We start from the raw sequence: 57,671 nt of genomic DNA, 5'->3' as shown, positions 1-57,671 counted from the left end.
CGGGATCCCGGCGCTGCGCCAGGCGATCGCCGACAAGACCGGGCGCTGTTACGGCTGGCGCCCCGACGTGGACGCCGGGATCACGGTCACTTCCGGCGCTTCGGAGGCGATCTTCGACGCGGTCCACGCGGTGGTCCATCCGGGCGAGGAAGTGATCGTCCTGGACCCGTGCTACGACTGCTATGAACCGGCGATCGAACTGGCCGGGGCCCGCGCGATGCATGTGCCGCTGGATCCCTTGACCTTCGCCCCCGACTGGGGCCTGGTCCGCGCCGCCATCACCGCGAAGACGCGGATGCTGCTGATCAACAGCCCGCACAACCCGTCGGGCGCGATGCTGGATGCCGGCGACATGGCAGCGATCGCGGACCTGCTGCGCGGTACCGGCATCTTCCTGCTCTCGGACGAGGTGTACGAGCACATCGTCTTCGACGGCGCGCGCCACGAGTCGGTGTTGCGCTACCCGGAACTGCGCGAGCGCGCGTTCGTGGTCTCCAGCTTCGGCAAGACCTACCACTGCACCGGCTGGAAGCTCGGCTACTGCATCGCGCCGCCGGCGCTCAGCGCCGAATTCCGCAAGGTGCACCAGTACAACACCTTCTGCAGCTTCGCCCCGGCCCAGCATGCGTTCGCGGCGATGATCCAGGCCGAGCCGGAACACTACGAACAGCTGGGCGCGTTCTACGAGGCCAAGCGCGACCGTTTCCGCGAGCAGTTGCTGTCGACCCGGCTCAAGCCGCTGCCGGTGCCGGGCGGGTACTTCCAGCTGGTGGACTATTCGGCGGTCAGCGACCTCGACGACCTCGCGTTCTGCCGCTGGCTGACGACCGAGCACGGCGTCGCCGCGATCCCGCTGTCGCCGTTCTACGAGAATCCGCCCCCCGGCCAGCGCCTGGCGCGGTTGTGCTTCGCCAAGAACGAGGCGACGCTGGACGCGGCGATCCAGCGGCTGCGGAAGCTGTAGCAACCCCACGTGGGAGCGGCTTCAGCCGCGAGCTCCTTGTTCCGGAATCCGGCGTTGCCTCGAAAAGCTCGCGGCTGAAGCCGCTCCCACAAGGAACCCACACCGGTTCGTGATACTGGAGACGTACATGCAGGACCTCCGCATCTCACTGGTCCAGGGCGACACCCGCTGGCACGATCCGGCCGGCAACCGCGACTACTACGGCCGCCTGGTCGCGCCCCTGCGCGGCTACACCGACCTGGTGCTGCTGCCGGAAACCTTCACCAGCGGTTTCAGCAACGAGGCGATCGACCAGGCCGAGACGATGCAGGGCCCGACCGTGGACTGGCTGCGCGAGCAGTCGCACCGGCTGGGCGCGGCGATCACCGGCAGCGTGCAGGTGCGTGACGGCGACTGCGCCTCGCCGGGCAAGGTCTTCAACCGCCTGTTCTTCGCCACCCCGGACGGTGGACTGCGGCACTACGACAAGCGCCACCTGTTCCGTTACGCGAAGGAGCATGAACGCTATGCCGCAGGCCGCGAGCGCCTGACGGTGGAGTGGAAGGGCTGGCGGATCTGCCCGCTGGTCTGCTACGACCTGCGCTTCCCGGTCTATTCGCGCAACCGCTTCGACGTCGAGCGGCCGGGAGGGCTGGATTACGACCTGCTGCTGTACGTCGCCAACTGGCCGTCGGCACGCGCGTATCCGTGGAAGACGCTGCTGCGCGCGCGCGCGATCGAGAACCTGTGCTTCGTCGCCGGCCTCAACCGCGTCGGCACCGACGGCAACGGCCTGCACTACGCGGGCGACAGCGTGGTGGTCGATTTCCTCGGCCATCCGTTGAGCGAATCGACCGACGAGGAAATCGTCACCACCACCACGCTGCGGGCGGACGCGCTGCTCGCGCACCGCGAGCGTTTCCCGGCGATGCTGGACGGGGATGCGTTCACGCTCGCCTGAACCGCTCCAGCCGGATCGCGGATGTACGAAGGGCGCCGATGGCGCCCTTCGTGTTGCAGCCGGAGCGGATTTCGCCCCGGTCACGGGGGCGGATCAGCGATTGCCACCCTGCGGGCCGCGTCCGCCGCCCCCGGGGCGCCCGCCGCGCGGGCCGCCCGGCCTGGGCCCGCCGGGCCTGGCCGCACCGCCGGGGCGCGGACCGCCCCCCGGACGCCCTCCGGGGCGGGGACTGCCACCAGGGCGCGCGCCACGCGGCTTGTCGCCGTAGGGATTGAAGCTGCCGGGGTTGGCGTGGTCGGAGGGGAAGCTCGGCGCATTGCCGGGATGGCCGTAGGGACGCGGGCTGCGCTGCCCCTGTCCGCCACCGGGACCCCGCTGGCCGCTGCGTTCGCCGCCGAAGCCGCCGCCGCCCGGGCCGCGTTCGCCGCGCCCCTGGAAGCCGGGGCCGCCGCCGCGCGGCCCACCCGCGCCGCCCGGACGCGGGCCCCCCGGCCGGCCTGCGCCGGCCGGCTTGTTGCCGTAGGGCTTGCGCGGGCCGCGCGCGCCATCGGGATTGCGATGGCCGCTGGGACCGGTGGTGACGCCGTCGGGCACGTACCAGGTGCGGAACGCCGCCGGATTGCCGGCGTCATGGCCGGCGCCGGGCTGTTGGTCGCCGCGGCGCGGGCCACGCTGGCCGGGCTGGCGCGGCCCCTTGGGCTTGAACGCCTTGTTGACCTGCTTGGCCGCGGCTTCGCCACTGACGGTCAGGCCGCCGGGCTTGCGCGGGCCGCCACGGCCGCGGCCGCGATCCTCGCGCACGTGGTCGAAGCGGCGCAGTTCGCGACCTTCGTCGGCGGTGCTGTGGCCGCCAACGTAACCGTGCGAGCGATGCTGGCCGCCGACGTGCACCGTCGACTTGCCGGCCTTGCGCTGGCCGATCACCGGCTGCAGCGTCAGTGCCGACGGCGCGCCGTCCTCGAGACCCAGCTCCTTGCGCAATGCCTCGACGCGGTCGGCGGGCAGTTCCTGCGACTGGCCGCGCAGCAGCGGCTGCGGCAGCTCGACCTTGCCATAGCGGATGCGCTTGAGCCGCGAGACCTGGCAGCCCTGCGATTCCCACAGCCGCCGCACTTCGCGGTTGCGGCCTTCCTTGAGCAGCACCCGGAACCAGTCGTGCCGGCCCTTGTCGGGCACGTCGGTGCCGCCGATGCGCTCGATTTCGTCGAACTTCGCCGGGCCGTCCTCCAGCGCGACGCCGCGCCGCAGGCGGTCGACCAGCTTGTCGGACACGCCGTCGTCGCCTTCAGGCGCACGCACGCGGCAGACGTATTCTCGTTCGACCTCGAACGAGGGATGCATCATCGCGTTGGCCAGCTCGCCGTCGGTGGTCAGCAGCAGCAGGCCGGTGGTGTTGATGTCCAGGCGCCCGATCGCAATCCAGCGCGCGCCCTTCAGCGCGGGCAGGGCCTCGAAGATGGTCGGGCGGCCCTCCGGATCCTCGCGCGTGGTCACTTCGCCCTCGGGCTTGTTGTACATCAGCACCCGCGCCGGCTCGGTCAGGGCACTGGCGACGAAGGTGCGGCCGTCGAGTTCGATCTTGTCGCCGCCGGTCACGGACACGCCGACCTGCGCGACCTCGCCGTTGACCTTGACCAGGCCGTCGGCGATGCGTTGTTCCAGCGCGCGGCGCGAGCCCAGCCCGGCCTGCGCCAGCACCTTGTGCAGCCGCTCCTCCAGGCGCGGCGCGTCTGCGCTGGTGTCGCCGCGTTTCAGCGAAAGCTTGCGGCCCTTGTCTTCAGTCATTTTTTTCATGCTCCGGCTGGCCGTCGGACGCAGCCTCCAATTCGGGAACGGTCGTCGTCTCGACGGCGTTGTCTGGTGCGATGTCGTTCTCGTCCGCCGCGCGCTCGCCCGGCGCGGCTTCGGGTTCGTCCGGGTCGCTGGACGGGGATTCGTCGGCGCCGTCGCCGGGGCGAATGTCGCCGTCGGCGGCGTCCAGCGCCATGTCGCCGACCGCCATCCCGGCCACGGCCGGGTCGTTGCGGTCGAACTGCAGTTGCGGTTCCAGCTCGCCGATGTCCTTGAGTTCGGAAAGCGGCGGCAGCTCGTCCAGGCGCTTGAGGCCGAAGTAGTCGAGGAAGGTGCGGGTGGTGGCCAGCAGTTCCGGCTTGCCGGGGACGTCGCGGTGGCCGACCACGCGGATCCACTCGCGCTCCTCCAGCGCCTTGATGATGTTGCTGTTGACCGCTACGCCGCGGACCTGCTCGATCTCGCCACGGGTGATCGGCTGGCGATAGGCGATCAGCGCCAGGGTTTCCAGGGTGGCGCGGGTGTAGCGGGTCTGTCGCTCCGACCACAGCCGCGCAACCCAGGGGTGCACGTCTTCCTGGACCTGGAAGCGGAAACCGGAAGCCAGCTCGACCAGCTCCACGCCGCGCCCCTCGCTGCCCGCCTGCAGGGTTGCCAGCGCCTGTTCGACGCTGCCGTCGGGCGCCGGCTCGTCCAGCGAGAACAGGCCGTGCAGCTGCGCCAGCGTCAGCGGCTGGTTGGCGGCCAGCAGGGCGGCTTCCACAATGCGGGTGATGAGTTGTTGGTCCATGCGTGTCTGTTCAGTGGCGGCGGGCGGGGCCCGGCGCGGTCAGTCGGATTCGTTGGCGGCGTCGGCGGTGTCGTCGAACTCGCTGGACAACGCCAGCGTTCCCGGGTCGCCTTCGCCGATCGCCAGCGACTTGACGTAGATGATGCCGATGCGCGCGGGCGCCAGCGGGGCTTCCTGCACGATGTCGAGCAGTTGTTCCTTGGCCAGTTCCAGCAGGCCGAGGAAGGTCACCACCACGCCGAGCTTGCCTTCGCGCGCATCGAACAGCGATTCGAAGCGGTGGAACGCGCCATCGGCCAGCCGTGCCAGCAGTTCGCCCATGCGCTGGCGCACGCTGAGCGCGTCGCGCTTGATCGCGTGCTGGGTGTACAGCTCGGCGCGCTTGAGCACGTCGTGCAACGCCAGCAGCATCTCGCGCAGGTCCACCGGGGGCGGCAACCGCACCGCGGCCCGGTCGGGTACGAAGGCGGACGCCGGCGCGGTATCGCGGTCCTGGCGGGGCAGGGCGTCCAGGTCCTCGGCGGCCTGCTTGAAGCGCTCGTACTCCTGCAGCCGGCGCACCAGGTCGGCGCGCGGGTCGCCTTCCTCGTCCTCGGCCAGTTCCGAGCGCGGCAGCAGCATCCGCGACTTGATCTCCGCCAGGATCGCGGCCATCACCAGGTACTCGGCGGCCAACTCGAACCGCATCTCGTGCATCGCCTGGATGTAATCGACGTACTGGCGGGTGATCTCGGCCACCGGGATGTCGAGAATGTCCAGGTTCTGGCGCCGGATCAGGTACAGCAGCAGGTCCAGCGGGCCCTCGAAGGCATCGAGGATGATCTCCAGCGCATCCGGCGGGATGTACAGGTCCTGCGGGATCTGCAGCAGCGGCTGCCCGAGCACCACCGCCAGCGGCATTTCGTGCTGCTGCGGGTGGGGATTCCCGGAATGGTCGGCGGCCGCGACGGGGGCGGAACCGCTGGGGGTTTCAGTCATCGAGGATCATCGATTGGCGGCCTTCATCGGGCCACGCGGGGCAGCGGTCTCGCGGTGGCACGCGCGAGGGAGCGCGGCCGGAACACACTCGCATGGCGTCGGTCACTGGACAACGGCGGCATGACGGTCTGGCAGGTTGGAGCGGATCCCCGAACGCCACATGCGATGCGCGCCTCGCGACGGCGGGGCGGACGGGCGGAAGAGTGTCGTCGGGCGCGGGCCCAGGGAGCAGCGGGTCGGTCGTGGCGGCGGCTTGGGGCCTGTCGCCAGGACGTCTGCGGCATCCGCCGCTGCGCCCGGCCTCGAGCAATGGCGGACAGGTTACGGGCTGGGCGGTGGCCTGTCCAGCGGCGCGGCTGAACCGCGCGGCGACTTACAATCGCCGCAATGGCAACCGGGGTGGCAGCGGCATGTGGTACGCGATCGAGGGACATGACGGCAATGACGTGCTCGCGCAGAGGCTGGCCGCGCGCGGCGAGCACCTCTCGCGCCTGCGCGACCTGCGCGACCAGGGAAGGCTGCTGCTGGCCGGGCCGTGCCCGGCGATCGACGCCGAGGACCCGGGCCCCGCGGGATTCAGCGGCAGCATCGTGATTGCCGAATTCGACTCCCTCGACGCGGCGCGCGGCTGGGCCCAGGCCGATCCGTACATCGCCGCGGGCGTCTACACCCACGTCGACGTGCGTCCGTTCAAGCCGGTGCTGCCGTGAGCGTGCCGGCGGCCAACCCCGGCCGCGTCGCCCGGATGCGTGAACTCCTGTCGCAGGCCTTTGCCCCGACCGCGCTGGAAATCATCGACGACAGCCATCGCCATGTGGGCCATGCCGGCGCGCGCGACGGGCGGGGGCATTTCACCGTCCGCATCAGCAGCCAGGCCTTTGCCGGGATGTCGCCATTGGCCCGGCACCGGGCGGTGTATGCCGCCCTGGGCGCGATGATGGACAGCGACATCCACGCGCTTTCGATCCAGGCAAGCGCGTCCGGCGGGCCCTGAGCCGCGCAGGCGTTTTGCTGCAACGCAGCATGAAGTGCCCTGCCAGTGCACGAAACCGCCCCAAACGCACAAGGATTCCGCCAGCGGCCAGATTCTGACGGCGCGCCGATTGCGACGCGGGCCGCGAGCCGTTACGTTCGGCACTCGACAGTGCCATCCCGGGAGGGGAGATGGACACCCCGGGAGTCACCATCAAGGATGTAGCGCGCCTGGCAAACGTCTCGGTGGCGACCGTTTCGCGTGCGCTGAACGGTCGCGAGAACGTCGCCGACGCGGTCCGCGACCGCGTCCTGGCGATCGCCAATTCGCTCGATTACAGCCCCCACCACGCGGCGCGGGTGCTGAGCAGCCGCCGCACCCATACCGTCGGCGTGGTACTTCCCGACCTGCCGTGCGAGTACTACGCGCGACTGATGTGCGGTATCGACACCGCCGCGCGCGAGCGCGGGCTGCAGTTGCTGGTCTCGGGGCACCATCGTTGCCCGGAACTGCAGGGCATGGCGCTGCGCGGCATGCGCGGCCGGGTCGACGGGATCGTGGTGATGTCGCCGCATGCCGGCCTGGACCTGCAGGCCGCGAACCTGCCGCCATCGCTGCCGGTGCTGCTGCTCGACAGCCAGGGCGAGTCCGGCGGGGGTGTCCGCAGCCTGCGCGTGGACAACCATGGCGGCTCGCGCGCGATGGTGCACCACCTGGCGGAACGGGGGCGCCGCCGGATCGCCTTCATCGCCGGTCGCACGCCCAACTTCGACGCCGCCGAGCGCCTGCGCGGCTATTGCGACGGGCTGGCGGAATCGCTGCCCGGCGCCGAGCCCTGGATCCTCGCGGGCGATTTCGACGTGGCGTCAGGGCATCGCGCCGGATGTGAGCTACTGGCGGCACCGGAACTGCCCGACGCGGTGTTCGCCGCCAACGACATGATGGCGCTGGGTTGCCTGTTCGCCTTCAACGCCGCCCGCGTCCGTGTCCCCGAAGACATCGCGCTGGCGGGCTTCGACGACAGCCCGCTGGCCCAGCACATGCACCCGGCGCTGACGACGTTGCGCATCGACATCGGCGGCTTCGGGGCGCATGCGTTGCGGCTGCTGCTGGACGAGGCCGTCGGCGAGGACGCGCCGGGTGCGCATAGCCTGCAACCGGAGCTGATGGTGCGCGAGTCCACCGCGGCCGCGGCCGGCGGCTGATCCGCGTCGCTCAGGGGCACCAGTACACTTGCAGGACCGCGCCGGGCGTGGTGAAGGCGAGGCGCACCGGCATTTCCTGCGGGTCGCGGCCATCGAGCGCGCGTTCGAAGACCGCACGCTTGCTCTGGCCGCGCAGCAGCAGCAGCCGCGTGTGCGCCGGCGCCAGGCCCGCGGGCGTCAGGCTGATCCTGCGCGGCCACGGCACGGCGCCCGGGCAGCCGCTGGCATCGACGGCGACGTAGGGGTTGCGGCTGGCCAGCGCGTGTTCGAGGTCGCGCATGCGCGGGAACAACGATGCGACATGGCCGTCGTTGCCCATGCCCAGCAGGACGACGCCCGGCGGGTGGCGCGCGTGCAGGTTGGCGTCGGCGACGGCGGCCTCGATGCTGCGGCCGGGACGGGTCAGGGTTTCGAAGCGGGCCTCCGCGGCATGCTCCTGCAGCAGGCACTCGCGCACCAGGTGCGCGTTGCTGTCGGGATCGTCCGGACGCAGCCAGCGCTCGTCGACCAGCGCGACATCGACCCGGTTCCACTCCAGCGGCGCCTTCGACAGTGCCCGGAACACGGGCGCGGGGGTCTTGCCGCCGGAGACCAGCAGGCGCGCGCGCGGATGCTGCAGCAGGTCGCGGCGCAGCGCGGCCGTCACCGCGACCGCGATTGCCCAGGCCCACTGGTCGCCATGGCCATAGGCGTGGAACTCCAGCGGCGCTGGCCGCGACCGGGTCGCGCCCTTGCCCTGCGGATCCATCAGCCCGCCCTCCGCGGGTGGTCGCCGGCTGCCAGCGCCGCCGTGCCGAGCAGGCCCGGCTGCGGATGCAGTACCGCCAGCGTCGGCACGCGTGCCATGGCCGATGCGTAGCGGCCCTTCGCCTCGAAGCGCTCGCGGAATCCCGGGCGCCGCAGCGCCGGCAGCAGCAACGGCACCAGGCCGCCGCTGAGGTAGGCGCCATCCCAGGCGCCGAGCGTCAGTACGAGGTCCCCGGCAATCGCGCCGAAGACCTCGCAGAACACCTCGATCGCGCGCAGGCATCGAGGGTCGCCAGCAGTTGCGCCCGCGGTGATGTCCTCCGGCTGCAATGCCCCGGGGTCGTGGCCGGCGATCTCGCCCAGCGCGCGATGGATGTTGGCCAGGCCGGCGCCGCTGACCAGGCGCTCGTTGGAGACGCGTCCGTAACGCGCCGCCAGGCGTTCCAGGATCGCGATTTCCTCCGTGGTGCCTGGGGCGAAGCCGGCATGGCCGCCCTCCGTGGCGAGCGCGAAGCCATGGCCATCGCGGACCAGCAGCGCGCCGATGCCCAGGCCGGTACCCGGGCCGAGCACGGCCCAGGTCCGCGCACCATCGCCAGCGGGGGGGCCGGCGGGCGTGCCGATTGCCGCCACGTCGTCCTGCCGCAGCAGCCGCACCGCCATCGCCTGCGCGACGAAGTCGTTGACCAGGGCCACGTCGTCCAGCCCGAGCGCCTGGCGCAGGCGGTCGCGCGAAACCACCCAGGGGTGGTTGGTCATGCGCGCCATGCCGCCGTCCACGCGCCCGGCGACCGCGAAGATGCCGCTCGACGCACGCCCCCCGGTGGCATCGAGGTAGTGCCGGGCAGCCTCGGCCAGCGAACCGAAGGCATCGACCGCGTACCCATGGATGCTGTCCGCCAGCAGTGGCATCGGCGCGTCAGGGTCGGCCAGCGCGAAGCGCGCGTTGGTGCCGCCGATGTCGGCGAGCAGGACGCGGTTGTCGCTCATCCGCGGCACCGGTGCGATCGGTGCGCCGTGTCCGGATCGGTGCTGCGGGCCGGCGTCTTCGGGGCGTGCACGTGGATCCTTGAACCGAGGTCAGTCAGGCGGGAATCGTCCAGGTTGCATCCAGTGCGTGGCGATCGGGTTGCCCTGCCGGCGCGCCTTTCCCTGGGCGCGCTGCCGCAACGGGCAGGAAGGGGCACGATAGCAAAGCACGCAGGCTGCACGGCCCGCGGCTGCACGGCGCGAGGCCCGATGCGCAGGCTGCGTCACGAAATGCCGGCCACGCGTGCCGCGCGCGCCGGTGCACGGTGGAAGCGGTCCCCGCGCGCCGGCTTGACGTTGCGCGCCGGCAGCGCGGCGCGGACGTTGCCCGGTCGGCCCGCTATACTCGCCCGGAAGCATGGCGTTCGCGCCATGGCGCAGCAAGACGGATCAACGGCTTGCATGCGATACCTCAACCATTTCAACTGACTGCAACACGGGCCTGACGCCCGTCGTTGCCGGGCCCCGACGACCGCCGCATGCGCCTGTCCACGATCAAGCTGTCCGGTTTCAAATCCTTCGTCGATCCGACCACCCTGCACCTGCCGACCAACATGACCGGCGTGGTCGGGCCCAACGGCTGCGGCAAGTCCAACATCATCGACGCGATCCGCTGGGTGATGGGCGAGAGCGCGGCCAGCCGCCTGCGCGGCGATTCGCTGACCGACGTGATCTTCTCCGGCTCCTCGGCGCGCAAGCCGGTGTCGCAGGCCACGGTCGAGCTGATCTTCGACAACTCCGACCACACCATCACCGGCGAGTACGGCGCCTTCGACGAGATCTCCGTCAAGCGCACGGTCGGCCGCGACGCCACCAGCAACTACTACCTCAACGGTGCCCGCTGCCGCCGCCGCGACATCACCGACCTGTTCCTGGGCACCGGCCTGGGCCCGCGCAGCTACTCGATCATCGAGCAGGGCATGATCAGCCAGATCATCGAGGCCCGGCCCGAGGACCTGCGCGTATACCTGGAGGAGGCCGCCGGCATCTCCAAGTACAAGGAGCGGCGCAAGGAAACCGAGACCCGCATCCGCCACACCCGCGAGAACCTCGACCGACTCAACGACCTGCGCGACGAGGTCGGCAAGCAGCTCGACCACCTCAAGCGCCAGGCGCGCCAGGCCGAGCAGTACCAGTCGATCCAGGCCGAGCGCCGGATCAGGGACGCGGAGTGGAAGGCGCTGGAATACCGCGCGCTCGACGCGCAGCTGCAGGGCCAGCGCGAGCAGCTGGCTCAGGACGAGACCCGGCTGCAGCAACTGATCGCGGAGCAGCGCGAAGCCGAACGCAAGATCGAAAGCGACCGCGTGCGCCGCGAGGAAGCCGGCGAGGCATTGAACAAGGCCCAGGCCGAGGTCTACCAGGTCGGCGGCACGCTGGCGCGGATCGAGCAGCAGATCGCGCACCAGCGCGAGATGGCGCAGCGCCTGCAGCGCGCGCGCGACGAGGCGCAGGCCGCATTGGCCGAGATCGGCACCCACATCGACAGCGACGAGGCTCGCCTGGGCGTGCTGCGCGCCGCGATCGCCGATGCCGAACCGCAACTGGCGCAGCTGCAGGCCGGCGACCAGGCCCGCCAGGACGCGCTGCGCGACGTCGAAGCCAGGCTCGCCGACTGGCAACAACGCTGGGACGCGCATGCGCGATCCCAGTCCGAAGCCGCGCGCGCCGGCGATGTCGAGCGCACCCGGGTCGACTACCTCGACCGCCAGGCGCTGGACGCCGAACGCCGTCGCGAGCAGCTCGCGTCCGAACGCGGCGGCCTGGACCTGGCCGCGCTGGCCGAAGCCTTCGCCGGGATCCAGTCGCAGCACGACGCGCAGAAGGCCGCGCTCGACGGCATGGCCGCGGAAGTCGAGTCGCGCAAGCAGGCCGTCACCGAACTCCAGGACCAGCAGCGCATCGCGCAGTCGGAACTGGCGGAAGTCCGCAAGCAGGCGCAGGAAAAACGCGGCCGCCTGTCATCGCTGGAAACCCTGCAGCATGCCGCGCTCGGCCAGGAGCAGGGCGCCGCGGTGGAATGGCTGCGCCAGCGCGGGCTGGATTCGGCCGCGCGCGTGGGCGAGACGCTGGTGGTCGAGGCCGGCTGGGAGAACGCGGTCGAGGCCGCGCTCGGCCAGCTGATCGAGGGCGTGCTGGTGGAAGCGCCCGAAGCCCTGGTCGAGGCGCTCGGCGAACTCGGCGAGGGCCGCCTGACGCTGGTGGCGCCCGGCGGCGACGACGGCCACTACGCGCCGACCTCGCTGGCGGCGAAAGTGCAGGGCCCGGCCGCGATCCGCCGCATCCTGTCGAAGCTGCATGCCGCCGAAACCCTCGCCGATGCACGCGCGCTGCTGCCGCGCCTGGGCGACGGCGAATCGGTCATCACCCGCCATGGCGAGCGCCTCGGCGCGGGCTGGGTGCGGGTGCTGCGCTCCGGCGCCGCCAAGCAGGGCGCGCTGTTGCGCGAGAAGGAAATCCAGTCGCTGCGCGGCGAGATCCAGGCGCTGCAGCATCGCGAAACCGAACTCGAACGCGGCCTGGCCGCCTGGCGCGACCGCGCGCTGGTCGCCGAGCAGCAGCGCGAGGATGCACAACGCGCGCTCTACATGGCCCATCGCGGCGTGTCCGAACTCGCCGGCCAGCTGCAGAGCCACCAGGGCCGGCTGGATTCCGCGCGCAGCCGCATCGAGAAGATCGACGCCGAGCACGCGCAGCTGGTCGAGACCATCGACGGCAGTCGCGGGCAGGCGCGCGAGGCACGGGCGAAGCTGGAGTCGGCGGTCGCGAAAATGGCGGAGCTGGAAACCGCGCGTCGCGCGCTGGAGGCCGAACGCGCCAGCCTCGGCGAAGCCCGCGACGCCGCCCGCGCCGCCGCGCGCGAGTCGCGCGATGCCGCGCACGCGCTGGCGCTGACCGTGGAAACCCAGCGCGCGCAGATCGCGGCGCTGGCGCAGTCGCTCGAGCGCATGGGCGGGCAACGCGGGCAACTCGACACCCGCCTGGCCGAGCTCGCCTCGCAGCTGGCCGATGGCGACTCGCCGGGCAGCACGCTGGAAAGCGAACGCCAGGCCGCGCTCGAGGAGCGCGTGCGCACCGAGAAAGCACTGGCCGCCGCGCGCTCGGCGCTGGAAGGCATCGACAACGAACTGCGCGGGCACGAGCAGACCCGCCACCAGCGCGACGAACAGGCGCTGGCGCAACGCGAGAAGATCGGCCAGCGCAAGCTCGACCAGCAGGCGCTGGAGATCAAGGCCGGGCAGTTGTCGCACGCAGTGGCCGACGCCGGCTTCGTGCTCGAGGACGTGGTCAATTCGCTGGCCGAGGACGCCGATGCCGGCGCCTGGGAGAAGGCCGTCACCGATTTCGACGCCAAGCTGCGCCGGCTGGAGCCGGTCAACCTCGCCGCGATCGCCGAGCACGCCGAAGCCGCGCAGCGCAAGGAATACCTGGACGCGCAGGACGCCGACCTCACTTCGGCACTGGAAACGCTGGAAGACGCGATCCGCAAGATCGACCGGGAAACCCGCGGCCGCTTCAAGGACACGTTCGACCGGGTCAACTCCGGCGTGCAGGAGCTGTATCCGCGCCTGTTCGGCGGCGGCCACGCCTACCTGGAGCTCACCGGCGAGGACCTGCTCGACACCGGCGTGGCGATCATGGCGCGGCCACCGGGCAAGCGCGTGTCCAACATCTCGCTGCTGTCCGGCGGCGAGAAGGCGATGACCGCGGTGGCCCTGGTGTTCGCGATCTTCCGGCTCAACCCGGCGCCGTTCTGCCTGCTGGACGAAGTCGATGCGCCGCTGGACGAGGCCAACGTCGGCCGCTTCACCGCGATGGTGTCGGAAATGAGCGAACAGGTGCAGTTCCTGTTCGTGACCCACAACAAGGCGACGATGGAGGCTGCGCAGCAGCTTTCCGGCGTTACCATGCGCGAGCCGGGCGTCAGCCGCCTGGTGTCGGTCGACCTGGCCGAAGCCGCGCGCCTGGCCGGCGCCGCCTGAGCGCCGGACCTTACACAGCAGGATCTTACCCAGCAGGGAGACGACGATGTCCGACGTGTGGATGCTGCGTACCGGGATCGTGATCGCGGGTGTGCTGTTGATGGCCGCGATCTATTTCTTCGGCCGCCCGCGCCGGCCAGGGCAGGGGCGCCGCATCGAAGGCGGCCGCGGCGATGGACGGCGCGTCGAACCCACCATCGGCGAAGAGCTGGAAAACGAACTCGCCCAGGGCCATGGCGATGCCGCGCTGCAGTCGGAGATGGAGCTGCCCGGCGGCGCCGCCAGCAGCGACCTCGGTCGCCGCGCCAGCGAGGACTTCGACAAGATCGTGACCCTGTACATCGCCGCGCGCGCCGGCGAAATGCTGCGCGGTCCGGACATCGTCGTGGCCGCCGAAAAGACCGGCCTGACCTACGGCCACATGAACGTGTTCCACCGCCTGGTCGAGGGCCATCCCGAGCGCGGCCCGGTGTTCAGCGTCGCCAACATCATGAAGCCGGGCAGCTTCGAGATGGCCACGATCCAGTCGCTGGAAACACCGGCGATCGCCTTCTTCCTGACCCTGCCGGCACCGCTGCCGGCGCTGGATGGCTGGGAAATGATGCTGCCCACCGCGCAACGCATGGCCGAACTGCTCGACGGCGTGGTGCTGGACGAGTCGCGCAACGCGCTCGGCCGCCAGCGCATCCAGCACCTGCGCGACGAACTGCGCGCCTACGACCGCCAGCACGAAGCGCCGCCGATCACCCGTTCCCCGCGCTGGTAGCCGCTGCGCGAGTGACATCGGTGGGGGGGGCTCGTCCGCACCGGCTCGCGTGGCAGCGACCGTGTGGGGAGCGCCCGTTGTGGGAGCGGCTTCAGCCGCGAGCTTCTTGCCCCACGAATGGCGCGACAACAGCTCGCGGCTGAAGCCGCTCCTACAAACCGCCAGGTTGCGCTGGTCCTCTCCGGAATGCGGTGTCCCCGGCGTCCCGCATCGCCTGCCGCTGAGTAGTCCGGACCCTGCATCGGCAACACGCGCGGTGCCCTAGAATCCGACCATGCCCGCCGATCCCGCCGCCCGTGCCGCCGAACTGCGTCGCCTGATCGAGGACGCCAACTACCGCTACCACGTGCTGGACGACCCGGATCTCGCCGACGTCGAGTACGACCGGTTGATGCGCGAACTGGAGGCGCTGGAAGCCGCCGATCCCGCGCTCGTGACCGCCGATTCGCCGACCCGGCGCGTCGGCGGGACGCCTTCCGGCGCGTTCGCGCCGGTCCGCCACGAGATGCGGATGCTGTCGCTGGCCAATGCCTTCAACGACGCCGAAGTCGAGGATTTCGAGCGCAAGGTCGAGCAGCGGCTGGAAGTCACCGACCCGGTTTTCTCGGTCGAACCCAAGTTCGACGGCCTCGCGATCAGCCTGCGCTACGAGGAGGGCGTCTTCGTGCAGGGCGCGACACGAGGCGACGGCGAGACCGGCGAGGACGTGACCGCCAACCTGCGCACGATCCGCGCGATCCCGTTGAAACTGCGCGGCAAGGGCTGGCCGCGGGTGCTCGAGGTGCGCGGCGAGGTCTACATGCCACGCGCCGGCTTCGAGGCCTACAACGAGCAGGCGCGCGCCTCGGACGGGCGCATCAAGCCGCTGGTCAATCCGCGCAACGCCGCCGCCGGCAGCCTGCGCCAGCTCGACCCGCGCGCCACCGCGCAGCGCCCGCTGGCGTTCTACGCCTACGCGTTAGGTGCGGTCGAGCACGGCAGCATCCCGGACCGGCACTCGCAGGTGCTTGGCAAGCTGCGCGAATGGGGATTCCCGGTGAGCCCGCTGGCCACGACCGCGCGCGGCGCGGCCGGATGCCTGGCCTACTACGCCCGGATCGGCGCGCAGCGCGATGCGCTGCCATTCGACATCGATGGCGTGGTCTACAAGGTCGACGACCTGGCCGCCCAGCGCGAACTGGGCTTCGTCGGCCGCACGCCGCGCTGGGCGATCGCGCACAAGTTCCCGGCGCAGGAACAGACCACGGTGGTCGAGGACATCATCGTCAACATCGGCCGCACCGGCGCGGCCACGCCTGCCGCGAAGCTGGCCCCGGTGTTCGTGGGTGGCGTCACCATCACCAACGCGACCCTGCACAACGCCGACCAGGTCGCGCGCCTGGACGTGCGCGTCGGCGATACGGTGATCGTGCGTCGCGCCGGCGACGTGATCCCGGAAGTGGTGCGCGTTGTCCCGGAACTGCGGCCGAAGGGCGCCCGGGCCTGGGCCATGCCCGCGCACTGCCCGATCTGCGGCTCCGACATCGTGCGCGAGGAGGGCGAAGTGGTCGCGCGCTGCAGCGGCGAGCTCGCCTGCGCCGCGCAACGCACGCAGACGGTGTTCCACTTCGCCAGCCGCCGCGCGATGGACGTCGACGGCCTGGGGGAGCGCTACATCGAGGCGCTGGGCGAATTCGGTTACCTGGATTCGGTCGCGGACCTCTACAAGCTGACGCTGGAAAACCTGCTGGAGATGAAGCGCCGCGCCGACCAGCGCGACGGCACGACGCCCGAGACCGTCAAGGCCGGCAAGGTGGCCACCCGATGGGCCGAGAACCTGATCGAGGCCATCGCCAACAGCCGCGATACCACGCTGGAGCGGTTCCTGTACGCGCTCGGTATCGAGCACGTCGGCGAGAGCACGGCCAAGGCATTGGCGGCGTGGTTCGGCGACCTCGCGCTCGTCCGCCACCTGCCGTGGCCGGTGCTGAAGCTGGTGCCGGACATCGGCGACGAAGTCGCCCGCGCGATCGACGCGTTCTTCGCGCAGCCGGGCAACCAGCGGGTGATCGACGACCTGCTCGCGCGCGGCGTGCGCATCACCGACACGCATCCGCCCACTGCCAGGCTGCGTGCCGCGCTCGCGACCGGCAACGTGCTGGCACAGATGGGCATCCCCAGGCTCACCCCCAGGCGCGCCGAGCAACTGGCATCGGCGTTCGATTCCATCGAGGCCGTCGCGGCGGCCGCCGCGGAAGCGTTGGTCGGTGCCGGCCTGCCGCCGGACACCGCCGACGCGGTGCACGCCTTCGTGCGTACGCGCGAGGGGCGGGCGCTGCTGCGTCGCACGACCGAGGCGCTGGCGGGCCTGCATGCGGCCGTAGCCCACGTCCAGGCCGCGAAGGCTGGTCCGCTCGATGGAAGGACGATCGTGCTGACCGGAACGCTGGCATCCCTGACCCGCGATGTCGCCAAGGACCGGCTGGAGGCGCTTGGTGCCAAGGTCTCCGGCAGCGTCTCGAAGAAGACCGACTTCGTGGTGGCCGGCGAGGCCGCCGGCAGCAAGCTGGCCAAGGCCGCGGAACTGGGCGTGGAGGTCTGGGACGAGGCGCGGTTGCTGGCGTTCCTCGCGGACAACGGTGCATGAGTGGCGCACGCATAAGCACGGCGCCTATGGCAGCGATCTTCCATGGCTGACTGGCGACCCACTGCGCCGCTGGAGGCGATCCGCCTGCGCGCGGCGCTGCATGCGCGCATTCGCGACTTCTTCGCCGCGCGTGGCGTGCTCGAGGTGGAGACGCCGGTCCTTTCGGTCGCCGGCAACACCGAGCCCAACATCGCCTCGTTCTCGCTGCAGTTCACCGGCCGCACCGATGGTGCGCCGCGCACGCGCTGGCTGCGGACTTCGCCGGAACATGCGCTCAAGCGCCTGCTGGCGGCCGGCGTCGGCGATTGCTACGAACTCGGCCGGGTGTTTCGCGATGGCGAGGCCGGCGGCCGCCACAATCCCGAGTTCACGATGCTGGAGTGGTACCGCGTCGGCTGGGACCACCAGCGGCTGCTGCAGGAAACCGCGGAGCTGGTGCAAGCCGCGCTGGCGCTGGCGGGGCGCGACGCCCGGTTGGAATCCATCGCGTATCGCGAGCTGTACCGGCAGCGACTGGGGCTGGATCCGTTCACCGCGGACGAGGCGGCATTGCGCGCAGCCCTCGGCGACGTCGCGATCGAACCGAGCGGACTCGGCCGCGACGACTGGCTCGACCTGCTGATGACCCATCGCCTGCAACCCGGTTTCCCGCCGCATCGCATGCTCGCCGTGTACGACTATCCGGCTTCGCAGTGCGCGCTCGCGCGTGTGCGGCGGGATGGCGATGCCCTGGTGGCCGAACGCTTCGAGCTGTACCTCGGCCCGCTGGAACTGGCGAACGGCTACCACGAACTCACCGATGCCGATGAGCAACGCGCGCGCTTCGAACGCGACCAGCAGCGACGCCAACACCGCGGCGCCGTCGTCCCGCCGATCGACCAGCGCCTGCTGGCCGCGATGCAGGCGGGACTGCCGCCGTGCGCCGGCGTCGCCCTGGGGCTGGACCGCCTGCTGATGGCGATGGCCGGCAGCGGGCGCATCGCCGACGTGCTGGCGTTCGACTTCGCCCGCGCCTGATCCTTACGCCGCGCCCGCAACCTCGACCCGGTTGCGGCCGTTGCGCTTGGCGCGGTAGAGCGCGGCATCGGCCATGCGCTTGAGTTCGTCGCCCGTGCCGGCATGCTGCGGGAACAGCGCGATCCCGATCGACACGGTGCTGCCGCCGATGGTGCGTTGCAGGTGCGGCACGGTCATCGCCTCGAGCGCGGTCCGGATCTCTTCGGCGCGGTGCGTCGCGGTGCGGAGGTCGGCTTCGGGCAGGATCAGGATGAACTCCTCGCCACCATAGCGACAGGGGATGTCCTCGCCGCGGCAACTGGCCAGCAACAGGCGGCCGAACCCCGCGAGCAGGGCGTCGCCCCCGTCGTGGCCGTGCGCGTCGTTGAAGGCCTTGAAGTGGTCGAGGTCGAGCATCAGCAGTGCCAGCGGCAGCTTTCGCCGTTCGCATCGGCTCAGCTCCCGCGGCAGCGACTCCTCCAGGTAGCGCCGGTTGTAGAGGCCGGTGAGCGCGTCGCGGATCGATTGCTGGCGCAGGGTTTCCTGCAACCGCAGGTTGCCGAGCGCCAGCGACAGTTGTTCGGCGGCGGCGCTGGCGATCTCCATGCGCGCGATCGGCCCCGGCCCCGGGGCGGATAGGTAGATGAAGCCCAGGCTGAGGTTCTGCGCGCTCAAGGGCAGGCAGGCGGTGGCGACGGCGACGCCGGCGGCGGGCTGGTCCAGGTGGCTGCAGGCATTGCCGCCGTGGACATCGTGGACGAAATGCGGCTGCACCCGGCGCAGCGCCCAGCACTCCTGCGGCAGCAACAGCGCGTGCGCCGGCGCCAGGTGCTCGCCCCAGCAGATCTCGGCCTCGGCGTAATCCTGCGAAGCCCGCAGCAGGTACACGGTGCCGGCCACGTCCGGCAGCAGCCTGCCCAGGGCGACGCGGGTGACCTCCAGTGCCTCGGGGACGTGGCGGCAGCCCTGCAGCAGCCCTGCGTAGTGGCCGATCTCGCGCAGGTCGCTGGTCGCGCGCTCCAGCCCGGACACGCTGCGGCCGAGGTCCTGGTTGAGGTCCTCGGCCTTGGCCTGGGCGGCCTCGCGCTCGCGGACTTCACGCGAGAGCTGGGCGTAGATCGCCCACATGATCAGCAGGCTCAGCGGGATGCCCAGCGCGCCCAGCACCATCAGGATGTTGGCGCTGCGGGCCGAATCGCGACTGCGTTGCGCGAGAAGGCGCTGCTCGTCGTCCTGCATCTGCGCCATCAGCTGCTGGATGCCCAACATCAATTCGTAGCCGCGGTTCCTGCCCAGGTAGCGCTGCGCGTCGACCAGGCCGGCATCGTCATAGACCCGCACGGCCTCGCTCGCCGAATCCAGGCGCTTGTCGATCAGGTCGCCCAGCCGGGATGCACGCTGCGACTGCGCCGGGTTGTCGGCCAACAGGGAAGCGAGCCTGGCGACTTCGGCGCGGATTTCCGGACGCACCGCCTGGTACTGGTCGCGATAGGCCTGGTTGCCTGTCAGCAGGTAGCTGCGCTGGGTGGAGATCCCGTCCAGCAGGGTGGCGCGGATCTGGGCCAGCCGCCCAATGACTTCCTGGCTGTGGGACACCCATTGGGTATCGGCGCGGAAGCGCTGCGTGGCGAGCATGATCGATGCCCCCACCAGCACCATGATCCCGGTGGCGAGGCCGAAACCCAGCAGATAGCGGGTGCGCATCGGGTGCGGCATGTCGATCAAGCCTAGGCAACAGGTGGGCAGGGCGCAACCTCAGGCCGCGCGGACATCCTTGCAGTGCACGGCTGGTGATGCGGGATTGCCCCGGAATGGCTTGGCAAATGCCCGCGACGGCATAATGCGCCGATGGCCGACGACATCGATTACGCCCGCTACGATCACGTGCGTCCGATCCGCTGGACAGGGACGGCGCTGGAATTGCTTGACCAGCGCAAGCTGCCGTTCGCGGTCGATTACCTGTCCTGCACCGGCAGCGACGAGGTCGCCGCGGCGATCCACTCGCTTGCGGTCCGCGGCGCGCCGGCGATCGGCATCGCCGCCGCATGGGGCGTGGTGCTGGCCGCCAACGCCATCGAATCGGCCGGCGCCGCCGAAGCCGCCACCGCGCTCGAACCCGCCCTGCAACGGCTCAATGCGGCGCGCCCCACGGCGGTCAACCTGTCCTGGGCGCTGGCGCGGATGCGCGCGGCGCTGGCACGAGTCGAAGGCGAAGGCTGGCGCGAGGCGCTCGAACGCGAAGCACGCGCGATCGCAAGCGAGGACCTCGCCGCCAACCGCCGCATGGGTGCGCTCGGCGCCAGCCTGATCGAGCCCGGCAGCGGCGTGCTGACCCACTGCAATACCGGTTCGCTGGCGACCGCCGGCTTCGGTACCGCGCTTGGCGTGATCCGCGCCGGGGTCGCGCAAAGGCGCATCGACGCGGTTTTCGCCGGCGAAACCCGGCCCTGGCTGCAGGGCGCGCGCCTGACCGTGTGGGAGCTGCAACAGGACGGTATCGACGCCACCCTGATCGCCGACTCCGCCGCCGCGCACCTGATGAAGAGCGGCCAGGTGCAATGGGTCGTGGTCGGCGCCGACCGCATCTGCGCCAATGGCGACGTCGCCAACAAGATCGGCACCTACCAGCTGGCGATCGCGGCAAGGCACCACGGCGTGAAGTTCATGGTGGTGGCACCGTCCTCGACCGTGGACATGGCGACCGCCAGCGGCGACCTGATCGAGATCGAGGAGCGCGATCCGGCGGAACTGCACGCCGTCGGCGGCAGCCGTACCGTGTCCGAGGGCGTCGCCGCCTGGAACCCGGTGTTCGATGTCACCCCGCATGCACTGATCGATGCGATCGTGACCGAACAGGGCACGATCGAGCATCCCGACGCGGCGTCGATGCAGGCGGCTTTCGGAACGCGTGCCGCGCCCTGAAGCGGACGCCCGTGCGCAGCCTCGGCAGCGTCCCGGAAAACGACTGTAAGTGGCTGTTTCCTGCGGGGAATCGGCCTGCAGGGAGGCGCGGTTCCGTGGTATGATTTGCCGTCGTTTCGCCAGCCCCGATCCACGCCACAGGGGGACTCGCCGCAGGGCCTGTCGCTCGCGTCGGCCGTGGCCCGGGCCGGCCTGAAACCCACCGCACAGCAACGGAATCCCGATGGCAGAACCCGCCAAGGAAATCATCCCGGTCAACCTCGAAGACGAGATGCGTCGCAGCTACCTGGATTACGCCATGAGCGTGATCGTGGGGCGCGCGCTGCCCGACGTCCGCGACGGCCTCAAGCCGGTGCACCGGCGCGTGCTGTACGCGATGAGCGAGCTGGGCGCGCACAGCAACAAGCCGCACTTCAAGTCCGCGCGCATCGTCGGCGACGTCATCGGCAAGTACCACCCGCACGGCGACCAGTCGGTGTACGACACCCTGGTGCGCATGGCGCAGCCGTTCTCGCTGCGCTACCTGCTGGTCGACGGGCAGGGCAACTTCGGCTCGGTCGACGGCGATTCCGCCGCGGCGATGCGCTACACCGAGTCGCGCATGTCGCGGCTCGCGCACGAGTTGATGGCGGACATCGACAAGGAAACCGTCGATTTCCAGCCCAATTACGACGAAAAGGAGCTGGAGCCGACGGTCATGCCGTCGCGCTTCCCGAACCTGCTGGTCAACGGCTCGGCCGGCATCGCGGTCGGCATGGCGACCAACATCCCGCCGCACAACCTGTCGGAAGTGGTCGACGCCACCATCGCCCTGATCGACGATCCCGCGATCGACATCGAAGGCCTGATGCAGTACATCCCCGGGCCGGACTTCCCGACCGCGGGCATCATCAACGGCGTGGGCGGCATCCACCTGGCGTACCGCACCGGCCGCGGCCGCGTGCGCATGCGCGCCCGTGCCGACATCGAGGTCGCCGACAACGGCCGCGAGGCGATCGCGGTCACCGAGATCCCCTACCAGGTCAACAAAGCCCGGCTGATAGAAAAAATCGCCGAGTTGGTGAAGGAGAAGAAGCTCGAGGGCATCAGCGAGTTGCGCGACGAGTCCGACAAGGACGGAATGCGCATCTACATCGAGGTCAAGCGCGGCGAGTCGGCCGAGGTGGTGCTCAACAACCTCTACCAGCAGACCCAGATGGAGTCGGTGTTCGGCATCAACATGGTGGCGCTGGTCGACGGCCGGCCGCAGCTGCTCGACCTCAAGCAGATGCTGGAGGCCTTCGTACGCCATCGCCGCGAGGTGGTGACGCGCAGGACGATCTTCGAGCTGCGCAAGGCCCGCGCCCGCGCGCACATCCTCGAGGGCCTGACTGTCGCGCTTGCCAACATCGACGCGATGATCGAGCTGATCAAGACCTCGGCGAACCCGAATGAAGCCCGCGAGCGCATGCTGGCCCGCACCTGGCCGCCGGGACTGGTCGGTGCCCTGCTGTCCGCCGCCGGCAGCGATGCTTCGCGGCCGGAAGACCTGCCGGCCGGCGTCGGCCTGGTGGACGGCAACTACCAGCTGACCGAGATCCAGGCCCAGCAGATCCTGGAGATGCGCCTGCACCGCCTGACTGGGCTGGAACAGGAAAAGCTGACCGAGGAATACAAGCTGTTGCTGGAAACGATCCGCGGCCTGATCGAGATCCTCGAGGATCCGGACGTGCTGCTCGAGGTCATCCGCACCGAGCTGCGCAACCTCAAGGAGGAGTTCGGCGACGCGCGCCGCAGCGAGATCCGCGCCAGCGAGGAAGACCTCGACATCCTCGACCTGATCGCCCCGGAAGACGTGGTGGTGACGCTCTCGCACTCGGGCTACGCCAAGCGCCAGCCGGTCAGCAGCTACCGCGCGCAGAAGCGCGGCGGCCGCGGCCGCAACGCCGCCACCACCAAGGACGAGGATTTCATCGACCAGCTGTGGCTGGTCAACACCCACGACACGCTGCTCACCTTCACCAGCGCCGGCCGGGTGTTCTGGTTGTCGGTGCACCAGCTGCCCGATGCCGGCCCGCACGCGCGCGGCCGCCCGATCATCAACTGGATCGCGCTGGAGGAAGGCGAGAAGGTGCAGGCGGTGCTGCCGGTGCGCGAGTACAGCGAAGACCTGTTCGTGTTCTTCGCCACCCGCAACGGCACCGTCAAGAAGACGCCGCTGACCGAATACGCCTACCGGCTGCAGCGCGGCAAGATCGCGATCAACCTGGTTGAAGGCGACGCGCTGGTCGGCGCGGAACTGTCCGACGGCACCCGCGACATCATGCTGTTCGCCAGCAACGGCAAGGCCGTGCGCTTCGCCGGCGAGACCGTGCGTCCGATGGGCCGCACCGCTACCGGCGTGCGCGGCATGAAGCTGGCCGATGGCGAGGAGGTCCGCAGCCTGATCGTGCTCGCCGGCGACGGCGACATCCTCACCGCCAGCGAGCGCGGTTACGGCAAGCGCACCCCGCAGGCCGACTATCCGCGCAAGGGTCGCGGCACCCAGGGCGTGATCGCGCTGCAGACCACCGCCCGCAACGGCAAGCTGGTCGGTGCGATCCAGCTCAGCGAACAGCACGAGGTGCTGCTGATCTCCGATGGCGGCACCCTGGTGCGCACGCGCGCCGCTGAAATCGCCCAGGTCGGCCGCAACACCCAGGGCGTGACCCTGATCCGGCTGGCCGCCGACGAGACCCTGCAGGCGATCGAGCGGGTGGACGCGTCGCTGGAGGACGAGGAAGCGGACGTGGTCGTCGCGGCTACGGAGCAGGAAGCGCCACCCCCACCCGCGGGCTGATCCTGGCTTCCAGGCAGTGGAAGGCCCGGCACTCGCGCCCGCGATGCCGGGTCTTCTTTTTCCTGCCGCCGGTTCCCGCAAAGCCACGCTTCGCCGATGCCTGGGAGCGGCGGGCCGGGCAGCGCCCGCAAGCGCTCCACGGACCACACGCCATCGCGGAAAGGCATGGCCGCCGCCTTATACTCCCGGCAAACGGGGGATGGACCTGATGCGCAAGCGCGACTTCGTGTTGGCCGCAGCCGTGGCCAGGTGGGCCTTCGTCGCACTGCTCGCGGTGGGCATGGCGGCCTGCCAGCGCGATCCGCACGGGCAACTTCCCGAACCCAGCGGCGAGCCGGTCAAGGCCGAACGCGCGAAGGTCACCGGTTTCGCGCTGCTGCGCGCCTATCCGGACCAGGGACGCGATGCCCTCGCCATCGCGCTGGAGTTCTCGCGGCCGCTGGTGGGTACCCAGGACTTCGATAGCCTGCTGACCTTCGCCGAGCCGATGGCCGAGAAGAGCAGTTGGTCCTTGGACAAGGACGGCAAGACGCTGCGCTTCCCGTTCGTGGAGCCCAACAGGCATTACACCTTGCGCATTTCCGGCGCGCTGACCGCCGCCGACGGCACCCGGCTCGGCCGGGATCTCGAGCAGAAGGTGTTCACCGGCGAACTCGACCCGGCGGTGGGCTTCGCGTCGCAGGGCAGCGTGCTGCCGGCCCGGGAGTCGCGCGGCCTGCCGGTGGTGTCGGTCAACGTCGAGGACGTCGACGTCGAGTTCCTGCGGGTGGAGGAGAAGTCGCTGCCCCGGTTCTTCAGCGAGTTCCAGCGCGGTGGTCGGCGCGGCAGTTGGGAACTGGAGCGGGACTACAACGAACAGGTGCCGCTGTCGAAGCTGGCGAAGTCGGTTTACGTGAACCGCTTCGTCCTCGACGGCAAGCGCAACGAGCGTGCGCTGACCTACCTGCCGGTGCAGGACATCCCGGAACTGCAGGAGCCCGGGCTGTATTTCGCGGTGATGAAGCGGGCAGGGCAGTTCCAGGACCAGTTCGAGACCACGTTCTTCACCGTCAGCGACCTCGGGCTGCACGCGCGTGCGTACAAGGACAAGCTGTACGTGCACGTGGCTTCGTTGCGCAGCGGCGGCGCGGCCGCTGGCGTCGAGCTGCGGATCCTCGGCCCGAAGGGCGGCACCTTCCTCAAGGGCGAAACCGACCGCAACGGCAATGCGCTGCTGAACTACACGCTGCAATCGGGACACGTGCTGGTGGCGCGGCAAGGCAGCGACGTGTCGCTGCTGCCGTTCAACCAGCCGGCGCTGGACCTCTCGGAGTTCGCCGTCGCCGGCCGCGAATCGGCGTGGTTCGACGTGTTCGCGTGGTCGGGGCGGGACCTGTACCGGCCGGGCGAGACGGTGCGGGTGTCGGCCCTGTTCCGCGACCAGGATGGCAAGCCGGTCGCCGCGAAGGGCAAGGGCGCGCAGCCGCTGTTCGTGCGGCTCAAGCAGCCCGACGGCAAGACCTTCCTCGACAGCCGCATCGAGCCCGGGGAACTGGGGTACTTCCGGTTCGAGAAGACGATTCCCGTCGACGCGCCGACCGGGCGCTGGCGGGTCGAGTTCCGCACCGATCCGGGCAGCGCGGAAGCGGTCGAAGGCATGACGCTGCGGATCGAGGAATTCCTGCCCGAGCGCATGAAGCTCGAACTGGCGACCGCCGATGCCGTGCTCGCACCCGGGCAGCCGTTCCGCCTGGAAGCCACCGGTGCCTACCTCTATGGCGCGCCGGCCGCGGGCAACCGCTTCAGCGCCAAGCTCGCGGTGGCGGTGGAGCAGCATCCGCTCGAGCAGCTGCCCGGCTACTTCTTCGGCGATCCCACCGTGGAACTGCCGCGGGAGGCGAAGGACGTCATCGACGCCAAGCTCGATGACGCCGGCAGGTTGGTGCAGGACATCCCGCTCCCGGATGAAGTCAAAGCGGCCACGCCGGTAGCGGTGGTCGTCTCCGGGAGCCTGTACGAAACCGGCGGCCGCAGCGTCAACCGCTCGTTGAAGCGGGTGATGTGGCCGACGCCGGCGCTGGTCGGCCTGCGTCCCCTGTTCGACGACGCGGAGGGCACCGACAGCAACGGCAACGCCGGCTTCGAACTGGTGCGCGTGGGCAACGACGGCAGGCCGCGCCCCGGAAAGGGCCTGAAGGTCACGCTGGTGCGCGAGCTCCGCGACTACCACTGGAACTACGACGAGGACGGCGGCTGGGACTACGACTTCACCCGCCGTTTCGAGAACGTGGAAACCAGGACGGTCGATTCCGCGGCCACCGCCACGCGCCTGGATTTTCTCGTGGAATGGGGCGAGTACCGCGTCGACGTGCTCGATCCGGCAACCGGGCTGACCATGCGTTACCCGTTCCGCGCCGGCTGGAGCTGGGACGACCAGAACCGTGGCCTCGACGCGCGGCCCGACAAGGTGAAGCTGTCGCTGGACCGGACCGGCTACAAGGCCGGCGATACCCTCAAGGCCACCGTCACGCCGCCGCACCCCGGCAAGGGCGTGCTGCTGGTCGAGAGCGACAAGCTGCTGTACGTGCAGGAGATTGACGTCGAGGCCGACGGCAGCACGTTCGAGATACCGGTCACCGGCGAGTGGGAGCGGCACGACGTCTATGTCACCGCGCTGGTGTTCCGCGGCGGGAGTGCGCCGAGCAAGGTGACGCCGGCGCGCGCGGTCGGCGTGGCCTGGGTGCCGATGGACCGCAAGGCGCGCCGGGTCGCGGTCGGGCTCGAGGCGCCGCCCATGATGCGTCCCGGGCAGCCGTTGCGGGTGACGGTCAGCGTGCCGCAACTCGCCGGGCAGCGCGCGTTCGCGACGGTATCCGCGGTCGACGTCGGCATCCTCAACATCACCCGTTTCCCGGTGCCCGATGCCAACAAGCACTTCTTCGCCCAGCGCCGGCTGGGGGTCGACGCCTACGACCTGTACGGGCGGGTGATCGAGAGCTTCGAGGGCGGCATGGCCAGGCTGCGCTTCGGCGGCGACATGGCGCTGGAAGCCCTGCCGCAGGCAAGGCGACCCACTTCGCGGGTGCAGACCGTGGACCTGTTCGCCGGGCCGGTGAAACTCGATGCCCGCGGCAATGCGCACGTCGAGCTGCCCGTGCCGGACTTCAACGGCACCTTGCGGGTCTCGGCGCTGGTGTACTCCGCGGATCGCTACGGCAATCGTGACGTGGAAACCGTGGTGCGCGCGCCGATCGTCGCCGAGGCCAGCCTGCCGCGCGTGCTGGCGCCGGGCGATCGCAGCACGGTGACGCTCGACCTCACCAACTTCACCGGCAAGGGCGGCGACTTCAAGGTGCGGGTGGACGGCATCGGCCCGGTCGCGATCGGCGACAGTGCCCGCAGCGCGAAGATCGCGGTCGAAGGCAAGTCGACCCTCAGTTTCCCGCTCACCGCGCAGTCCGGCTACGGCACCGCCAACGTCCGCGTGCGGGTCGAAGGCAACGGCTTCAAGGTCGATCGCCGTTACGACCTGCCGGTGCGCCCGGCTTGGCCCGGCGTGCTGCGCGCCCGGACCCGGGTGCTGGACGCGCCCGGCCCGATCCCGCTGGGCGCGGATTTTGCCGCCGGCCTGATGCCCGGTTCGGTCAACGCGCGGATGACGGTCAGCGCGATTCCGCCGATCCCCTTCGCCAGCGCCCTGCAGGGCGCGCTCGATTATCCCTACGGCTGCGCCGAGCAGACGACGAGCAAGGGCTATGCCGCGCTCCTGCTCGACCCGGCGACGGCAAAGATGCTGGGAGCCACCGGGCTCGACGCCGGCACGCGTCGCGCGCGGATGGAAGGCGCGTTCGGCCGGCTGGCGTCGATGCAGGTGGGCTCCGGCCATTTCTCGATGTGGGGCGACGACGACTACGTCAACCCGGGACTGACGCCCTACGTGGCCGAGTTCCTGCTCGATGCGCGCGAGGGCGGTTTCCAGGTTCCGGAGAACCTCCTGCAGAAGGCGCTGCAGCGGCTCAACGAGAGCCTGCTCGCCGGTGGCGACGAGTTCTACGGCCACGACCACCGTTCGCACCTGAAGTTCGCCTACCAGGCGCACGCCGGATACGTGCTGGCGCGCGTCAACCGCGCGCCGCTCGGCACGCTGCGCGCGCTGTACGACAACGAGCGCAGGAACACGCTGACCGGCTTGCCGCTGGTACAGCTCGGGCTCGCGCTGGCGATGCAGGGCGACAAGGCGCGCGGCGGGAAGGCGATCGCGGAGGGCTTTGCGTTCAAGGGCGACCGCCCGGGTTACCTCGGCGACTACGGCAGCCCGCTGCGCGACAGCGCGCTGATGATCGCGCTGACCCATGAGCGCGGCTACGCCAAGCCTGCGTACGACGCGCACGCGATCGAGCTGGGTCGCGAACTGGATGCGCGTCGCGACAGCGGCTGGCTTTACCTGAGCACGCAGGAACAGGTCGCGCTGGCGCGGCTGGGCAAGGCCTTGGCGGCCGGGCAGGACAAGCGCGTATCCGGCACCTGGCACGTCGGCGGCGCGGAAGATGCCACGGCGCCGGCGAAAATCGTCGGCCGCAGGTTCGATTACGACACCCTCGCCAGGGGCGTGCGCTTCGACGCGGAAGGCGCGCCGCCGCTGTACGCGAGCCAGGAGGTCGCCGGCGTTCCGCGCAGCGCGCCGGCGCCGGACTTCCGCGATCTCAAGGTCGAGCGCAAGTGGTACGGCATCGACGGAAAGGCATGGAAACCCGGGGCGCTGAAGGAGGGCGAAGCCTTGATCGTCGGCCTCAGCATCACTGCCGACCGCGACATGCCCGATGCGCTGCTCACCGACCTGTTGCCGGCGGGGCTGGAGGTCGAGAACTTCAACCTGGGGGATGCGAAACAGTGGGCCGACGTGGTGGTCGACGGCATCGACATCACCGACCGCGCCAACGCCGCCGAGGTGCTGCACGAGGAGTACCGCGACGACCGCTACGTGGCCGCGCTCAAGCTGCGGGCCGGGAACCGGGCGCGCGTGTTCTACCTGGTCCGCGCGGTGACGCCGGGCACCTACACCGCGCCGCCGCCGCTGGTCGAGGACATGTACCGTCCGCAGCTGCGCGGGGTAGGGCGCGCGGTGCCGGCGAGCATCACCGTGGTGCAGCCGTGACCCCGGAACCTGACTCCGGGATCCAGGGCAGCATCGCTCCGTTCGATCGCCCGTTCCGGGCGGGCGGGAACCTGGTCACTTGTCGCGCAAACGTCGGCCATTGCTGGAACCACTGAGGATTGTCGTTTCACGCCTGCGCGGAAGCGGCAACGCCGGGCGCCCGCGCGGCACCGTGGGACCCGGTACGGCCATGGGCGCCGCAAGGCACGCAGCACGCGAATCGTCCGGTCCCGCGCCACGCGGCTGGCGGCGCCTGTTGCCGTGGCTGCGCTGGGGCGCGGCCGCGGGCTTGCTCGCGCTCCTGGTACTGGACTTCGCCTTCCCGCTGCCGCTGCCGGAAACGCGGGATACCAGCACGCTGGTGGTGGCGGGCGATGGCACGCCGTTGCGCGCGTTCGCGGATGCCCAGGGCGTGTGGCGTTATCCGGTTACCCCGGACCAGGTCTCGCCACTGTACCTGCAGGTGCTGCTGGGCTACGAGGACCGCTGGTTCTGGCGGCACCCCGGCGTCAACCCGGTTTCGCTGCTGCGTGCCGGCGGGCAGTGGCTGCTGCGGGGCCACATCGTGTCGGGCGGATCGACGTTGACGATGCAGGTCGCGCGCATCCTCGAGCGGCCCGCCGGCGGCAGGCGCACGCCCTTGACCAAGTCCAGGCAGATCCTGCGCGCACTGCAGCTGGAAGCGCACCTGTCCAAGCGCGAGATCCTTGGCCTGTACCTGGAGCGCGCGCCCTTCGGTGGCACCATCGAAGGCGTGGAAACCGCAAGCCGCGCCTACCTCGGCAAGCCGGCGTCGCGCCTGTCGCACGCCGAGGCCGCGTTGCTGGCGGTGCTGCCGCAGGCGCCGAGTCGCTGGCGGCCCGACCGGCATCCGCAGGCCGCACGCGTGGCGCGCGACAAGGTGCTCGACCGCATGTCCGAACTCGGCATCTGGAGCCCGGCACAGGTGCGCGACGCCAAGGTCGAGGCGGTGGTGTCGCGCACGCTGCATGCCCCGCTTTCGGCGGCACTGCTGGCGCAGCGCCTGCACGGCGAACATCCGGGCTCGGCCCGGATCCGTTCGACGATCGATCCCGCGCTGCAGCGCACCCTGGAAGAGCGCGTCACCGCCTACTTCTCCGAGCTGCCGCCGCGCACGTCCGCGGCGCTGCTGGTGGTGGACAACGCGACCATGGAAGCCCGCGCCTACGTCGGCTCGGTCGCGTTCGGCGACAAGGCCAGGCTCGGCGACGTCGACATGGTGCGGGCCTGGCGTTCGCCGGGTTCCACGCTCAAGCCGTTCCTGTACGGCATGGCGCTGGACGACGGCCTGATCCACTCGGAGAGCCTGCTGGTGGATGCGCCGCAGTCCTTCGGCGGGTACCGGCCGGGCAACTTCGACGCGGCGTTCAACGGGCCGGTCGGCGCGGCGCAGGCGCTGCGGCTGTCGCTCAACATCCCGGCGGTCGACCTGCTAGACCGGGTCGGTCCGGCGCGGTTCTCGGCGCGCCTGGACAACGCCGGCATCGCGCTGAAATACCCGCGCGGCGCCAAGCCGAACCTGTCGCTGATCCTCGGCGGCAGCGGCGCGCGGCTGGAGGACCTGGTGGGCGCGTATGCCGCGCTGAACCGCGGGGGCGCCGCCGGGCGCGTGCGCTACACGCCTGCCGACCCGCGCATCGACCGCCGCGTGATGTCGCCGGGCGCGGCGTGGATCGTGCGCAGCGTGCTCGAGGCCAACCCGCGCCCCGGAGAACGCGAGGACACGTTCGACTCGCGTGGTCGACCGCGGGTCGCATGGAAGACCGGCACCAGCTATGGGTTCCGCGATGCATGGGCCATCGGCGGCACGCGGCGGCATACGGTGGGCGTCTGGGTCGGTCGACCGGACGGCACGCCGTTGCCGGGGCAGTACGGCGGGGTCACCGCATTGCCGCTGATGTTCGAAGTCATCGACAGCCTGCCGCGCCGCCGCGGCGACAACGTGCCGAGGCCGCCGCCGCGCAACGTGGCTGAAACCGAGATCTGCTGGCCGCTGGGCACGGCCGCCGAATCGCAGCCGCCAGCGCTTTGCCAGCGCAGGATGAAGGCGTGGACGCTGGACGGGGTCGTCCCGCCGACGTTCGCCGAGCGCGGCGCGCGGCTGTGGAATGCCGGTCGGGAGCGGTTCGAACTGGACGTGGCGACCGGGGAACGCGTGTCCGCGGCCTGCTCGCTGCCGCACGCGACGCGCCGCACCGAGATCGCGCGCTGGCCGGCGCTGGCGTCGCCATGGCTGTCGGCCGCCGAGCGACGCGCATCGCGGTTGCCGCCGCTGGCCGGGGACTGCATGGCCGACGGTCGCGCCGCCGTGCAGGAGCTGCGCATCGAGGGCATCAACGATCGCGCGACCCTGGCGCGGGCGCCGGGCAGCGAGCATGCGGTGCGCCTGTCGGTGCGCGCGCTGGGCACGGATTCGGCGGTGCAATGGCTGCTGGATGGTCGCCGGATCGGCCAGTCCGAGGGCGCCAGTCCCCTGGCGCATGACTTTGCGGAAGCCGGCGAGCACACCCTCACTGCGCTCGCGCAGAGCGGGGCATGGACGAGCGTACGGTTCCGGGTACTGCCCTAGGCCGGGCTGCGTACGGCCCGGGCCTTCAGCCGGGTGCGATGGCAGGTTTTCCCGCAGTTGCCATCATCCCCGGCGGGTCACGAACCGATCCAGCCGTCGAGCAGGTCCTTCATGTCGTCGGCGTGTTCTTCTTCCTGCGCCAGCACGTGCTCGAGGATGCGCTTGGTGGTGGTGTCGCGGTCGCCGACGTAGTTCACCATTTCGCGGTAGCTGTCGATCGCGATGCGCTCGGCCACCAGGTTTTCCTTGACCATGTCGCGCAGGTCCGTGCCGGGCTTGTACTCGGCGTGGGCGCGGCGCGTCAGCGTGTCCGGATTCAGGTCAGGCTCCCCGCCGAGCTGCACGATGCGCTCGGCGATCAGTTTGGCGTGCTCCTGTTCCTGCATCGCATGCTCCAGGAATTCGGCCCTGACCGCGTCGGCGAACATGCCCGAGGCCATGAAGTAGTGCCGGTAATACCGCAGCACGCAGACCCACTCAGTCGCCAGCGCCTCGTTCAGCAGCCTGATGACGGTGTTCCTGTCGGCGCTGTAGGTCTCGGTGATGGCGCCCTGGTCGATGTTCCGGCGCGCGTTGCGGCGCATCGTGGCGACGTCGGTCATGCCGGCGGGGCCTGCCGGGGCTGCGGTGCCCGGCTTGCCGGTGGCGGGCGTGGCCTTCTTGGCGGCGGGTGTCTTGGCCATGGATGGCATCCTTCGGGAACGGAATCAGGGGATCTGCGTCAGCATGTGCTCGGCGGAGGACACCCGGAATTCACCCGGCGCCTCGACCAGCACCTTCTTCGCCACGCCGTCCTCGGCGTAGATCGCGAAACGCTTGGAGCGGGTGCCCATGCCATAGGCGCTGGCGTCCATCTGCAGGCCGAGCGCGCGGGTGAAATCGCCATTGCCGTCCGACAGCATCAGCAGGCCGTCCGGAACGTGCTGGCTCTGCGCCCACGCCTGCATTACGAACGGGTCGTTCACCGCCAGGCAGGCCACGCCGACGCCCTTGTCGCGGAATGCATCGAAATGCTCCACGAAGCCCGGCAGGTGCTTTTCCGAACAGGTTGGGGTGAACGCGCCCGGCACCGCGAAGATCACCATCTTCCGGCCTTCGAACAGGTTGCCGGTATCGATGGTTTCGATGCCGTCGCGGATGCGTTGCAGCGGGACTTCTGGCAGGCGGTCGCCGGCTTGGATGGGCATTGGGGTTCTCCGTGGAATCGCGCCAGTCTAGCCGGGGCCGACGCTAACGCCGTGTCAACGCCGTCGCGGCGACGCTGCGATAATCCGGGCCTGGACATCGCGTACCGGCCCGCGCGCCGGGGAGTGCCATGCAATTCAAGGACTACTACGACATCCTCGGCGTCGAGCCGAGCGCGGGCGAAGCCGAGATCAAGACCGCCTACCGGCGGCTGGCCCGCAAGTACCATCCCGACGTCAGCAAGGAAGCCGGGGCGGAGGAGAAGTTCAAGGCGGTCAACGAAGCCTACGAGGCCTTGCGCGATCCGGCCAAACGCCATGCATACGACCAGTTGCGCGCCCGCGGCTATCGCCCCGGCGACGAGGTGCAGCCGCCGCCGGGTGGATTCGGCCAGGGCGGGGCGCAGGGCGACTTCGATTTCGACGAGATCTTCGCCGGCGGCGGCGCAGGTGGCGGCTTCAGCGACTTCTTCGAGGAAATGTTCGGGCGGCGGCGTGGCGGGCGCGCGGCTCCCGGCTTCGGTGGCGCACGCGGGCCGCAGCCGCGCGGACCTGCGCCCGATCAAGTCCGGCGTGCGCGCCTGGCGGTGCCGCTGGAAGCGGTGTATCGGGGTGACAGCGTCCGCATCGGCATCAATGGCAAGACCCTGGACGTGCGCGTGCCCAAGGGCGTGAAGCCGGGGCAGGCGATCCGGCTCGCCGGGCAGGGCGGCCGCGGCGGCGACCTGCTGCTGGAGATCGAATACGCGGCGCATCCGCAGTTCGAGGTGGACGGCCGCAACATCATCCACGTGCTGCCGGTGGCGCCGTGGGAAGCGGCTCTCGGTGCGACGGTCAGCGTGCCGACGCTGGGCGGGCCGGTCGAGCTGAAGATCCCGGCCGACTCGGAAGCCGGGCGCAAGCTGCGCCTGCGCGGACGCGGCCTGCCGGGCGCACCCGCGGGCGACCAGATCGTGGAACTGGAAGTGCTGGCGCCCAAGGCCGATGCGGAGGCCCAGCGCGAAGCCTATGCCGCGCTGCGGGATGCGTTCGGGGATGATTGGCGCCGGGCGTGACCCGCCCGATTGCCCAAGCTGCGGGATCGACGCGAAGGCGTGGCCGCTGCGTCCGTCCCCGCCCACCAGTGCCGCGGGTTGCGCGGGCTCAGGCGGCTGCGGGGCCCGGTTCGCCGCCGCCAATGTTGGTGGAGATCACCTGCGACAGCTCATCCTCGCTGAAAGGCTTGGTCAGGTAAGCCCTGGCGCCCTGGCGCATGCCCCACATGCGGTCGGTGTCCTGGTCCTTGGTCGTCACCAGGATCACCGGGATGTGCTTGGTCGCCGGCTCGCGGGTGATCGAACGCGTGGCCTGGAAGCCATTGAGGTTCGGCATCACCACGTCCATCAGGATCAGGTCGGGCAGTTCGCGCTTGGCCGCCTCGACGCCGGCGGCGCCGTCCTCGGCGGTCAGGGCCTCGTGGCCGAGCTTCTCGACGATGCGGCGGATGCCCATCAGCTGCGACGGCGAATCGTCGACGATCAGGATACGGGCCATGCGGTGTTTCCCCGGAAGACGTGGCCGATTGTAGCCGCCGCGCCGGTTGCCGCAAACGGGTCCCGGCACGGGGCCCTCAAAGCCTGACCAGGGTTCGGCCCAGCGAGCCGCCGGCGAGCATGCCGGCGAACACGCCGGGCAGCTCCTCCAGCGTCGTTTCGCGGGTGCAGATGCGTTCCAGGTGGCGCGGCTTCCAGTCGCTGGCGAGGTGTTGCCAGACCGCGTCGCGGATGTCGCGCGCGGTACCGGCCGAGGCCACGCCCAGCAGCGAGACGCCGCGGATGATGCCCGGCATGACCGTGGTGTGCAGGTCCGCCGAGGCGGCGAGCCCGGCGCTGGCGACGTTGCCGTAGGGCGCGGTCTGCGCCAGCAGGCTGGCGAGCATCGGGCCGCCGACGTTGTCGAGGCCGCCGCCGAAGCGTGCCGACTCCAGCGGCCGCGTGGTCGCCAGCGCGTCGCGACCGTGGACCTGGCTGGCGCCGATCGCCTTGAGGTAGTCGTGCTGCGTGGCCTTGCCGCTGATCGCATGCACTTCGAAGCCGGCGCGGCTGAAGATGTCGAGCGCGAGCGAGCCGACGCCGCCGGTCGCGCCGGTGACGCACAACGGCCCGAGCTCGGGCGACTGGCGGTTGTCGAGCATGCGGTACAGGGCAAGCGCGGCGGTGAATCCGGCGGTGCCCAGGATCATGCTTTCGCGCAGCGAGAGACCGGCGGGCAGGGGAATCGTCCATTGCGCCTGCAGCCGCGCGTATTGGGCGTAGCCGCCATCGCGGGTCTCGCTCAAGCCGCAGCCGGTGACCAGCACGGCGTCGCCTTCGCGGAACCCCGGGTCGGCCGAGGCCACCACGTGCCCGGCGACGTCGATCCCGCCGACCAGCGGGAAGCGGCGCAGGATCCTGCCCTTGCCGGTGCCGGCGAGCGCGTCCTTGAAGTTGACCGACGAGTACGCGGCCCTGACCACGACTTCGCCCGCGGCGAGCTGGTCGAGCGTGACGTCCTCGATGCCGGCGTGGTAACCGCTGGCGTCATCGTGGATTCGGAAAGCGGGGAAACGGTCCGGGATCATGTCGTCCTCAACGCAGGTCGCCGCGGCGTTTTTCGTCCAGCCACTTGTCCGCCCGCGCCGGCCGGTAGTCGCGCATCCACGCGAGCAGGGCGTCGATGTCGTCGCCGTGCCACAGGTCGTTCCGCTGGTCGGCGTGCAGGAAGCGCTCGTCGACCATCCGGTCCAGCATCGCCACCAGCGGCGCGTAGAAGCCGTCGACGTCGAGGAAGGCGCAGGGCTTGTCGCCGAGGCCGAGCTGTCGCCAGGTCAGCATCTCGAACATTTCGTCGAGCGTGCCGAAGCCGCCCGGCAGTGCGACGAAGGCATCCGACAGGTCGAACATGCGGGCCTTGCGCTCGTGCATGTTGGCGACGATCTCGAGGCGGCTGACGCCGCGGTGGGCGACTTCCCAGTTGACCAGCTGCTCGGGGATGACGCCCACCACTTCGCCGCCCGCCGCCAGCGCGGCGTCGGCGACCACGCCCATCAGGCCGACGTTGCCGCCGCCGTACACGACGGCCAGGCCCTCGCGCGCCAGCCGGGTTCCCAACGCGGCTGCGCGCGCGGCATACGCCGGCCGCGAACCCGCGTTGGAGCCGCAGTAGACGCACACGGCCTTCATGGGCCGCGCGCCAGCAGCCATTGGGTGAGGGAAACTCCGGCGAATCCCGCCGCCCCCGCGAGCGCGAATGCCGGGCCGATGCGCCAGCCATGGCGCAAGGCGAGCGCGAGTGCGACGAAAAACGGCAGGCTGCCGAGCACGAACCAGAAGATGCCCATCGCCAGGTCGGCGACCTGCTTCGGGTCGCGCGTGTCGTGATAGAGCCAGGCCAGCACCAGCAGCGAGGTCAGCGGCAACGATGCGACCAGCGCGCCGAGCCAGCCTTGGCGACGGGCCAGCGCCGATGCCAGCAGCACCAGCGCGACCGTGATCGCGATCTTGAGCAGGAACTGGACGTTCACCGCCTGGTGCCCGTCAGTTGGCCTTGTGGATCGCCCGCTTGTGCACGGCCATCGCGGCATCGTGCACCGCCTCCGACAGCGACGGGTGCGCGTGGCAGATGCGTGCGAGGTCGTCGGCGCTGCCCTTGAACTCCATTGCCAGCACGCCTTCGTGGACCAGTTCGGAGACGTTGGCGCCGACCAGGTGCATGCCCAGGATGGTGTCGGTCTCGGCGTGCGCGAGCACCTTCACGAAACCTACCGGCTCGGCCATCGCCACCGCGCGGCCCACCGCCGCGAACGGGAAGCTGCCGGCCTTGTACGGGATGCCGTCGGCCTTGAGCTGCTCCTCGGTCTTGCCGACCCAGGCGATTTCCGGCTCGGTGTAGATCACCCACGGGATGGTGTCGAAGTTCACGTGGCCCGGCAGGCCCGCGATCAGCTCGGCCACCGCGATGCCTTCCTCGAAGCCCTTGTGCGCCAGCATCGGCCCGCGCACGCAGTCGCCGACCGCCCACACGCCGTCGACGCCGGTGTGGCAGTGCTCGTCGACCACCACCTGGCCGCGCTCGTTGAGCTGCACGCCGGTGCCCTCGGCCAGCAGGCCGCGGGTGGCGGCGCGGCGGCCCACGGCCACCAGCAGCTTGTCCACCACGATTTCCTGCGCGGCGCCCTTGTCGTCGGTGTAGGCGACGCTGACTTCAAACGACTTGCTGCCGGCCTTCTTCACCTCGGTGCCGGTCACCTTGCAGCCCAGCTTGATCTCCAGGCCCTGCTTCTTGAACTCGCGCGCGGCGACCTTCGCCACTTCCGCATCGGCGGCGGCGAGGAAGTTCGGCAGGCCTTCGAGGATGGTGACCTCGGCGCCCAGCCGCTTCCACACGCTGCCCAGTTCCAGCCCGATCACGCCGGCTCCGATCACGCCCAGGCGCTTCGGCACCTGCTCGAGGTCCAGGGCGCCGACGTTGTCGATGATGTGCTCGCCGAACTTGGCGAACGGCAGCTCGATCGAATCCGAGCCGGCGGCGATGACGACGTTGGTGCCGTGCAGTTCGACTTCGGAACCGTCGTGCTGCCTGACCTTCACCACGTTGCCCGGATGCAGCACGCCATGGCCGTAGTACGGCGTCACCTTGTTGGCCTTGAACAGCGCCGCGATGCCGCCGGTGAACTGCTTCACGATGCCGTCCTTGCGGGCGACCATCTTCTTCACGTCCATCGCCGGCTTCTCGAAGCTGATGCCATGCTGGTCGAAGAGGTGGCCCATGTTCCAGAACTGGCGGCTGGAATCGAGCAGCGCCTTGGACGGGATGCAGCCCACGCGCAGGCAGGTGCCGCCGAGGGCGGGCTTGCCGTCCTTGCCCAGCGCGGCGTCGATGCACGCGGTCTTCAGCCCGAGCTGGGCGGCGCGGATCGCGGCGTGGTAGCCGGCCGGGCCGGCACCGATGACGACGACGTCGAATTGTTCAGCCATTTCCGTTTCCTGTGTCTTCCCTTCGCCCCGCGCAGCGGGGAGAAGGTGGCCCGAAGGGCCGGATGAGGGGCGCTCTTGCCAGTGCGGGGATCACATCCCCAGCAGCATCCGATGCGGGTTCTCGAGCTGGTTCTTGATGTCGACCAGGAACAGCACCGCGTCCTTGCCGTCGATGATGCGGTGGTCGTAGGAGAGCGCGATGTACATCATCGGCGCGGCCACGACCTGTCCGTTCTCGACGATCGGGCGCTCCTTGATCGTGTGCATGCCCAGGATCGCCGACTGCGGCGGGTTCACGATCGGCGTGGACATCAGCGAGCCGAAGGTGCCGCCGTTGGTGATGGTGAAGGTGCCGCCCTGCAGGTCCTCCAGCTTGAGCCCGCCCTCGCGCGCAGCCTTCGCATAGCCGTCGATCGCCTTCTCGACATCGGCGAAGCCCATCCGCTCGACGTTGCGCAGCACCGGTGTCACCAGGCCACGGTCGGTCGAGACCGCGATCGAGATGTCGGCGTAGCCGTGGTAGATGATGTCGTCGCCGTCGACCGAGGCGTTGACCACAGGGTACTTCTGCAACGCATTGGCGGCGGCCTTGGCGAAGAAGCTCATGAAGCCGAGCTTGATGCCGTGGTCCTTCTGGAACTGTTCACCCAGCTCCTTGCGCATCGCCATGACCTTGCCGAGGTTGACCTCGTTGAACGACGTGAGCATGGCGATCGAATTCTTCGACTGCATCAGGCGCTCGGCGATGCGCTTGCGGATGCGGGTCATCGGCACGCGCTCTTCGGGGCGCGCGCCGCCGGACACGCCGGCGGTCCTGCCGCTGGCGTAGTTGACGATGTCTTCCTTGGTCACCGCGCCCTTGCGGCCGGTGCCTTCGACCTGCGCCGCATCCACCCCGGAGGTTTCGGCGGCGAAGCGCGCGCCCGGAGGCAGCTGGTCGTTGCCGCTGGCGGCCCTGGGCGGAGCGGGGGCGGCGGCCTTGGCCGGTGCGGCGGGCTTCGGTGCCTCGGCCTTGGGTGCCTCGGCCTTCGACGGCTCGGCCTTCGACGGCTCGGCCTTGGGCGCGGCCGCGGCGCCTTCCTCGATGATCGCCAGCACCTGCTGGCTGGTCACGGTGGCGCCGGCCTCGAAGCGGATTTCCTTGAGCACGCCATCGACCGGCGACGGCACCTCCAGCACGACCTTGTCGGTTTCCAGGTCGACCAGGTTCTCGTCGCGCGCGACCGCGTCGCCGGCCTTCTTGTTCCAGGTGGCGATGGTGGCGTCGGAAACGGATTCCGGAAGAACCGGGACTTTGACTTCGATGGCCATGGCGGGTGTCCTAAATGTCGTTCCGAACGGGATGGGAAGCTGGGGATGGAATCCGGGCAGCGGTTTCTTCGCCGCGCCCGGAATGGCGGTGGGGCATCATTCGGCGACGTGGTCGCCATCTAGCGGATTGACCAGCGCGTCGGCGACCAGTTGCGCCTGCTCGGCCACGTGCTCGTCCATGTGCCCGGCGGCGGGCGAGGGCGAACGCGCGCGACCGGCGTAGTCCAGCACCTGGCCCGGTTGCAGGCAGGCGCGCAGGTGGTGCTGGATCTGGTACCAGGCACCCTGGTTCTGCGGTTCTTCCTGGCACCACATCACTTCCTTGGCGGACGCGTGGCGCTTGAGTTCGGCGACCAGCTGCGTGCGCGGGAATGGATACAGTTGCTCGACGCGAACCAGGGCGACGTCCTTGATCCCCTGTTTCTGCGCTTCCTCCAGCAGGTCGTAATAGACCTTGCCGGCGCACACCACCACGCGCTTGACCTTCTTCGCGCTGGCCGTGGTGTCAGGGATCAGCTCCTGGAACGAACCCTTGGCCAGTTCGTCCAGGCTCGACACCGCCAGCTTGTGGCGCAGCAGCGACTTCGGCGTCATCACCACCAGCGGCTTGCGGGTCGCCATGCGCATCTGCCGGCGGATCATGTGGAAGTCCTGCGCCGGCGTGGTCGGTGCGCACACGATCATGTTGTCCAGCGCGCACAGTTGCAGGAAGCGTTCCAGGCGCGCCGAGCTGTGTTCGGGGCCCTGGCCTTCGTATCCGTGCGGCAGGAACAGGGCAAGGCCGCACAGGCGGTTCCACTTGGCCTCGCCCGACGACAGGAACTGGTCGATCACCACCTGGGCGCCGTTGGCGAAGTCGCCGAACTGCGCTTCCCAGATGTCCAGGGTCATCGGGTCGGCGGTGGCGTAGCCGTACTCGAAGCCCATCACCGCTTCCTCGCTGAGCAGCGAGTCGATGATGGTGACGTCGTCCGCTTTCCCCGGCAGCTGGCGCAGCGGTTCGTAGTACGCGTCGGTGGCCTGGTCGTGCAGGATCGCGTGGCGATGGAAGAAGGTGCCGCGCCCCGAGTCCTGTCCGACCAGGCGCAGCTTGTAACCGTCTTCCAGCAGGGTGGCGTAGGCCAGGTTCTCGGCGAAGCCCCAGTCGCCGGGCTGCACGCCAGCCGCCATCTTGCGGCGGTCGTCGTAGATCTTGGCCACGCGCGGGTGCAGCTTGATGTTGTCCGGTATCGCGTTGATCGCGGTGGCAAGCGCATCGAGCTTCTTGCGCGGCACCTTGGTGTCGACCGGATCGGAGATCTTGCCGGACAGGAACGGCGACCAGTCGATCGCCAGCGCGTCCGGGCCGGTGTCGGCGATGTCGGTGGTGACCACGCCGGCGTCGAGCTTGTCGCGGTAGGCGTCCATCATCGCCTTGACCGCGTCGGCGCCGAGCACGCCCTGCGCGACCAGTGCCTCGCCGTACAGGTCGCGGGTGGTCTTGTGGGCGCGGATCTTCTGGTACATCAACGGCTGGGTCGCGGCGGGCTCGTCCGCCTCGTTGTGGCCGTGGCGGCGGTAGCACACCAGGTCGACGACCACGTCCTTGCCGAAGCGCTGGCGGAAGTCGAACGCCAGTTCGGCGCAGAACACCACCGCCTCGGGATCGTCGCCGTTCACGTGCAGCACCGGGGCGCCGACCATCTTGGCCACGTCGGTGCAGTACAGGGTCGAGCGCGCGTCCTCCGCGGCGCTGGTGGTGAAGCCGACCTGGTTGTTGACCACGATGTGCACGGTGCCACCGACGCGGAACCCGCGCGCCTGCGACATCTGCAGCAGTTCCATCACCACGCCCTGGCCCGCGAACGCGGCGTCGCCGTGGATCAGCACCGGCAGCACCTGCTTGCGCCGGGTGTCGCCGCGGCGCTCCTGGCGCGAGCGCACGCTGCCGGCGACCACCGGGTCGACGATCTCCAGGTGCGAGGGATTGAACGCCAGCGCCAGGTGCATCGGCCCACCCGGCGTGGCGATGTTGGCGCTGAAACCCATGTGGTATTTGACGTCGCCGGTGTGGGCGCGATCGGCCGGGGGATGGTCGAACTTGCCCTCGAACTCGTCGAACAGCTTGCGCGGCGGCTTGCCCAGGGTATTGACCAGCACGTTGAGGCGGCCGCGATGGGCCATGCCGATCACGGTGTCCTTGACCCCGTCGCCACCCGCGCGGCGCAGGACCGCGTCCAGCAGCGGCACCAGGCTGTCGCCGCCTTCCAGCGAGAAGCGCTTCTGGCCCACGTACTTGGTGTGCAGGTAGCGTTCCAGGCCTTCGGCGGCGGTCAGGCGTTCGAGGATCCGCAGCTTGGCGTCCTTCGACAGGCGGTAGTTGCCGGCGGCGGCCTCGAGCTTTTCGTACATCCAGCGGCGCTGTTCGGCGTCGGCGATGTGCATGAACTCCGCGCCGATGGAACCGGTGTAGGTCGCCTTGAGCACGGCCAGCAGGTCGGCCAGCTTCATCCGCTCGCGGCCGGCGACGCCGCCGGTGAAGAACTCGCTGCCCAGGTCGCCCTCGGACAGCCGGTGGAAGCCCAGGGTCAGGTCGGGCGCGTCCGGCTTGGTGGCCATGCCCAGGGGATCGAGATCGGCGCCCAGGTGCCCGCGCGAGCGGTAGGCGGTCACGAGCTTGCCGACGGCGCGGTCGCGGTCGTCGCCGGTGCCGGCGGCAGGCGGGGCAGCGCCGTTCGCGGCGCGGCGCGCGGCCAGCGCGACGCCGTGGATCACGGCCGAGTGCGGTACGTCGCCGGCCTCGCGGCCCTTGAAACCGTCGAAATAGGCCTTCCACTTGGGCCCGACGCTGTCGGGCGACACCAGGTACTGCTCGTACAGGCCCTCGACGTAATCGGCGTTCGCGCCGAGTTGCGAGGACTGGGCAAACTGCTTCAGGAGACTGTCCACTATGGCGCCGGCAAGCTCGTTGGAAGGGGAGGTGGAGCCTTGCAAACTGGTTTCAAGCGACTGATCCTGCGGCCGTTTTGGCGGATCGGCGAAGACCGGCGCGCAAGACCTTGAATTATAGCCCCAGCCCCTTCGCGCTGCACTGCACCACGCCCGTTTGCCCGCATCGCGCCACAGTGCAGGGAACCGGGACATTTCCGGCACCAGTCACCGGCTGAAACAGTCCATTGCATGCCGGGGACCTGCCACCCAGGCCAATGGATCCGGGGGCCACGGCGAACGCGATGCCACCAGCCTCAGGCAGTTGCCCGGCGTTCGGAGATGGAGCCCACGAAGACCCGCAATCCCACGCTCCCTTCGTCGTCGTCCTGCGACCCGACCTGGAGACAGGATGTCGTCACGAGGGCGCAGCACCGCGAGCCCCGCAGGACGGCGACTCCAATTGAAGCCGATTCCACCAGGCTCATGCGCTGTCCCGCCTCGAGAACGGGTTGACGCCAGGAGGGCGCAGCACCCCCGGCCTGCCGGGCACCGGCTCGGTTCGGGGCGGATTTTCCCGATTCCGGCGCGGACCTCACGGGCGCGAGGTCGTCATCCGAGGCTGTTGCCGCCGCGGGAGCGTTTGGCTTTGCCCATCCCGCGAGTCCGATCAGATCCCCAGGGCGCGGTACTCGGCCACCGGGCGCGAGCGCTCCCAGATCCGATCGAACTCCGCGCGCAGCTGGCGCGCGCGGCCCGGGGCGTGCAGGTCGGCCTCGCCGTCGAAGCGATGGCCGAGGTTGCGGAAGTAGAAGCCGCCGGCGTCGTTGGCGATGAACGCCGACGGATACGAGCGATCGACCGGATCGTCGACCTCGCGGAACGCGAACACGCTGGGCAGGCGCTGCGCCAGCGACAGCAGCGGCGCGTGCGCCCGCTGCGGTGTCGCCGCGTCCTGCAGCACGAACCGCGCCTCGCCGCGCACGCCCGCGGCGGCGAAGCGGCGCAGGGCATCCAGCACCGGTGCCGCGTCGAACAGGCCGGGATCGAGGTCGCGGCTGTAGATGCACAGGCTGCGGCGCGCCGCCAGCACCAGCGCGGTGGTGGTGGCGATCGCGGCATCGCGATCCTCGATCGCGGTGGTGCCGGCCAAGGTGCGCTGCATCGCCTGGTGCTCGATCCCGGCTTCCATGAAACGCTCGCCGCGCGGCATGAAGTCGTGTCGCAGGTAGAAGTCGATCGCCGATACCTGCGCGTTGAGCGCGACCGTGTACCAGCCATGCCGGCGCGCCTGCAGCAACAGCGCGTGCAGCATCGCGTCGCCGACGCCCTTGCCGCGCCAGTCCGGCAGCACCGCCATGCGGCCGATCCGCGCCGGCGCCCCGGGGTGTTCGGGCGGCACCAGGCGCCCGGCGCCGATCGCGCTGCCGTCGAGCGCCCGCGCCAGCACGTGCAGGCAACGGGGATCGAGGGCGTCGCGTTCCAGTTCCGCGGGCACGTCCTGCTCGTGCACGAACACGGTTTCGCGCACGGCATGCAGTTCGGCCATGGCCTGCGCGTAATCGACCACCAGCACCCGGAACGGCTGGCTGCCGTCGTTGCCGTCGTCGCCGCTGTCGCCGATCTCCATGCCCATGGCTGCGTTCATTCCTCTTCGTCCGCCGGCAACTGGTAGTGGCCCTGGACATACAACGCCATTACCGCGTCGCGACCGGCCGGCGACAACGCGGCGTAAGCCTGCCCGTCGATCGTGGCCGCCGCCGCCAGCCGCCTGGCATCGCGCAATGGCATCGCCAACTCCTCGCCACTGGCGTACAGCCGCGCGCCACGTCCGGCCCGGCGCCAGGCCATGCGCGTGAACGGGTGCCGATGCAGGCTGGCACCGTGTTCCAGCTGCCATTCGGTCTCGATCCGTGCCGGGGTTGTCCCTGCAGCGGCGACTTCGCCGGGACTGCGATAGGTGGTGATGAAGCGCCCGAACCAGTCGCCAAGGCGCTCCGGGTCGTTCATCCGCAGCAGGTTCAGTGCCTCGACCACGCGCTGCATCGCGGCGGCATCGATTTCGTTGGGGTCCGCGGGCGGGACCAGGTCGGGGTCGCGGTAGCGCAAGGAATCGTCGGCTTCCCCAGCCAGCGTATCGACGAAATCGCCGAGCAGTTCCGCCGCGGCTGGCGCGCGCATGCCGATCGAAAACGTCAGGCAGGCATCTTCGGCGACGCCATGGTGGGGTACGCCCGGCGGCAGGTAGAGCATGTCGCCGGGGCCGAGCACCCAGTCGTGGGTGGGGGTGAAGCGCTGCAGCAGCCTGAGTTCGGTATCGAGCCGGAAATGCACCGGCGGCGCGCCCCTGCCCATCGACTCGGACGCATCGACCTGCCAGCGCCGATGGCCCTGCGCCTGCAGCAGGAACACATCGTACTGGTCAACGTGCGCGCCGACCGAGCCACCGGGCGCGGCGAACGACACCATCACGTCGTCGATCCGCCAGCGTGGCAGGAACCCGAACGCCGGAAGCAGGGCGGCGATGTCGGCATCCCACTTGTCCACGTCCTGCACCAGCAGGGTCCAGTCGTGGTCGGGCAGGGTCGGGAACATCTGCTCGGGGAACGGCCCGTGGCGCAGCAGCCAGCGGTCATGCTCGCGCTCGTGGGCGACGATGCGCGACAGCGCCGCCTCCTCGCAGGCGAGGCCGGCGAGGTCCTCGGGCGAGAGCGGCGAGACGAAACCGGGGAAGGCATTGCGGATCAGCAGCGGCCGCTTCTGCCAGTAGCCGCGCAGGAAATTCGCCGCAGGCATCCCCAGCGGAGGCTGCGCCGTGGCGTCGATTTCGAACGGCAAGGCCCGTGGCGCCGAGCCCGCCGGCTTGGCCGCCGGCTTGCGCTTGCGCGGCGTGCTCATGCCGTCGCGATCTCGTCGTAGCCGCGGCCGTGGAACTGCAGCAGGCACCAGCCGTGGCCGAACGGATCGGCAACCTGCACGATGCGGCCCCAGGCGGCTTCGCGGGTCACGCCTTCCTGCACCGCGCCCGCGGCGATCGCGCGCACCAGAGCGGCATCGAGGTCGTCGACCACCACGTCGCAGTGGATCGGGGTCCAGTGGCGCGCGTAGTCGCGCTCGGAATCGGCGGCGGCCGCGCTGCCCTGCGGCTTCCGCAGCAGGAACACCGGAGTCTGCATTCCGCCGAGTTCCACGCCGTCGTCGCCGAAGCGACGCACGGGCGCGAGCCCGAAGGCCGCGCCGTAGAAGCGCACGGCATCGGCGAGGTCGGCGACATCGATGTTCACCAGCAATTGCATCCAGGCTCCCGGTGGTCGGGGCGCAAGGCCCGCGGGGATCACGTGTCGCAGGTTCGTCCGCGGGGACTGTAGCGACGCCGTCCTGAAAACGGGATCAAGGCCGGCGCCGGCGCAGGCTCACGCGCGCCGCGCCAACTCCGCGGCCAGGCCGGTGTAGCTGCCCGGCGTCATCGCCAATAGCCGCTGCTTCGCGTCCTGCGGCAAATCAAGGCTGGCGATGAACTCGCGCATCGAGGCTTCGGTGATGCCGTGGCCGCGGGTCAGCGCCTTGAGCTGCTCGTAGGGGTTGGGCAGGCCATGGCGGCGCATCACGGTCTGCACGGCTTCGGCCAGTACCTCCCAGCTCGCATCGAGGTCCGCGGCGATCCGCTCCGGGTTGACCGAAAGCTTGCCGAGGCCGCGCTGCAACGCCTCCACGCCCACCAGCGCGTGGCCGAAGGCAGTGCCGAGCGCGCGCAACACCGTGGAATCGGTGAGGTCGCGCTGCCAGCGGCTGAGCGGCAGCTTGGCGGCGAAGTGCTCGAACAGCGCGTTGGCGATGCCGAAGTTGCCCTCGGCATTTTCGAAATCGATCGGATTGACCTTGTGCGGCATGGTCGAGCTGCCGACTTCGCCGGCCTTGACCGATTGCCTGAAGTATCCCAGCGAGATGTAGCCCCAGATGTCGCGGGCGAGGTCGATGCAGATGGTGTCGATGCGCTTCATCGCGTCGCACAGCTCGGCAATGCCGTCGTGCGGCTCGATCTGGGTGGTGTACCGCTGCCACGACAGGCCGAGGGATTCGACGAAAGCCTGCGAGAAGCCCGGCCAGTCGAGATCCGGATAGGCGGCGACATGCGCGTTGTAGTTTCCGACCGCGCCATTGACCTTGCCCGGCATCGGCAGGGCGGCGAACACCTCGCGCTGGCGTTGCAGGCGGGCCACGACATTCGCCAGCTCCTTGCCGACGGTGGTCGGCGAGGCGGTCTGGCCATGGGTGCGCGACAGCATCGGCAGCGCGGCATGCTCGTGCGCCATCGCCCTGAGCTTCGCGACCAGCGCGTCCAGCGCGGGCAGCAGCACCGCGTCGCGGGCCTGGCACAGCATCAGCGCGTAGGACAGGTTGTTGATGTCCTCGCTGGTGCAGGCGAAGTGCACGAACTCCAGCGCGGGGCCGAGCTGCGCATCGCCCTGCAGGCGTTCCTTGATGAAGTACTCGACTGCCTTGACGTCGTGGTTGGTGGTGCGCTCGATCTCCTTGACCCGGGCGGCGTCGGCAACCGTGAACTCCGCGGCCAGCGCGCGCAGGCGGTCGGCCGCACCGGCGGCGAACGGCGGCAGTTCGACGATGCCCGGCTCGGCGGCCAATGCCAGCAGCCATTCGACCTCGACCCGGACGCGCGCGTGGATCAGGCCATGTTCGGAGAAGACCGGCCGCAGCGCATCGACCTTGCCGGCGTAGCGGCCGTCGAGCGGGGACAGGGCGAGCAGCTGGGCGTCGGACATGGCGGGCGGGCGGCTGGGAGACGCGTCATTCTAAACGCTGGAGGGTTATCCTCCGGGCGTTGGCCATGCCTCGCTTACGGGAAGACGGGACTCCACTGGCTTTCCACGTCCGGGCCAACCTTGCCGTCGCCCGCAGCCAGCAGGACGGCGGATCGACGATTTCGCAATTCCGGGGGTTGCCATGGCCAATGCCGATACACGCTACCGCCTCGAGCACGACAGCATGGGCGAACTACGCGTGCCTGCCGACGCATTGTGGGGCGCGCAGACGCAGCGCGCGGTGGACAACTTCCCGATCTCGGGGCGGCCCCTTCCGCGCGCTTTCATCCGTGCGCTGGGGCTGGTCAAGGCCGCCGCGGCCGAGGTCAATGCCAGCCTCGGGCTGCTGCCGAAGTCGCGCGCGGCCGCGATCCGCAAGGCCGCGCTGGAAGTGGCGGCCGGCGCGCATGATGCGCATTTCCCGATCGACATCTACCAGACCGGCTCCGGTACCTCGAGCAACATGAATGCCAACGAGGTGGTGGCGACGCTGGCCTCGCGCGCGGGCAAGGCCGGCTCCAGGACCGGCAGGGTCCATCCCAACGACGACGTCAACCTCGGCCAGAGTTCCAACGACGTGATCCCGACCGCGATCCGGGTCAGCGCGCAACTGGCGACGGTCGAGGACCTGCTGCCGGCGCTCAGGCACCTGCGGGCCACGATCGAACGCCGCGCGCGCGCGCTCGGCAAGGCCAACAAGACCGGCCGCACCCACCTGATGGATGCGATGCCCCTGACCTTCGGCCAGGAATTCGGCGCTTGGGCGGCGCAGCTGTCGTCCGCGCAGGCGCGGATCGAGGACGCGCTCAAGCGCCTGCGGCGGCTGCCGATCGGCGGCACCGCGATCGGCACCGGCATCAATGCCGACCCGCGCTTCGGCAAGGCGATGGCGAAGGCGCTGTCGGCGCTGGCCGGCACGCGCTTCGAACCGGCCGCAAACAAGTTCGAAGGACTGGCGTCGCAGGACGATGCGGTCGAGCTGTCCGGCCAGCTCAACGCGCTGGCCGTGGCGCTGATGAAGATCGCCAACGACCTGCGCTGGATGAATTCCGGGCCGTTGGCCGGCCTCGGTGAAATCGAACTGCCGGCCTTGCAGCCGGGCTCGTCGATCATGCCCGGCAAGGTCAATCCGGTGATCCCGGAGGCCGCCTGCATGGTCTGCGCCCAGGTGATGGGACACCACGCGGCGATCACCGTCGCCGGCGCTTCCGGCAACTTCCAGCTCAACGTGATGCTGCCGCTGATCGCCGCCGACCTGCTCGACTCGATCGGCCTGCTGGCCAGCGCGATGCGGCTGCTGGCCGACAAGTCGATCGTCGGCCTGAAGGTGCGCGGCGACCACGTCGCCGTCGCGCTCGCGCGCAACCCGATCCTGGTGACCGCGCTCAACCCGATCATCGGCTACGAGAAGGCCGCGGCCATCGCCAAGCGTGCGTACAGGGAAGGCCGGCCGGTGTTCGAGGTGGCCTTGGAGGACAGCGGACTGCCGGCGGCGGAACTGGAGAAACTGCTGGATCCCGCAGCGTTGACCCGCGGCGGGATCCATGGCGGCTGACGAATCCTACCGGGTGGACCAGGCGCCCTTGCGGTCCATGTCCCTGGCGCAGTCGTCGACATCTTCCCGGGTCAGCGTTGCATAGGGCTTGAACTGCGGCAGCGACGCCGCGAGTTGCTGTTGCGTCTCCAGCATCGGCGGCAGTTGCCTGCACAGCAGCTTGGCTTCGGCCTCGATCTTGGCGGCTTCGGCTTCGACGCGTTTTTCGATCGCATCGGTGTCGCCGCTGAACAGCGCGCCCAGGCTTTCGCCAATGGCCTTGCCGGCGAGTTCGGCGCCCTTGCTGCCCAGGGTCATGCCGGCATCGGCGATGGCGATGATCTGTTCGCGGTACTGCAGCAGCATCGCGCGCTGTTGCGGGCTTACCGCCACAGCCTTGCCGTCGAGCAGCAGGTCACCCGCCGGCGTGATCTCCGCCTTCGGCCGGGTGTCGTCGTCGGTGCGTGCGTAATCGCGGCCGTTGATGGTGACGTCGTGGCCGTTGAGGCTGATGTTGCCGGTCGCCAGCTCCTTGCGGGCCTTGTCGATTTCCCTGGCGACGGTCTTGCCGATCATCGTCTGCGGCTTGCTGGTCTCGGGCCCGGCCGCTGTTGTCTCCTTGCCTGGGTCGGTCGCCGGCAGCGGCTGCCGGCCGCAGGCGGCCACCAGCGGCAGGCCGGCGAGTATCAGGACGAGGGTGCCGTTGCGGAGGATGTTCATGTCGTGGTCCGTTGCAATGCGGGGAGGGTGGAATCGGCGCGGTCTTGCGGCAACCCGCCCCGGCGGACCGGGGCGGTGTTGCGGCCGTGGATCAATCGGCCAGTTCGCGGCGGCGGCGCAACTGGATGGCGGCGAAGATCATCGCCGCGCCGGCGGCCGCGCCGATCCACAACTCCGGCGTCGCCAGCATCGACCAGGTCGTGGCCGGGCTGATGACCTGGGTGACGCGGTCGGCGCCATCGGCCGACAGGCGATCCAGGTCCACGTGCCCCATCCAGCTGCCGGGCACCACGCTGACCAGCAGTCGGGCGACGACGTTCTTCCAGAACCAGCCCGATTCCAGGTTGAACACGTTCATCAGGTCGAACCAGCTGACGAAGATCCCGCTGAAGACCGGCAGCATGATCGCCCACAGGAACGGCTTGCTCTTCGCCCATGCCGAGCACAGCAGCAGCCAGCCGGCGGTCGGCAGCGCCCACAGCGCATACACCGGGATGCCCGCCAGCAGGTTGCTGGCCATCGCGAACGGATTGCCCGTGCCCCAGACCAGGGTCAGCGGATTGCCGCCATGCAGCGCCACGACCACGCTGATGACCAGCAGGAACCCGAGCATCGTCGCCAGGCCCGCCGCGACCGCGAGCGCGGGCGCCACCAGCAGCGCACTTGCGGCCTTGGACAGCACGGTCTGTGCATCGGAGAGGGGCAGGGACTTCCAGAACAGCACGCTGCGGTCCTTGCGCTCGTCGTACAGCGCGCCGAGGCAATAGAAGAACACCACGAATGCCAGCACGATGAAGGGCCAGCCCGATGACATCAGCATGCTGATGTCGAGGCCGTTGCCGAGGTCGTGAAGCTGCCTGGCGTCGAGCTTGCTGGTCAGCGCGCCGATGTCCAGGCCGTTGATGCGGACGTCGCCGTCGACCTGGAACTTGCCGTCGGCCAGTGCCCTGCGTGCGGCGACTTCGCCGACCACGATCGCCATGATCGTGAGCAGCAGCGAAATGCCGCCGGCGACGAGCGGTGCCCACAGGAAGCCGCCCTTGTGCTCCCAGAACTCACGTCGCAGCAGCAGCTTGAACTTGTGGGTGGGGTGCGGCGTGGCAGCCGGCGCGCGCGCTGCAGGCGAGGTGGATTCGATGACTGCGTTCATGCGTAGGTTCCCTTCATCGTTGCGACGAACAGGTCGGCCAGGCCCGGGGTACGGGTCTCGCCGAAGCTCGCCAGTCGTGCCTGCGGCACGCCGTCGAACAGCATCACGGTCTTGCCGAACGGCAGCCCGCGCTCGTCGATGGGCTTGAGCGCCCGGGCGGCCTCGAGGCTGTCGGCGTTGACCAACACCTCGACGTAGCGCTCGCCGACCGCGTCCATGGCGGCCTCCAGCACCACCTTGCCGTCGCGGATGAACATCACGTCGGTGAGGATGTGTTCGACTTCCTCGACCTGGTGGGTGGTGATCAGGATGGTCTTGTCCTCGTCGAAGTAGTCCTCCAGCAGGCGCTGGTAGAACTGCTTGCGGTAGAGGATGTCCAGGCCCAGGGTCGGCTCGTCGAGTACCAGAAGCCTGGCGTCGATCGCCATCACCAGCGCCAGGTGCAGCTGCACGATCATGCCCTTGGACAGTTCGCGCACCCGCGACTCGGGCTTCAGCTGGGTATGGGCGAGGAAGCGTTCGCAGCGCGCGCGGTCGAAGCGCGGATGCACGCCGGCGACGAACTCGATCGCCTCGCGGACCTTGATCCAGCGCGGCAGCACCGCGACGTCGGCGATGAAGCAGACATCGTTCATCAGTTCGTCGCGCTGGGTGCGCGGATCGCGGCCGAGCACGCTCAGCTCGCCCTCGAACGGGATCAGGCCGAGGATCGCCTTGAGCGCAGTGGTCTTGCCGGCGCCGTTGGGACCGATCAGGCCGACGATGCGACCGGCCGGGATCTGGAAGCTGGCGCCGTCGAGCGCGAGCTTGTTCTTGTAGGCCTTGCGCAGGCCGCGCGCGCGGACGACGCTGGCGTTGTTGCTGGCGACGTTCATTGCGTGCCTCCCTGGGCGGACTTCAACAGCTCGTTGGCGCGCAGGCCCAGGCGCTGGATGCGCTCGAGCACCATCGGCCATTCCTCGGTCAAAAAGCGCTCGCGCTCGCTGGCGAGCAGTTTCTTCGCTGCTTCTTCGGTCACGTACATCCCCAGTCCCCTGCGTTTTTCGACGAGCGCCTCGTCCGCCAGTTCCTGGTAGGCGCGCGAGACGGTGATCGGGTTGAGCTGGTACTCGGCCGCCACTTGCCGCACCGAGGGCAGGGCGTCGCCGGGCTTGAGCACGCCATCGAGCATCATCGCGATGACGCGCTCCTTGAGCTGGCGGTAGATCGGAGCGCCGTCGCTCCACTGGATCGCGGTCATGGCTCAGCTCCCGAGGCGGCGCAGGCCCTGCGCGAAGGAGAAATAGGGCAGCGCGAGCGCGGCACGGGTGCGGCGCAGGTGGCTGCTGCGGCTGCTGCCGGCGGAATCGGCCGCGGCGTCGTCGGCGCTGGCATCGACCGGCGTGGCCTGGTCGCCGACCGCGACCCCGGTCGACAGCATCAGCAGTGCCGCCGGCTGCGCCGGGGCCACCGGCAGCGGCGGCCCGCCGGCCAGCAGCAGCATGGTGAAGACCGTTGCGGTGGCCGACAGCGCCGTCATGGTGTGTTGGAGCTTGCGGTTCATGGTGAACGTCCTGCTCTGGGTAACTGGTGTTGTATGCAACTATAACACCTAAACACGTCGCGTCAAGTTCCCCGGACCCAACTGATGGCATAGGCGGGGGCAGGGGCACTTGGCGGATCCGCCGGTCCGTCTCGCCAGGGCCTGTGTCCTCGAGCCGGGGCGCCGGGCCTGTCCGCACGCCCGATTTCCCGTCTGGCCGGAGAAGCCGGCGCCGCGTCATGCACCCCACGCGCGGACAAGGCATCGCCGCGCGCGGCATTGCCGGCATCGCGCGGCATCGCGACAATAGGTGTTGCCGCCATGCGGCGCATTTCCCCACGCTCGGGCTGCTGCCGGAGCGCATCACAGGAGTTTCCGGATGAAGGCATTGGTGCGCGGCTCCGCTGCGCTGCTGTGGGCTGCGGCCGCGGTGCTTGCGGTCGGGGCGGTTGCCAGCGCAATGGCGCAGGACAAGACGACCCTGGGCAGCGACCGCGACAAGGTCAGCTACATGGTCGGGATGGACGTGGGCAAGTCGATCGCGCCGGCCGGGCCGGATCTGGACATGGCGGCGTTCCAGCGCGCCGTGGGCAACGCCTTCGATGGCGGCGAGCCGCTGATCGCGGAAGAAAAGGTGCAGCCGCTTGCGCAAGCGCTGATGCAGCGCATCGCCGCGCGCAGCGGCAAGGCGCCGGCCGGCGGCAAGCCGCCGGAGGTGTCGAGGGAGCAGGTCGGCTACCTCGTCGGCGCCGACGTGGGCCGCTCGCTGGCGCCGATCAAGGACGAGATCGACCTCGCCGTGTTCGCGCAGGGCGTGCGCACCGTGCTCGCCAACGGCACGCCGCTTTTGCCCCAGGCCGAGGCCGATGCCCTGCGCAGCGCGTTCTCGCAACGCATCCAGGACAAGCTGCAGGCGCAGGCCGAGGCGCTGGCCGGGAAGAACAAGGCCGAGGGCGCCGCCTTCCTGGCGAAGAACAAGGCGGTCAAGGGCGTGTTCACGACCCCTTCGGGCCTGCAGTACATGGTGCTGCGCCAGGGCGCCGGCGAACGGCCGATGCCCAGCGATCGGGTGCGGGTCAATTACCACGGCACGCTGCTGGACGGCACCGTGTTCGACAGTTCCTACGAGCGCGGCCAGCCGGCCGAGTTCGCGCTCGACCAGGTCATCCCCGGCTGGACCGAGGGCGTGGCGCTGATGCCGGTCGGGGGCAAGTACCGGTTCTGGATCCCGGGCGAGCTGGCCTACGGCGCCAAGGGAACTCCGGGCGGTCCGATCGGGCCCAATGCCACCCTTGTCTTCGATGTCGAGCTGATGGCGGTACTGCGCTGAGCCCCCGGGCGGCGGACGCCCGCGGTTCAGCGCCGGACCCCCAGAGTGACGTGATCTTTCCCCCGAAGTAGCGCCGGCCATCGGCGCGCCCCATGGAGTGCTGCGAATGCGATCTTCCCTGCGTATCCCCCTGACCGTGCTCAGCCTGACCACGCTGGCGGTGTTCGCCGCCGGCTGCGACAAGCCCGGCGACAAGGCCGCCAAGGCCGATACCGCCGCCGAGGCCAAGCCTGGCGACAAGGCGGCCGAAACGATCCCCGGCTTGGCCACCGACAAGGAACAGGTCAGCTACATGATCGGCATGGCGCTGGGCAAGCAACTCGATCCGGTCAAGGACGAAGTCAATGTCGACGTCATTTCCAGGGCCATCAAGAGCTCGCTGGCCGGCGACAAGCTGCTGCTGACCGACGAGCAGGCGCAGAAGATCAGCCAGGCTTTCGGCGAGAAGATGCAGGCCAAGCAGATCGCCAAGATGCTTGCGGACGCCAAGCAGAACGCCGAGGCCGGGGACAAGTTCCTGGCCGAGAACGCCAAGAAGCCCGGGGTCAAGACCACCGATTCGGGCCTGCAGTACCAGGTGGTCAAGGCCGGCGAGGGTGCCAGGCCGAAGCCGACCGACACGGTCCGCGTCAACTACAAGGGTTCGCTGCTCGACGGCAAGGTGTTCGACGATTCGGCCACCCATGGCGGCCCGGCGGAGATCCCGCTGCAGCAGGTGGTGCCGGGCTGGCAGGAAGGCATTGCGCTGATGCTGGTCGGGAGCAAGTACACGTTCTGGATCCCGGCCAAGCTGGGTTACGGCGACAAGGGCACGCCGGGCGGCCCGATCCCGCCCAACGCCACGCTGGTGTTCGAGGTCGAGCTGCTCGACATCGTGAAGCCAGCGGCGAAGTAAACTTCGCGCGGGCATGGCGCCGGCGGCGTAGTGCCGCCGGCGTCGTCTTTTTTGCGGGATCGATTCGACGGACAAGGGATTCGGATGCGCGTCACCATCTTCGGTACCGGTTATGTCGGCCTGGTCACGGGTACTTGCCTGGCCGAAGTCGGGCACGACGTGGTCTGCGTCGACATCGACGCGGCCAAGGTCGATGGCCTCGCGCGCGGCGTGGTTCCGATCTACGAGCCGGGGCTGGCGCCGATGGTCAAGGCCAACCACGCCGCCGGCCGCCTGCATTTCACCACCGACGCCGCACGCGCGGTCGCGCATGGCGATGTCGTGTTCATCGCCGTGGGCACGCCACCGGACGATGACGGCAGCGCCGACCTGCAATACGTGCTGGCGGTGGCGCGCACCATCGGCCAGCACCTCGCGCGGCCGGTGGTGGTGGTCGACAAGTCGACCGTGCCGGTGGGCACCGCCGACAAGGTCCGCACCACGATCGCGACCACGCTCGCCGAACGCGGCGCCGACATCGCCTTCGACGTGGTCTCCAACCCGGAATTCCTCAAGGAAGGCGCCGCGGTCGAGGACTGCATGCGCCCGGACCGGATCGTGATCGGCGCCGACAATCCGGCCGCGGTGGAAAAACTCAGGCGCCTGTACGCGCCGTTCAACCGCAATCACGACCGTATCGTCGCGATGGACGTGCGTTCGGCCGAGCTGACCAAGTACGCGGCCAACGCGATGCTGGCGACGAAGATCAGCTTCATGAACGAGATCGCCAACATCGCGGAAAAGGTCGGTGCCGACATCGAGATGGTGCGCCACGGCATCGGCTCGGATCCGCGCATCGGCTGGCATTTCATCTACCCCGGCGCGGGTTACGGCGGATCCTGCTTCCCCAAGGACGTGCAGGCGCTGGCGAAGACCGCGCAGCAGCACGACTACGAAGCCAGGCTGCTCAACGCGGTGGAGGCGGTCAACGACGCGCAGAAGGGCCACCTGTTCGAACTGGTGCAGCGCCACTACGACGCCGGCGAGGACGAGGGCGTGCGTGGCAGGACATTCGCGGTCTGGGGGCTGGCATTCAAGCCGGATACCGACGACATGCGCGAAGCCTCCAGCCGGCGGCTGCTGCAGCAGTTGTGGGACGCCGGCGCCAGGGTGCGCGCGTACGACCCGGAGGCGCGCCACGAGGCCGCGCGCGTGTTCGGCGAGCGTCCCGACCTGGTGCTGTGCGATTCCGCCGGCGCCGCGCTGGAAGGCGCCGATGCGCTGATCGTGGTGACCGAATGGAAGCAGTTCCGCAGCCCGGATTTCGCCGCCCTGCATGCCGCGCTGGGCGATGCCGTGGTGTTCGACGGCCGCAACCTGTACGACCCGGCCGAGGTCGAGGCCGCGGGCCTGGCCTATTACGGCATCGGTCGCGGGCGCTCGATCCTGCCCGAAGGGAGCGCGGGGGGCTGATGGACGCAGCAACGCTGGAAGCCAGGCTCACCGAACTGGAAACGCGGCTCGCGTTCCAGGAGCATGCGCTGGCCGAACTCGGGGATGCGCTTGCCGCTTCGCGCATCGAGACCGCGCGCAACGCCGAGCTGTTGCGGCGCGCGCTCGACGACCTCAAGCAGTCGCGCGGCGATTTCTTCGCCGATCCGGCGAGCGAGCCGCCGCCGCCACATTACTGACCGAGCATGAGCGATTCCCTTCGAGACCAGTTGCTTGGCCTGGGCTTCAAGCCGCCGGCCAGGCCCGAGCGCAAGCCCGTCCAGGACCCTGCGCGCAAGTCCGCGAACAGGCCGCGGCCCGGCGCCGGCACGCGCGCGGCGGAACACCCGCGCAAACCCGCGCCGGGCGCGCCGCGCCGGCACGAAAAGCCACGTCCGCCCCACCATGGCAAGCGTGGAACGCGCGAGGACATCGACCTTGCCAAGGCCTATGCGATCCGTGCGCAGAAGGAAAAGGACGACCGCATCGAGGCCGAACGCCTGAAGCAGGAACAGGCGCGGCAGCGCCGCGAAGCCAAGGCCAGGCTCGCCGCGCTGCTCGATGGCAAGGCGCTGAACGACCCTGCCGCCGAGATCGCGCGCCACTTCGACTACGGTGGCAAGATCAAGCGGATCCATGTCAACGAGGCGCAACTGAAGGCGCTCAACGCGGGCGAGCTGGGCGTGGTCCAGCTCGACGGCCGCTACCTGCTGGTCGAAGCCGCGTTGCTGGCGCAGGCCGAGGCGATCTTCGCAGCGGCGGTCGCGCTCAAGGTCGACGCTGCCGCGCCAGTGCAGGACGATCCCTACGCCGATCCGCGGTTCCAGGTGCCCGACGACCTGGTCTGGTAGCTGGCCGCAGCAGCATCAGGCCCGCGTTTGACCTGACGGCGCGATCCGCGCCGTCGCGGTCGCCGACGAATGCAGCCAGGCCCCCATGGCGGCGCGCGGACCGGGCATGCGGCGCCCGCCACCGCGCTGGTGGTCGGCGTCACCAGCCATCGTGACCTCGCGCCCGCGCAGTTGCCCGCACTGCGGCGGCAACTGCGCGATGCCTTCGCCGGGCTGCGCGAGCGCTTCCCGGAGCTGCAGCCGGTCGTGCTGTCCCCGCTGGCCGAAGGCGGCGACCGCCTGGTCGCGGAGGCCGGACTCGAACAGGGCGCGCGCCTGGTCGTGCCATTGCCGTTGCCGGCGCGGATGTATGCGCAGGATTTCGCGACCGCGCAGTCGCGCGCGCAGTTCGAACGCCTGCTCGAGCAGGCCCAAGTGGTGGCGCTGCCGCTGCCCGAGGGAGCCGGCGGCATCGAGGCCTTGCACGTGCCGGGCGCGCTGCGCGACCGCCAATACCTGCTGGCGGGGTTGTACGTGGCCAGCCACTGCCACGTGCTGTTCGCACTGTGGGACGGCTCGGACGAGGGCGGCGTAGGCGGCACCGCGCAGATCGTGCGCTATTACCTGGGCGGCCCGCTGCCGGGCGCGCGCCGGGCCAGCGACAACCTGCGGCAGATGCTATCGGGCGACGACGACAGCCTTGTGCTGCACCTTCCGGTGCAGCGCGCGTCGCAGCACGCGCCGCCGGGATTGGATGGGCAGCCACGCTGGCTCACCAGTGCCGGCCAGCGGCCGCTGGCGGCGGGCATGCCGCCGGACTACCGCCGGATCTTCGAGCGCATGCAGGTGTTCGAGCGCGACCGCCTGAATCACGCCGCCGCGGGCGGCGATGCGATGCCGCCCGGCGACCCGGCGCAGGCCCAGGCGTTGCTGGTCGACGCGATGGCGGTGCGGTACCAGCGTCGCACCACCGCGGCGATGCGCGCGATCCACGGGCTCGCGGTGTTGATGGGCCTGGCGTTCCTGCTGTATTCCGACCTCGGCGCACCGGACTGGATGCTGTGGGTGTTCCTCGCATTCTTCGTCGTCGGCCTCGCAATCGCGTTGCTGGCCCGGCATCGCGACTGGCACCGCAAGTACATCGACTACCGCGCGCTGGCCGAAGGGCTGCGGGTGCAGGCGTTCTGGCGCCGGGCGGGCCTGTCGATGACGGGCGACCCCGAGTTCGCGCACGACAACTTCATGCAGAAGCAGGACGTGGAGCTGGGCTGGATCCGCAACGTCATGCGCCAGGTCGGGCTGCTGCCGTTGCCGCGCATCGACGACCCGCAGCGCGCGCTCGACGACGTGATCGAGGACTGGGTCGGGCGGCCCGGGCAATCGGGGCAACTGGCCTACTACGAGCGCAAGGCGGCATTGCGCGCGCGCCACCACCTGCGCACGCAGGCGCTCGGCGCGGCCTGCCTGTGGGCCGGTATCGGCATCAGCCTGTTCCTGGCGCTGTTCCATGGCGGCCTCGAGGATGCCGCGCGCAACCTGCTGGTGACCACGATGGGCGCACTGTCGCTGGTCGCCGCCGTGCGCGAAGCCTATGCCTATCGCAAGGCCGACAAGGAGCTGGTCAAGCAATACCGCTTCATGCACCGGATCTACCGCAACGCGCGCGCGGCACTGGACGCCGCCCCCGGGATGCGCGAGCGGCGCGAGATCCTGCGCGCGCTGGGCGAGGCCGCGCTGGAGGAACACGCCGAA

The 57,671-nt window shown here is 69.9% G+C and carries 45 protein-coding genes (2 of these 45 only partly in view); 21 read left to right on the top strand and 24 right to left on the bottom strand.

The features are described 5' to 3' along the window. On the top strand, positions 1–964 hold the 3' portion of the coding sequence (locus MQC88_RS03120) for a pyridoxal phosphate-dependent aminotransferase (protein ID WP_425491535.1). The gene continues 218 nt to the left of window position 1, outside the view; 964 of the gene's 1,182 nt are visible here — the last part of the coding sequence; its start codon lies beyond the left edge, outside the window; it ends in the stop codon at positions 962–964. Positions 965–1,091: 127 nt separating this feature from the next. Further along, positions 1,092–1,904 (top strand): amidohydrolase, encoded by an 813-nt coding sequence (locus tag MQC88_RS03115; RefSeq protein WP_243319157.1) that lies wholly within the window; start codon positions 1,092–1,094, stop codon positions 1,902–1,904. Between the two features lie 93 nt (positions 1,905–1,997). Here MQC88_RS03115 and MQC88_RS03110 read toward each other — a convergent pair whose 3' ends face one another. Genes MQC88_RS03110 through MQC88_RS03100 form a run of 3 tightly spaced genes read right to left on the bottom strand, consistent with a single transcriptional unit; the run spans position 1,998 to position 5,463 of the window. After that, positions 1,998–3,689, bottom strand: a complete 1,692-nt coding sequence (locus MQC88_RS03110) for a pseudouridine synthase (protein WP_243319156.1) — start codon at positions 3,687–3,689, stop codon at positions 1,998–2,000. Beyond that, positions 3,682–4,485 carry an SMC-Scp complex subunit ScpB gene (scpB, locus tag MQC88_RS03105; RefSeq protein WP_243319154.1) on the bottom strand — a complete coding sequence of 268 codons (804 nt, stop codon included), beginning with the start codon at positions 4,483–4,485 and terminating at the stop codon, positions 3,682–3,684. Before scpB ends, MQC88_RS03110 begins: the two co-directional genes overlap by 8 nt. 39 nt (positions 4,486–4,524) lie before the next feature. Continuing rightward, complete coding sequence (locus tag MQC88_RS03100; protein ID WP_243319152.1) at positions 4,525–5,463, bottom strand: segregation and condensation protein A; 939 nt, start codon at positions 5,461–5,463, stop codon at positions 4,525–4,527. A gap of 410 nt (positions 5,464–5,873) precedes the next feature. Here MQC88_RS03100 and MQC88_RS03095 point away from each other — a divergent pair, with 410 nt between their 5' ends. The 3 genes from MQC88_RS03095 to MQC88_RS03085 all read left to right on the top strand — a co-directional run bounded on the left by MQC88_RS03095 (position 5,874) and on the right by MQC88_RS03085 (position 7,641). Beyond that, entirely contained in the window at positions 5,874–6,173 is a 300-nt protein-coding gene (locus MQC88_RS03095) for a YciI family protein (RefSeq protein ID WP_243319150.1), read from the top strand. Positions 6,174–6,208: 35 nt separating this feature from the next. Further along, the gene (locus MQC88_RS03090; protein WP_243320240.1) at positions 6,209–6,457 is read left to right on the top strand and encodes a BolA family protein; all 249 of its coding nucleotides are present in this window, start codon (positions 6,209–6,211) and stop codon (positions 6,455–6,457) included. A 170-nt stretch (positions 6,458–6,627) separates the two neighbouring features. Next, positions 6,628–7,641: a LacI family DNA-binding transcriptional regulator gene (locus MQC88_RS03085; protein WP_243319149.1), complete on the top strand. Its 1,014-nt coding sequence runs from the start codon at positions 6,628–6,630 to the stop codon at positions 7,639–7,641. A 10-nt stretch (positions 7,642–7,651) separates the two neighbouring features. Here MQC88_RS03085 and pgl read toward each other — a convergent pair whose 3' ends face one another. Together pgl and glk are read right to left on the bottom strand one after the other, a co-directional pair. Beyond that, complete coding sequence (gene pgl / locus MQC88_RS03080; protein WP_243319146.1) at positions 7,652–8,389, bottom strand: 6-phosphogluconolactonase; 738 nt, start codon at positions 8,387–8,389, stop codon at positions 7,652–7,654. Next, positions 8,389–9,378, bottom strand: a complete 990-nt coding sequence (glk, locus tag MQC88_RS03075) for a glucokinase (RefSeq protein WP_243319144.1) — start codon at positions 9,376–9,378, stop codon at positions 8,389–8,391. Before glk ends, pgl begins: the two co-directional genes overlap by 1 nt. Positions 9,379–9,896: 518 nt before the next feature. Here glk and smc point away from each other — a divergent pair. The 4 genes from smc (at position 9,897) to epmA (ending at position 17,809) form a co-directional block, all read left to right on the top strand. Beyond that, complete coding sequence (gene smc, locus MQC88_RS03070; protein ID WP_243319141.1) at positions 9,897–13,400, top strand: chromosome segregation protein SMC; 3,504 nt, start codon at positions 9,897–9,899, stop codon at positions 13,398–13,400. Between the two features lie 46 nt (positions 13,401–13,446). Further along, positions 13,447–14,166 (top strand): cell division protein ZipA, encoded by a 720-nt coding sequence (zipA, locus tag MQC88_RS03065; protein ID WP_243319139.1) that lies wholly within the window; start codon positions 13,447–13,449, stop codon positions 14,164–14,166. Positions 14,167–14,440: 274 nt separating this feature from the next. Next, positions 14,441–16,792 (top strand): NAD-dependent DNA ligase LigA, encoded by a 2,352-nt coding sequence (gene ligA / locus MQC88_RS03060; protein ID WP_243319138.1) that lies wholly within the window; start codon positions 14,441–14,443, stop codon positions 16,790–16,792. A 42-nt stretch (positions 16,793–16,834) separates the two neighbouring features. After that, a complete protein-coding gene (gene epmA / locus MQC88_RS03055) occupies positions 16,835–17,809 on the top strand; it encodes an EF-P lysine aminoacylase EpmA (RefSeq protein WP_243319136.1) in 975 nt (324 codons plus the stop codon). A 3-nt stretch (positions 17,810–17,812) separates the two neighbouring features. Here the strand turns inward: epmA and MQC88_RS03050 are convergent, their stop codons facing one another. Continuing rightward, positions 17,813–19,504 carry a sensor domain-containing diguanylate cyclase gene (locus MQC88_RS03050; RefSeq protein WP_243319134.1) on the bottom strand — a complete coding sequence of 564 codons (1,692 nt, stop codon included), beginning with the start codon at positions 19,502–19,504 and terminating at the stop codon, positions 17,813–17,815. A 132-nt stretch (positions 19,505–19,636) separates the two neighbouring features. On the opposite strand from MQC88_RS03050, the gene mtnA reads away from it, so the two are divergent. The 4 genes from mtnA to pbpC all read left to right on the top strand — a co-directional run bounded on the left by mtnA (position 19,637) and on the right by pbpC (position 31,252). Next, the gene (mtnA, locus tag MQC88_RS03045; protein WP_243319132.1) at positions 19,637–20,710 is read left to right on the top strand and encodes an S-methyl-5-thioribose-1-phosphate isomerase; all 1,074 of its coding nucleotides are present in this window, start codon (positions 19,637–19,639) and stop codon (positions 20,708–20,710) included. Between the two features lie 223 nt (positions 20,711–20,933). Further along, positions 20,934–23,528 (top strand): DNA gyrase subunit A, encoded by a 2,595-nt coding sequence (gyrA, locus tag MQC88_RS03040; protein ID WP_243319131.1) that lies wholly within the window; start codon positions 20,934–20,936, stop codon positions 23,526–23,528. A 280-nt stretch (positions 23,529–23,808) separates the two neighbouring features. Then, complete coding sequence (locus MQC88_RS03035) at positions 23,809–28,662, top strand: alpha-2-macroglobulin family protein (protein WP_425491586.1); 4,854 nt, start codon at positions 23,809–23,811, stop codon at positions 28,660–28,662. 190 nt (positions 28,663–28,852) lie between these two features. Continuing rightward, a complete protein-coding gene (pbpC, locus tag MQC88_RS03030; protein ID WP_243319126.1) occupies positions 28,853–31,252 on the top strand; it encodes a penicillin-binding protein 1C in 2,400 nt (799 codons plus the stop codon). Between the two features lie 77 nt (positions 31,253–31,329). Here pbpC and MQC88_RS03025 read toward each other — a convergent pair whose 3' ends face one another. Both MQC88_RS03025 and MQC88_RS03020 read right to left on the bottom strand, forming a co-directional pair. Next, positions 31,330–31,854 (bottom strand): ferritin-like domain-containing protein, encoded by a 525-nt coding sequence (locus tag MQC88_RS03025; protein WP_243320238.1) that lies wholly within the window; start codon positions 31,852–31,854, stop codon positions 31,330–31,332. Between the two features lie 105 nt (positions 31,855–31,959). Further along, a complete protein-coding gene (locus MQC88_RS03020) occupies positions 31,960–32,439 on the bottom strand; it encodes a peroxiredoxin (RefSeq protein WP_243319123.1) in 480 nt (159 codons plus the stop codon). 128 nt (positions 32,440–32,567) lie between these two features. Here MQC88_RS03020 and MQC88_RS03015 point away from each other — a divergent pair, with 128 nt between their 5' ends. Next, positions 32,568–33,491, top strand: coding sequence for a DnaJ C-terminal domain-containing protein (locus tag MQC88_RS03015; protein WP_243319121.1), 924 nt, complete (start codon positions 32,568–32,570; stop codon positions 33,489–33,491). Between the two features lie 88 nt (positions 33,492–33,579). On the opposite strand, the gene pilH is transcribed toward MQC88_RS03015, so the two are convergent. From pilH to purB, 11 genes are all read right to left on the bottom strand, one after another. Further along, a complete protein-coding gene (gene pilH, locus MQC88_RS03010; RefSeq protein ID WP_243319119.1) occupies positions 33,580–33,969 on the bottom strand; it encodes a twitching motility response regulator PilH in 390 nt (129 codons plus the stop codon). A 76-nt stretch (positions 33,970–34,045) separates the two neighbouring features. Further along, on the bottom strand, positions 34,046–35,035 hold the full coding sequence (locus MQC88_RS03005; protein ID WP_243319117.1) for a YhdH/YhfP family quinone oxidoreductase: 990 nt from the start codon (positions 35,033–35,035) through the stop codon (positions 34,046–34,048). Positions 35,036–35,042: 7 nt separating this feature from the next. After that, entirely contained in the window at positions 35,043–35,636 is a 594-nt protein-coding gene (locus MQC88_RS03000; protein WP_243319115.1) for an LOG family protein, read from the bottom strand. Continuing rightward, positions 35,633–35,977 (bottom strand): DUF3147 family protein, encoded by a 345-nt coding sequence (locus MQC88_RS02995; RefSeq protein WP_243319112.1) that lies wholly within the window; start codon positions 35,975–35,977, stop codon positions 35,633–35,635. The genes MQC88_RS03000 and MQC88_RS02995 overlap by 4 nt, the downstream gene beginning before the upstream one ends. A gap of 13 nt (positions 35,978–35,990) precedes the next feature. Further along, positions 35,991–37,430 (bottom strand): dihydrolipoyl dehydrogenase, encoded by a 1,440-nt coding sequence (gene lpdA / locus MQC88_RS02990; RefSeq protein ID WP_243319108.1) that lies wholly within the window; start codon positions 37,428–37,430, stop codon positions 35,991–35,993. Between the two features lie 90 nt (positions 37,431–37,520). Beyond that, the gene (gene sucB / locus MQC88_RS02985; RefSeq protein ID WP_243319107.1) at positions 37,521–38,741 is read right to left on the bottom strand and encodes a dihydrolipoyllysine-residue succinyltransferase; all 1,221 of its coding nucleotides are present in this window, start codon (positions 38,739–38,741) and stop codon (positions 37,521–37,523) included. 96 nt (positions 38,742–38,837) lie between these two features. After that, positions 38,838–41,669: a 2-oxoglutarate dehydrogenase E1 component gene (locus MQC88_RS02980; RefSeq protein WP_243319105.1), complete on the bottom strand. Its 2,832-nt coding sequence runs from the start codon at positions 41,667–41,669 to the stop codon at positions 38,838–38,840. 649 nt (positions 41,670–42,318) lie between these two features. Continuing rightward, positions 42,319–43,296, bottom strand: a complete 978-nt coding sequence (locus tag MQC88_RS02975; protein ID WP_425491534.1) for a GNAT family N-acetyltransferase — start codon at positions 43,294–43,296, stop codon at positions 42,319–42,321. Continuing rightward, complete coding sequence (locus MQC88_RS02970) at positions 43,293–44,546, bottom strand: cupin domain-containing protein (protein WP_243319102.1); 1,254 nt, start codon at positions 44,544–44,546, stop codon at positions 43,293–43,295. The genes MQC88_RS02975 and MQC88_RS02970 overlap by 4 nt, the downstream gene beginning before the upstream one ends. Further along, on the bottom strand, positions 44,543–44,944 hold the full coding sequence (locus MQC88_RS02965) for a VOC family protein (protein WP_243319101.1): 402 nt from the start codon (positions 44,942–44,944) through the stop codon (positions 44,543–44,545). The genes MQC88_RS02970 and MQC88_RS02965 overlap by 4 nt, the downstream gene beginning before the upstream one ends. 117 nt (positions 44,945–45,061) lie before the next feature. Then, positions 45,062–46,429 carry an adenylosuccinate lyase gene (gene purB / locus MQC88_RS02960; protein WP_243319099.1) on the bottom strand — a complete coding sequence of 456 codons (1,368 nt, stop codon included), beginning with the start codon at positions 46,427–46,429 and terminating at the stop codon, positions 45,062–45,064. A gap of 181 nt (positions 46,430–46,610) precedes the next feature. Here purB and MQC88_RS02955 point away from each other — a divergent pair, with 181 nt between their 5' ends. Next, positions 46,611–48,023, top strand: coding sequence for a class II fumarate hydratase (locus tag MQC88_RS02955; RefSeq protein ID WP_243319097.1), 1,413 nt, complete (start codon positions 46,611–46,613; stop codon positions 48,021–48,023). Between the two features lie 6 nt (positions 48,024–48,029). Here MQC88_RS02955 and MQC88_RS02950 read toward each other — a convergent pair whose 3' ends face one another. The 5 genes from MQC88_RS02950 to MQC88_RS02930 form a co-directional block, all read right to left on the bottom strand. Beyond that, complete coding sequence (locus MQC88_RS02950; protein WP_243319095.1) at positions 48,030–48,722, bottom strand: YggN family protein; 693 nt, start codon at positions 48,720–48,722, stop codon at positions 48,030–48,032. A 91-nt stretch (positions 48,723–48,813) separates the two neighbouring features. Further along, positions 48,814–49,872: a hypothetical protein gene (locus tag MQC88_RS02945; RefSeq protein WP_243319093.1), complete on the bottom strand. Its 1,059-nt coding sequence runs from the start codon at positions 49,870–49,872 to the stop codon at positions 48,814–48,816. After that, positions 49,869–50,747 carry an ABC transporter ATP-binding protein gene (locus MQC88_RS02940; RefSeq protein ID WP_243319091.1) on the bottom strand — a complete coding sequence of 293 codons (879 nt, stop codon included), beginning with the start codon at positions 50,745–50,747 and terminating at the stop codon, positions 49,869–49,871. The genes MQC88_RS02945 and MQC88_RS02940 overlap by 4 nt, the downstream gene beginning before the upstream one ends. Beyond that, positions 50,744–51,112, bottom strand: coding sequence for a GntR family transcriptional regulator (locus MQC88_RS02935; protein ID WP_243319089.1), 369 nt, complete (start codon positions 51,110–51,112; stop codon positions 50,744–50,746). Before MQC88_RS02935 ends, MQC88_RS02940 begins: the two co-directional genes overlap by 4 nt. Positions 51,113–51,115: 3 nt before the next feature. Next, positions 51,116–51,415, bottom strand: a complete 300-nt coding sequence (locus MQC88_RS02930) for a hypothetical protein (protein WP_243319087.1) — start codon at positions 51,413–51,415, stop codon at positions 51,116–51,118. Positions 51,416–51,773: 358 nt separating this feature from the next. Between MQC88_RS02930 and MQC88_RS02925 the strand changes: the two genes are divergently transcribed. From MQC88_RS02925 to MQC88_RS02900, 6 genes are all read left to right on the top strand, one after another. After that, complete coding sequence (locus MQC88_RS02925; RefSeq protein WP_243319085.1) at positions 51,774–52,724, top strand: FKBP-type peptidyl-prolyl cis-trans isomerase; 951 nt, start codon at positions 51,774–51,776, stop codon at positions 52,722–52,724. Between the two features lie 106 nt (positions 52,725–52,830). Next, complete coding sequence (locus tag MQC88_RS02920) at positions 52,831–53,619, top strand: FKBP-type peptidyl-prolyl cis-trans isomerase (protein WP_243319083.1); 789 nt, start codon at positions 52,831–52,833, stop codon at positions 53,617–53,619. 84 nt (positions 53,620–53,703) lie between these two features. Continuing rightward, entirely contained in the window at positions 53,704–55,071 is a 1,368-nt protein-coding gene (locus tag MQC88_RS02915) for a UDP-glucose dehydrogenase family protein (protein ID WP_243319081.1), read from the top strand. Continuing rightward, a complete protein-coding gene (locus tag MQC88_RS02910; RefSeq protein ID WP_243319078.1) occupies positions 55,071–55,289 on the top strand; it encodes a SlyX family protein in 219 nt (72 codons plus the stop codon). Before MQC88_RS02915 ends, MQC88_RS02910 begins: the two co-directional genes overlap by 1 nt. Before the next feature lie 6 nt (positions 55,290–55,295). Then, complete coding sequence (locus MQC88_RS02905; protein ID WP_243319077.1) at positions 55,296–55,940, top strand: DUF2058 domain-containing protein; 645 nt, start codon at positions 55,296–55,298, stop codon at positions 55,938–55,940. A 69-nt stretch (positions 55,941–56,009) separates the two neighbouring features. Continuing rightward, positions 56,010–57,671 carry the 5' portion of a hypothetical protein gene (locus MQC88_RS02900; protein WP_243319075.1) on the top strand. The gene runs 48 nt beyond the window's last position, so only the first 1,662 of its 1,710 coding nucleotides appear in the window; it begins with the start codon at positions 56,010–56,012; its stop codon lies off the right edge, out of view.

Source organism: Cognatiluteimonas sedimenti (assembly GCF_022808325.1).
In the GTDB taxonomy this organism is placed as follows: domain Bacteria; phylum Pseudomonadota; class Gammaproteobacteria; order Xanthomonadales; family Xanthomonadaceae; genus Cognatiluteimonas; species Cognatiluteimonas sedimenti.
This window is presented reverse-complemented; position numbering and strand designations above follow the sequence as displayed.

Excerpts from the sequence above, each read along its gene's own strand:
- pgl (WP_243319146.1), bottom strand. The coding sequence starts at position 8,389 with ATGGATCCGCAGGGCAAGGGCGCGACCCGGTCGCGGCCAGCGCCGCTG.
- MQC88_RS03085 (WP_243319149.1), top strand. The coding sequence starts at position 6,628 with ATGGACACCCCGGGAGTCACCATCAAGGATGTAGCGCGCCTGGCAAAC.
- glk (WP_243319144.1), bottom strand. The coding sequence starts at position 9,378 with ATGAGCGACAACCGCGTCCTGCTCGCCGACATCGGCGGCACCAACGCG.
- MQC88_RS03015 (WP_243319121.1), top strand. The coding sequence starts at position 32,568 with ATGCAATTCAAGGACTACTACGACATCCTCGGCGTCGAGCCGAGCGCG.
- lpdA (WP_243319108.1), bottom strand. The coding sequence starts at position 37,430 with ATGGCTGAACAATTCGACGTCGTCGTCATCGGTGCCGGCCCGGCCGGC.
- mtnA (WP_243319132.1), top strand. The coding sequence starts at position 19,637 with ATGGCCGACGACATCGATTACGCCCGCTACGATCACGTGCGTCCGATC.
- MQC88_RS03050 (WP_243319134.1), bottom strand. The coding sequence starts at position 19,504 with ATGCCGCACCCGATGCGCACCCGCTATCTGCTGGGTTTCGGCCTCGCC.
- zipA (WP_243319139.1), top strand. The coding sequence starts at position 13,447 with ATGTCCGACGTGTGGATGCTGCGTACCGGGATCGTGATCGCGGGTGTG.
- MQC88_RS03000 (WP_243319115.1), bottom strand. The coding sequence starts at position 35,636 with ATGAAGGCCGTGTGCGTCTACTGCGGCTCCAACGCGGGTTCGCGGCCG.
- MQC88_RS03095 (WP_243319150.1), top strand. The coding sequence starts at position 5,874 with ATGTGGTACGCGATCGAGGGACATGACGGCAATGACGTGCTCGCGCAG.
- MQC88_RS02970 (WP_243319102.1), bottom strand. The coding sequence starts at position 44,546 with ATGAGCACGCCGCGCAAGCGCAAGCCGGCGGCCAAGCCGGCGGGCTCG.
- MQC88_RS02905 (WP_243319077.1), top strand. The coding sequence starts at position 55,296 with ATGAGCGATTCCCTTCGAGACCAGTTGCTTGGCCTGGGCTTCAAGCCG.
- MQC88_RS02975 (WP_425491534.1), bottom strand. The coding sequence starts at position 43,296 with ATGAACGCAGCCATGGGCATGGAGATCGGCGACAGCGGCGACGACGGC.
- MQC88_RS03020 (WP_243319123.1), bottom strand. The coding sequence starts at position 32,439 with ATGCCCATCCAAGCCGGCGACCGCCTGCCAGAAGTCCCGCTGCAACGC.
- ligA (WP_243319138.1), top strand. The coding sequence starts at position 14,441 with ATGCCCGCCGATCCCGCCGCCCGTGCCGCCGAACTGCGTCGCCTGATC.
- MQC88_RS03090 (WP_243320240.1), top strand. The coding sequence starts at position 6,209 with ATGCGTGAACTCCTGTCGCAGGCCTTTGCCCCGACCGCGCTGGAAATC.
- pbpC (WP_243319126.1), top strand. The coding sequence starts at position 28,853 with ATGGGCGCCGCAAGGCACGCAGCACGCGAATCGTCCGGTCCCGCGCCA.
- purB (WP_243319099.1), bottom strand. The coding sequence starts at position 46,429 with ATGTCCGACGCCCAGCTGCTCGCCCTGTCCCCGCTCGACGGCCGCTAC.
- MQC88_RS03110 (WP_243319156.1), bottom strand. The coding sequence starts at position 3,689 with ATGACTGAAGACAAGGGCCGCAAGCTTTCGCTGAAACGCGGCGACACC.
- MQC88_RS02950 (WP_243319095.1), bottom strand. The coding sequence starts at position 48,722 with ATGAACATCCTCCGCAACGGCACCCTCGTCCTGATACTCGCCGGCCTG.
- MQC88_RS02955 (WP_243319097.1), top strand. The coding sequence starts at position 46,611 with ATGGCCAATGCCGATACACGCTACCGCCTCGAGCACGACAGCATGGGC.
- MQC88_RS02915 (WP_243319081.1), top strand. The coding sequence starts at position 53,704 with ATGCGCGTCACCATCTTCGGTACCGGTTATGTCGGCCTGGTCACGGGT.
- sucB (WP_243319107.1), bottom strand. The coding sequence starts at position 38,741 with ATGGCCATCGAAGTCAAAGTCCCGGTTCTTCCGGAATCCGTTTCCGAC.
- MQC88_RS02910 (WP_243319078.1), top strand. The coding sequence starts at position 55,071 with ATGGACGCAGCAACGCTGGAAGCCAGGCTCACCGAACTGGAAACGCGG.
- epmA (WP_243319136.1), top strand. The coding sequence starts at position 16,835 with ATGGCTGACTGGCGACCCACTGCGCCGCTGGAGGCGATCCGCCTGCGC.
- smc (WP_243319141.1), top strand. The coding sequence starts at position 9,897 with ATGCGCCTGTCCACGATCAAGCTGTCCGGTTTCAAATCCTTCGTCGAT.
- MQC88_RS03005 (WP_243319117.1), bottom strand. The coding sequence starts at position 35,035 with ATGATCCCGGACCGTTTCCCCGCTTTCCGAATCCACGATGACGCCAGC.
- MQC88_RS02935 (WP_243319089.1), bottom strand. The coding sequence starts at position 51,112 with ATGACCGCGATCCAGTGGAGCGACGGCGCTCCGATCTACCGCCAGCTC.
- gyrA (WP_243319131.1), top strand. The coding sequence starts at position 20,934 with ATGGCAGAACCCGCCAAGGAAATCATCCCGGTCAACCTCGAAGACGAG.
- MQC88_RS02940 (WP_243319091.1), bottom strand. The coding sequence starts at position 50,747 with ATGAACGTCGCCAGCAACAACGCCAGCGTCGTCCGCGCGCGCGGCCTG.
- MQC88_RS02945 (WP_243319093.1), bottom strand. The coding sequence starts at position 49,872 with ATGAACGCAGTCATCGAATCCACCTCGCCTGCAGCGCGCGCGCCGGCT.
- MQC88_RS02965 (WP_243319101.1), bottom strand. The coding sequence starts at position 44,944 with ATGCAATTGCTGGTGAACATCGATGTCGCCGACCTCGCCGATGCCGTG.
- MQC88_RS02930 (WP_243319087.1), bottom strand. The coding sequence starts at position 51,415 with ATGAACCGCAAGCTCCAACACACCATGACGGCGCTGTCGGCCACCGCA.
- MQC88_RS03100 (WP_243319152.1), bottom strand. The coding sequence starts at position 5,463 with ATGACTGAAACCCCCAGCGGTTCCGCCCCCGTCGCGGCCGCCGACCAT.
- MQC88_RS03115 (WP_243319157.1), top strand. The coding sequence starts at position 1,092 with ATGCAGGACCTCCGCATCTCACTGGTCCAGGGCGACACCCGCTGGCAC.
- MQC88_RS02925 (WP_243319085.1), top strand. The coding sequence starts at position 51,774 with ATGAAGGCATTGGTGCGCGGCTCCGCTGCGCTGCTGTGGGCTGCGGCC.
- MQC88_RS03025 (WP_243320238.1), bottom strand. The coding sequence starts at position 31,854 with ATGACCGACGTCGCCACGATGCGCCGCAACGCGCGCCGGAACATCGAC.
- MQC88_RS02920 (WP_243319083.1), top strand. The coding sequence starts at position 52,831 with ATGCGATCTTCCCTGCGTATCCCCCTGACCGTGCTCAGCCTGACCACG.
- pilH (WP_243319119.1), bottom strand. The coding sequence starts at position 33,969 with ATGGCCCGTATCCTGATCGTCGACGATTCGCCGTCGCAGCTGATGGGC.
- scpB (WP_243319154.1), bottom strand. The coding sequence starts at position 4,485 with ATGGACCAACAACTCATCACCCGCATTGTGGAAGCCGCCCTGCTGGCC.
- MQC88_RS03035 (WP_425491586.1), top strand. The coding sequence starts at position 23,809 with ATGGCGGCCTGCCAGCGCGATCCGCACGGGCAACTTCCCGAACCCAGC.